Source organism: Bounagaea algeriensis (assembly GCF_054491375.1).
The window spans coordinates 3,364,462-3,422,132 of record NZ_CM137102.1 but is presented as its reverse complement, the minus strand read 5'-3'; the positions used below and the strand labels follow the sequence as shown (position 1 = coordinate 3,422,132).

Sequence of the window (57,671 nt, the reverse complement as noted above, 5' to 3'; positions counted from 1 at the left end):
AGCGTCTTGCCCGTGATCTGCCCGACCGCGATGACCAGTGCCAGCGCCCACCACGGCACGTCCGCACCGCCGAGCAGCACCCCGAGCGCGAAGACTTCGATGCTGATCAGGGGGAACACGGCCGAGACGACCGAGAGGCCGAGAGCGGCGCAGAGCAGTCCGAGTACCGTGGCCACTTCAACCTCTCGCGTGGTGCCGCAACGCCGAGTCCACCGGGCGCGCACGCGGGCCGGGCCGGCCACGTGTCATGCCGCTGCGGTACCGCGGCGCTCACCGGCCGGGCGGGGTTTGCTGATCGGGCAGGGCCCGCTGGCAGGGCTCACCGCTGGCAGGGCTCACCGCTGGCAGGGCTCACTGGCCGGGCAGGTCGAACAGGTCCCGCGCGCGCCCGACGGCGTCGATGTCTGCGGTGTCGGCTCGCGCGGTCCGCTCGTGCGGGTTCTCCTGCTGCAGCGGTACGTCCCAATCGCCGGACAGGCGCAGTTCCCGGACGGTCTGCCCGTCGGCTTCCAACGTACGCACCGTGCCGTCCGGCGCCCAGCCGACGCGGCGGAAGAAGAACATCGAGGCCGAGTCGGACTCGATCGCCCACGTGATGCCGCGAGCGATCCCCTCCCGCCGCAGCACCTCACCGGTGCGCGCGACGAGGCGTCCGCCGTGCCCGCGCCGACCCCAGCGGGGTTCGACCAGCAGCGTGCTGAGCAGCGCCACCGCGGAGGCGTCCGCGACCGGGGTTCCGTCGGCCGCGGCGGACTCCGACTCGGGGGCGAGGCCGGCCGCGCAGAACCCGACCGTCCACGGCCCCTCGGTGGCGACGAGCACGTGCGCGGGTCCGCCGTTGATCGTCTCCGCCCAGTGCTGCGCGATCTCCTGCTCGTCGAGGGCTTCCCACGTGGCGGTGGGCAGCAGTTCGGCGTAGGCGGTGCGCCACGTCGACAGCTGGATGCGGGCGATCTCGGCGGCGTCCGCTGTGGTGGCGGCACGCACCTCGGCATCGGCCATGTGCTGAACCTAACGCGGCGGGCCTTCCCGCGTCACTGCCCGGTCACTTTCCGCGTCCGCGGACGTGCCGCGGCGGTGTCGGCGACCGGTGGCAGGATCTGCGGCGTGCAGACGATGAACGCCGATGCCGCACGCCGCACCGCGCTCGCCGCGCAGGGGTTCGCCGATCGCCGCCCCTCGGGGGTGGTGGACCGGCGGCACCTGCGCCGGGTGTTGTCGCGGGTCAACCTCATCCAGCTCGACTCGGTCAACGTGGCGGTGCGCGCGCACTACATGCCGCTGTTCAGCCGGCTCGGGGCCTACCCGGGGGAGCTGGTGGACGAGGCGGCCTGGTGGCATTCCGCGCGGCGTCCGCGGCTGCTGGTCGAGTACTGGGCGCACGAGGCCTCGCTGCTGCCGGTGCAGGACTGGCCGCTGCTGCGGTGGCGGATGCGGGAAGCGGGCGGGTCCTGGCGCGCCGGTCTGGCGGAGGTGGCCGATCGCGAACCGCAGCTGGTCGACGACGTGCTCGCTGCGGTCAAGGAGTGCGGGCCGATCGGTGCGGGCGCGATCGAACGCGAACTGGCCGGGCAGCAGGCCCGCCGCGGCGCCTGGTGGGACCGCAGCGACACGAAGCGGGCCTGCGAACTGCTCTTCGCCCGCGGCGAGCTGACCACGGGCACCCGGGCCGGCCGGGGCGCGGGAGACGGCACGGGCTCCGGAGGCGGGTTCGAGCGCAAGTACGACCTGCCCGAGCGGGTGCTGCCGTCGGACGTGCTCACCCGCGAGGTGGCCGAGGACGAAGCGGTGCGCGCGCTGGTCGACCGCGCCGGGCGATCCCTCGGCATCGGCACCGAAGCCGACCTGCGCGACTACTACCGGCTGCACCCGCAGCAGTCGCGCCGCGCCGTGGTCGAACTCGTCGAGTCAGGACGGCTGGAACCCGTGGCGGTGCGGGGGTGGCGCAACCGCGCCTACCGGCACGTCACCGCCCGCACACCGCGGGTGATCACGGGTCGCGCGTTGCTCGCGCCGTTCGACCCGGTCGTGTGGGAACGCGCGCGCACCGAGCGGCTGTTCGGTTTCCGCTACCGCATCGAGATCTACGTGCCCGCCGAGCGCCGCGAGTACGGCTACTACGTCTTCCCGTTCCTGCTCGACGGCGAGCTGGTCGCCCGCGTGGACCTCAAGGCCGACCGCCGGGCCGGCACGCTGCGGGTTCCGGGGGCGTTCGCCGAGCCCGAGCAGCGGCGCGATCACGTGGCCGGCGAACTCGCCGCCGAACTCCGCGCCATGGCCGACTGGCTCGGGCTCGAGCACGTCGCGGTCGGCGAGCGGGGCGACCTCGTCGGTCCGCTCGCACGCGAGCTGGCCGGCGCGGTGTAGTGCTGTCCGGCCGCGCACCAGCTCCCAGTGGGCCCTTTTCGCGTCACTGTTCGCTGACATCCCGGGGCAAACGCGAGCTTCGCCTCGTTCCGCGGCTGCTCGAGGTCGAGCACCCGGAGCGAGAGCCGTGCAGGAGGTCCCTCCCAGCCGCCCCGACCACCCACCCCAACGGGTGGGATGACTGAACGAAGTTCTGCCAGGGCCTACAGTGCCGAGGTGAGCACGGCATCGCCCGTGCCCGTCCGGCCGTACACGTGCAGGTTCGGATTCTCCCCGGGCGGCGTGTCGTGCACGTCGAGGTCGCTGCGCGCCGAGCCCGCGCTGGAGGTCAGATCGACTTCGGCGCTGCTGCCGCGGCGCAGCGCCACCTGGATCTCCCCGGAACCGGTGATCAGTTCGACTTCCCCGCAGGCGGCGTCGGTGATGCTGAGGTCGCCGCTGCCGGAGCGCACGAGCACGTCCGCGCCGACTTCGCCGAGCCACACGTCCGCGCTGCCGGTGACCACCGAGGACGCGGCGAACAGGCCGGTGATCTCCACGTCGCCGCTGCCGCTGCGCGCGTGCACCCCGCCGGGCATCCGCCCGAGGCGGAGGTGGCCGGAACCGGTGCGCACCGTGGCGCGTTCGGTGGATTCGGCCAGCGAGACGGCGCCGCCGCCGGACTGCACCTGGGCGCGCACGGCGGTGCCGGTCACGGTGACGTCGCCGGATCCGGCCTGCACCGACAGCTCGGAGTGCGCCGGGGCCTGGACCCGCACGGCCAGCGGGATGTTGCGCAGCGGGGCGGTGCTGGGGGTGCGCACGACGAGCCGGTTGCCGGTGAGTTCGACGCGGGTGCGGCGCACCGCTTCGGTCGCCGGTTCGCGTTCGCGGCCGCGGTCGGTGTCCCGGCCAGTGCGCACGCCCGCTTCGCCGAACTGCTCGGTGACCCAGTTGAGCAGGCCCGCGAGGCCGCCGCGCCAGTCGGGTGCGTTCGCGTCGGGGGCGTGCCGCACTTCGACTTGGGTGACCGCGGTGTCGGTGAGTTCGACGGCGACGGGGCCGTGGCTGTCGCTGATGTCGAGGGTCAGCGGCTGCGGGGTGTCGAAGTCGAGGCTGCGGACCAGGCCGGGGGACTCGTCGGTCTCGTCCGCGTGCGCCCACGCGTCCTGCGGCTCGTCCGGGCTGGTGGGGTGTTCGTCGGTCATGGGGGTTCCTTCCGTTGTCCCGGCGTCAGTTCTGCACCCAGCCGCGGATGCGGGAGCCCGCGCCGTCGGAGCCCTCGTTCCACCGGGTGCGGCCCGCGTGCGGGGCCCGCGCGGGGCGGCGGCCGGGATGGTGGTGGTCCCACGGGCCGCGGGGGCGGCCGCCGTGCAGCGCTTCCTGGACCGCTTGGGCGACCCACGCGTTCAGCGAGACCCCCTGGCCGGCGGCGGCCTGCTCGGCCTGGGTCTTGATCCCGTCGAGCAGCCGCAGCGTGATCCGGCTGATGTCGCCGCTGTCGCCGCTGTCGGCGCCGGGTGGTGGTGGCGGGGGCTCGTCGGGCACGTCCTCCTCGGGCGGGCCCGTTCCGCTGACGACGACGCGCACGTCCCGACCGTCGAGGCGCAGTTCCACGACTTGGCCGTCGAGCTGGGTGGTGATCTCGGCGGCGAGGTCGGACAGCGCGTTCATGATCGCCAGGCGCGCCGCGGGCTCGAGGCCTGCGGTCAGCGCGGCGGCCGTGTGCCGCGTGTGCTCGTCGCCGACGGAGGCGGCCGAGCTGAGATCCTCGCGCAGTTGGTTGATGTACGGGCTGAGGTCCATGACATCACTATGACGCTGTTCGTGACGTCGCACAATCCCGTCGTGACGTCACCGGCGCGTCCGGCGCCGTTCGCAGTCCTGCGCAGTCCTGGTCGGCCCGCCGGTGCTGCGCGGATCGTTCCCCCGCGGCGGTTATCCTCGACGCGGACGCAGGTGAGTCGACGCAGGGGAGTCGACGCGCCGCCCGGGTCCGGTGCGGCGCCGCCGCGCCGCGCAGTGTCCGGCAGCCGCAGTGACAGGAAAGGGGCCCGCCCGCCGTGACCGAAATCGTGCCGCCGAAAGTGCAGCTCATCGGCAAGACCGAGTTCTTCCCGCCGGAGGACGTGGACTGGTCGACCGATGCCGACGGCGGACAGGCCCTCGCGGAGTTCGCGGGCCGGGCGTGCTACCAGTCGTGGCACAAGCCCAACCCCGCCACCGCCACCAACGCCGGGTACCTGCAGCACATCCTCGAGGTCGGGCACCTGTCCGTGCTGGAGCACGGCACCGCCACGTTCTACCTCACCGGCATGTCGCGTTCGCTGACCCACGAGCTCATCCGGCACCGCCACCTCTCCTTCTCGCAGCTGTCGCAGCGGTACGTGCCGGAGCGGGACGCGGCGATGGTGGAGCCCGACGTGATCGCCGAGGACCCGGAACTGCACGCCAAGTTCGAGGCGGCCACCCAGGCCAGCGTGGACGCCTACAGCGAGCTGCTGCGGTCGCTCAACGAGAAGTTCGCCGACGAGCCCAAGGCCACGCTGCGGCGCAAGCAGGCCCGGCAGGCCGCGCGGTCGGTGCTGCCGAACGCCACCGAGACCCGCATCGTCGTCAGCGGCAACTACCGCGCCTGGCGGCACTTCGTCGCGATGCGCGCCAGTGAGCACGCCGACGTGGAGATCCGCGCGCTGGCGGTGGAGTGCCTGCGGCAGTTGCAGAAGGTCGCGGGCAACGTGTTCGGCGATTTCGAGATCACCGAGCTCGCCGACGGCAGCGAGGTCGCCGCCAGCCCTTACGTCAACGAGGGCTGACGCACCTCGACGGGGGTGGCGCACGTCGACGGGGTTGGCGCGACGTCCGTGGCGTCGGTGCGCCCTCCACGGGGTCGGCGCACCCGCTCCCGACACGCCGGTGGGCTTGTGAACTGCCTTGTGAACTGCGGCGCCGGGATGCGCGGCTGATCATCCGCCGCTTCCGGAGCGGCGCTGGCTACAGTGAACGCATGGGTGTGGCCAGTGATGAACGTCGACAGCTCTGCGATCTCTTCGAACAGGTCGGGCCGGAGGCACCGACCCTGTGCGAGGGCTGGGCCACCAGGGACCTCGCGGTCCACCTGGTGGTGCGGGAACGGCGTCCGGACGCGGTAGCCGGACGCGTGGTCAAGGCGCTGGCCGAGCGGGGCCAGCGGGTGGAGCGCGAGCTCCACGACCTGCCGTGGCACGACCTCGTCGACCGGGTGCGGGCGGGAGCTCCCAAGTGGCACCCGTTCACCGTCGGCGCGGTCGACGAGGCGGTGAACTCCGCCGAGTTCTTCGTGCACCACGAGGACGTGCGGCGGGCGCAGCCGGACTGGCGGCCGCGCGCGGCGGACGCCGACCGGGAGGAGACCCTGTGGAAGGCGCTCGGCCGCGTCGCCCGCGTCTTCTACGGGCGCAGCCCGGTCGGTGTGGTGCTGCGGCGGCCCGACGGCACGGAGATCGCCGCCAAGCAGGGCCCGCGGACCGTGCGGCTGCTCGGTGAGCCGAGCGAACTGCTGCTGCGCGCGTTCGGGCGCAAGCAGGCCCAGGTGGAGTTCGAAGGCAGCGAGGCCGACGTCCTCGCCGTCGAGGATCTGCGGCGCAGCTTCTGACGGGGCTTGCGGCAGCGGTTTTCGGGCACCGCGGCCGCCGCGGTGCCGCACCGGGACGGCGGTGCGGCACCCGGACCGCAGCGCGGAAACCTTGGGGGTGAAGACGATTGTGCCGCAAGAGAATCCGCGGTGGTCGCGCTGCGGCCGCGGAGTTTCCGGGAGGTCGGGCGGCGGGTCCGCACCGGCCGCGGAGGTCCGAGACGGGCGCGCTGACCTGCGGTCCGACGAGGTAGCGTCAGGAGTTATGACCGACAGCTCCACTACCACTCCGAGTGCGATCGCGGGGCGGCCGTTCGGTCGCGTGCTGACCGCGATGGTGACCCCGTTCGACCAGGGCGGAAAGCTCGACGTTCCGGCCGCCCAGGAGCTCGCCACCTACCTCGTGGACCGGCTCGGCAACGACGGGCTCATCCTCAACGGCACCACCGGTGAAAGCCCGACCACCTCCGATGAGGAGAAGGAACGCCTCGTGCGCGCCGTGGTCGAGGCGGTCGGCGACCGGGCGAACATCGTCGCCGGCGCGGGGACGAACGACACGGCGCATTCGGTGGACCTGGCCAAGTCCGCCGCGAACGCCGGCGCGCACGGGCTGCTGGTGGTGACCCCGTACTACTCGCGTCCGCCGCAGGAAGGGCTGTACCAGCACTTCCGCGAGGTCGCCGACGCGACCGACCTGCCGGTGATGCTCTACGACATCCCGCCGCGCTCGGTCGTGCCGATCCAGGTGGACACGCTCAAGCGGCTCGGCGAGCATCCGCGCATCGTGGCGGTCAAGGACTCCAAACACGACCTGCTCGCCGGGAGCGAGGTCATGGCCGGCACGGACCTGGTCTACTACTCCGGCGAGGACCCGCTGAACCTGCCGTGGCTGTCGGTCGGTGCGGTCGGCGTGGTCAGCGTGATCGGCCACGTCGTGGCGGACCGGTTGCGCACGATGATCGACGCCTACGAGGCGGGTGACGTGGCCGGTGCGCGCCAGGTGCACAACGACCTGCTGCCGGTGCACCGGGCGATGAACGTGGCCGGCGGCGTGCTGTTCTCCAAGACCGCGCTGCGGTCCTGCGGAGTCCGGGCCGGGCAGCCGCGGCTGCCGATCCCGATGGCGACCGATGACCAGGTTCGTCTGATCACGAGCGATCTGTGGGAAGCTGGTCTCGTACAGGTGAGTCCGGACACGGCGGTGGAGGGGACCCAGCGGTGAGCGACAAGTCCACGGAGAACGGCCAGACCGCGGCCGTGTCGAAGTCGGCGCCCGCGCCGGGCCCGTTGGCGAGCGGGGGCCTGCGCGTGGTGGCGCTCGGCGGCATCGGCGAGGTCGGCAGGAACATGACGGTCTTCGAGCACGAGGGGCGCCTGCTGATCGTCGACTGCGGTGTGCTGTTCCCGGAGGACGACGCGCCGGGCGTGGACCTCATCCTGCCCGACTTCGGATTCGTCGAGGATCGCCTCGACGACGTGGAGGCGATCGTGCTCACCCACGGGCACGAGGACCACATCGGTGCCCTGCCGTTCCTGCTGCGGCAGCGTCCGGACATGCCGATCGTCGGCTCGAAGTTCACGTTGGCCCTGGTGGAGGCCAAGTGCAAGGAGCACCGGCTCTCCCCGGTGCTCGTCGAGGTCGCCGAAGGGCAGCGCGAGCAGCGCGGGGCGTTCGGGCTGGAGTTCTTCGCGGTCAACCACTCGATCCCGGACGCGCTCGCGGTGGCGATCCGCACGCCCGCCGGGACGGTCCTGCACACCGGTGACATCAAGCTCGACCAGCTGCCGCTGGACGGACGACTGACCGATCTGGCGGGCTTTTCCCGCCTCGGCGACGAGGGCGTGGACCTGTTCCTCGTCGACTCGACCAACGCCGAGGTGCCCGGCGTGGTGACCCCCGAACGGGAGATCGGCCCGGTGCTCGACGGGGTCATCGGCAAGGCGCAGCAGCGCGTCATCGTCGCGTGCTTCTCCAGCCACGTGCACCGCGTGCAGCAGATCCTCGACGTGGCCGCGGCCCACCGCCGCCGCGTGTGCCTGGTGGGGCGGTCGATGATGCGCAACATGAACATCGCCGCGGACCTGGGGCTGCTGCACGTGCCCAAGGGGCTGCTGGTGGACCTCGACGAGGCCATGGACATGCCCGAGCAGGAGGTCGTGTTCGTCTCCACCGGTTCGCAGGGCGAGCCGCTGTCGGCGCTTTCCCGCATGGCCCGGGGCGAGCACAAGCAGATCAGCATCCAGGCCGGGGACACGGTGGTGCTGGCCAGCTCGCTCATCCCCGGCAACGAGACCGCGGTGTTCGGCGTGGTCAACGGGCTCGTGCGGCTGGGGGCGCAGGTCGTGCACCAGGGCGGCGCGAAGGTGCACGTCTCGGGCCACGCCTCGGCGGGTGAACTGCTGTACCTGTACAACGCGGTCCGGCCGCGCAACGTCATGCCGGTGCACGGCGAGTGGCGCCACCTGAAGGCCAACGCCGAACTCGCCGAGCTCACCGGTGTTCCGAGCGAGCAGGTGCTCATCGCCGAGGACGGCGTGGTGCTCGACCTGGTCGACGGGGTCGCCGGCATCGCCGGACGGGTCGAGGTCGGTCACGTCTACGTGGACGGGTTGTCCGTCGGCGACGTGGGCGAATCGACCCTGTCCGACCGGCTCATCCTCGGCGAGGGCGGGTTCATCTCGATCACGGTCGCGGTGCAGGAGGGCACCGGGCGCGCGGTGTCCTCGCCGACGATCGCGGGCCGCGGGTTCTCGGACGACCCGAAGGCCCTGGACGAGGTCGTGCCGATGGTGGAGATGGAGCTGGCGCGGACCGAGGCCGAGGGCATCACCGACACGCACCGCATCGCCCAGGCGGTGCGCCGGGTGGTCGGCCGCTGGGTCGGGGAGACGTACCGCCGCCGTCCGATGATCGTGCCGAACGTGCTGCCGGTGAACGAGTGACGCACCCGCGGCCGCGGGGTGGCCGACTGGGGAGCGTTCGGCCGCGGGTGTTCTGCGGCGGGGTGTTCTGCGGCGGGGTGTTCTGCCGGCGGGGCGGGCACGACGATCTCCGGGGCTGTGCGCTGATCGCCCCGGCCTCGCACGGCCAGCGCGGACTTCCGCGTCATCCCCGCCAGGGGCAGGGCTTTCCCGAGGCCGGGCGCGTGGGGTCCTGGTGGTGCGGCCGTTCGGGTTCGTCCGCGCGCAACCGCGCCACGCCCGTGGTGAGTGCGCGCATGATCCGCGCGTGCGCGCGGGCGGCATCGCCGGTCCTGGCGGCATCGAGCCCGTCGAGGTCCACTGCTGGACCGAACCGCACGCGCAGCTCGGGGCGCCTGCGCATGCCCCGGACCCAGCTGCGCAGCACCGTCCAGGCTTCGGCAGCGGTGGCGACGTGCGGGAGTGCGTAGGGCAGGATCTCGTGCGCGCCCCACTGGCTGACCGGCACGACCGTGGCGCCGGTGGCCAGAGCCGTCCGGGCCGCGCCGGTCTTGCCGTGCTCCGGCCACATCCCGGGTTCCGCGGTGATCCGCCCCTCCGGGTAGACCACGATCGGACGCGGATCCTGCCGCAGCGTCTCCACGACGGCGGACAGCGCGTCGGTGACGTGCCGGCTTCCCCGGTCGGCGCGGACGTGCCCGCAGCGGCGGAGCACGGCGCCGAGGACGGGGAAGTCGAACAGTCCGCTGGTGGCGAGGAACCGCGGCGCCGTTCCGCGGCGGTGGCAGGCTGCGAGCACGACCAGCGCGTCCGCGTTGCCGATGTGGTTGGACACGAGCAGCAGCGGCCTGCGGGGATCGTGCTCCGGCAGGGCGCCGGTGACCTCGAGCCGCCCGGTCGCGGCGACGATCCCGCGGTCGAGTCGGATGAGCACTCGCCACAGCAGCGGCGCTTCGGCGCGGTCCAGCGCTGTGCGGCGCGGAGTTGGGCGGCCCGATACTGCGCGGCGCAGCGCTGCGCGGCGTGGGGAGTTCCGCCGCGGTTTGCCCGCCGCCGGGCGTGTCGGCTCTTCCGGTGCGGGTGGAACGGCCACCATGACCACAGGATCGCACGCCGCGGCCCGGTGCCGCGGCCCGACGGCACCGCGTGCGGGCACGGCTGTGGCTGGTGTGACGGTAGTGGTCAGGCGGGGATACCGTGTGGGGCATGGCGAGCCGAACGTCGAACGGGGCGAGCGCGACGCGTTCCAACGGCTCCCGAGCGAAGAGCACGGGGTCGAAGAGCACCGGATCGAAAACCACCGGCAAGAGCGGCGGCGGATCGACGCGCAACCGTTCCACCGGTGCGCGCGGCGGCGCGTCGAAGGGCAGCGGGTCCGCGTCGAAGAGCAACGGCTCGTCGGCGAAGAAGTCCCCGGCGAAGGCTTCCCCGAGCAGCCGCGGCGGGCGCTCCGGGGGCTCGGCCCGGAAGCGGACGCACCGGCCGAACGGTGCCGCGCGTGCCGCTGGTCGGGTGTTGCGCGCGCTCGGCCGCACTCGGGACATCGACCCGGCGCACCGCCGGGACGGCTTGGCGCTGCTGTTCCTGACCGTCGCCGTGATCGCGGCCGCTGGCGTGTGGGCGCACGCGGGCGGCCCGGTGGGCGAGTGGGTGGACCGCGGCCTGCGCGCGGCCGTGGGCTCGGCGGTCGTGGTGCTGCCGATCGTGCTGGCGCTGACCGCGGTGCTGCTCATGCGCACCGAGACGAACCCCGATGCGCGCCCGCGCGTCGTGGTCGGGTCCGCAGTACTGGTGCTGGCCGTGCTCGGCGTCCTGCACATCGCCTCCGGCAACCCGTTCCAGCCGGATCGGTGGCCCGAGGCGGGAGGTGCGCTCGGTTTCGTGGCCGGCGGCCCGCTGGCGCGCGGGCTGTCCGGGTGGGTGGCCGTGCTCGTGCTCGTGCTCATCGGCCTGTTCGGACTGCTCGTGCTCACGGGCACCCCGGTGCGCGAGGTGCCGCGGCGGCTGCGGCAACTGGCCGAGCAGGAGGAACCCGGCGGTTCGCGACGCCGGGAGGGCGAGCGGAGCGAAGACGGCGAGGTCGAGCCCGCAGCTGTCTCGCTGCGTCGTCCCGCGCGCCGCCGGCAGGGCGCCATGGCCGAAGAGCGCGAGGGCGCCGGGAACACCGCCGCGGCCGAGGAGCACGCGGCGACCGCGCGCACCGCTGCGGCGGAGGCCGCCGAACCGGCCGCGAGCGCGTCGAGCGGGAAGCGCAGCGCGCCCGCCAAGGGCACCGGTGCCGAGGACGGCGGCGCGGACGGTGGCGGCGCCGACGACGGGGGCAGCAAGCTGCGCATCAGCCGTACGGTCGAGGGCGACTACCAGCTCCCGCCGCTGGACATGCTCGAGGAAGGTGCTGCGCCGAAGACGCACAGCAAGGCCAACGACGCGGTGATCGAGGCCATCACCGGGGTGCTCCAGCAGTTCAAAGTGGACGCCCAGGTCACCGGCTTCACCCGCGGGCCGACGGTGACCCGCTACGAGGTCGAGCTCGGCCCGGGCGTGAAGGTGGAGAAGATCACCCAGCTGTCGAAGAACCTCGCCTACGCGGTGGCCAACGACAACATCCGGCTGCTGACCCCGATCCCCGGCAAGTCGGCCGTCGGCATCGAGGTGCCCAACTCCGACCGCGAAGTGGTGCACCTGGCCGACGTGCTGCGCTCGTCCGAGGCCGCCAAGGACGCGCATCCGCTGGTGATGGGTCTGGGCAAGGATATCGAGGGCCAGATGCTCACGGCGAACCTGTCGAAGATGCCGCACCTGCTCGTGGCGGGCTCGACCGGTTCCGGCAAGTCCAGCTTCGTCAACTCGCTGCTGGTGTCGCTGCTGGCCCGGGCGACGCCGCAGGAGGTGCGGGCGATCCTCATCGACCCGAAGATGGTCGAGCTGACCCCGTACGAGGGGATCCCGCACCTGATCACGCCGATCATCACCCAGCCGAAGAAGGCGGCGTCGGCGTTGGCGTGGCTGGTCGAGGAGATGGACCAGCGTTACCAGGACATGCAGGCCAACCGGGTGCGGCACATCGACGACTTCAACGCGAAGGTCCGCTCCGGCGAGATCACCGCGCCGCCCGGCAGCGAACGCGAGTACCGGCCGTACCCCTACATCCTCGCGATCGTCGACGAGCTGGCGGATCTGATGATGACCGCGCCGCGCGACGTGGAGGACGCGGTCGTGCGGATCACGCAGAAGGCGCGTGCGGCGGGGATCCACCTGGTGCTGGCCACGCAGCGCCCCTCGGTGGACGTGGTGACCGGGTTGATCAAGACGAACGTGCCGTCGCGGTTGGCGTTCGCGACCTCCTCGCTGACCGATTCGCGCGTGATCCTGGACCAGCCGGGTGCGGAGAAGCTCATCGGCATGGGTGACGGGCTCTACCTGCCGATGGGCGCTGCGCGTCCGATCCGCGCGCAGGGCTCCTACGTCTCCGACGAGGAGATCAATCGCCTGGTGGCCTTCGCCAAGGAGCAGGCGGAACCGGACTACGCCGACGGTGTGACCACCACCAAGTCGAGCGGGGAGAGCAAGCAGGTCGACTCGGACATCGGCGAGGACCTCGAGGTGCTGCTGCAGGCAGCGGAGCTGGTGATCAGCAGCCAGTTCGGATCGACGTCGATGCTGCAGCGCAAGCTGCGGGTCGGGTTCGCCAAGGCGGGTCGGCTGATGGACCTGCTCGAGTCGCGCGGCGTGGTCGCCCCCTCCGAGGGATCGAAGGCGCGGGAGGTGCTGATCAAACCGGAGGAGCTGGACAGCGCGCTGACCGCGATCCGCGGCGGTCCGGCCGAGGACTCCGGCGAGTGAACCGGACGCCGGCGGGGGCCGCTGCGCGCGGTGGTGTCAGCGCGCGGTGCGGGGCGGGACAACGGACTCGTCGGCCGCGCGGAAGGCGGCAGTCGCCGCAGACGGCGCGGACGGGCTGACCCGCGCCGCTCGACAGTGTCCGATGTGGACGCGATGTCGCCGGGCTCCGCGCTGCGAAGTGCTCACCGCCCGTCGAGGTCGAGCAGCATGCGCGTGTTGCCGAGGGTGTTGGGTTTCACGTGGGCCAGGTCGAGGAACTCGGCCACGCCCTCGTCCTGCGAGCGGCGCATCTCGGCGAAGACCTCGCGGCTGACCGGGGCTCCCTCGATCGCCCGGAAGCCGTGCCGCGCGAAGAACGCGGTTTCGAAGGTGAGCACGAACAGGCGAGGCAGGCCGAGTTCCTCGGCCAGGGAGATGAGCCGTCCGACGAGGCGGTGACCGACACCGCGCCCGCGGGCGGCCGGGCTCACCGCGACGGTGCGGATTTCCGCGAGGTCCTCCCAGAGCACGTGCAGCGCGCCGCAGCCGACGAGGGTGTCGCCGTGTTCGGCGACCCAGAACTCCTGGACGTCCTCGTAGAGGGTGACGAGTTCCTTGGCGAGCAGGACGCGGCCGGCGTAGGCGTCGACGAGCTCCTTCATCCGGGGAACGTCGCGGATCCGCGCACGCCGGATGGTTATGTCCGTTCCTGCATAGTCATTCATGCATTCATCGTAGACCGCGCGTCGAGCTCGAGTAGCATGCGCGTGTTGCCCAGCGTGTTGGGCTTGACCCGGGCGAGATCGAGGTACTGCGCGACGCCTTCCGAGTGCGCCGGCTCCGCCGTCTCGTCGGCGGACAGCGGTGTTTCGCGCACCGGCTGGAAGCCGTGCCGACCGAAGAACCGGGTTTCGAAGGTCAGGGCGAACAGCCAGCGCAGGCCTCCTCGGCGGGCGCGCTGCAGCAACTGGTCCATCAGCGCGCGCCCGATCCCCGCGCCGCGGTGCTGCGGATCGACCGCCATCGTGCGGATCTCACCCAGGTCGGACCGGAGCACGTGCAGCGCGCCGCAGCCGACGAGGGTGCCGCCGATCTCGGCCACGGAGAACTCCGCGAGGTTCTCGTGCAGCGTGGCCAGGTCCGTGCCGAGGACGGCCGTGCCCGCGTAGTGGTCGACGAGTTCCTTGATGGCGTCGACGTCCGCCGCCAGCGCAGGACGGGACTGTACCGATTCAATCACGTTTTCCCAGGCTAACGCCCTGACTGGCGGCCACTGCGGGTGGTCGGCGGAGCCGCGGCGGGAGCTTCGCACCGGGTCCGGTTCGCCCGGAGGCGGACCCCGACGTGGACGGCCCGCACCCCGTGCTCGATCCTGGGAGGGGCGCCAGTGGCGCAATCTCACGCTGCCGATGTAGTTCACGGGGGCTGCTTGTGTCCCGGAGGCTGTGACGCGGGGCTGTGACGCGGGCTGTGTCACGCTGTCGCGCGATCACGGGTGACACGGCGTGATCACGGAGATGTGAGCAGTACCTGTCGGAGCAAGAGTGGCGACCGCGATTTCGAGAGCACGGTTCGGGGAGTGACGATGACGGCCGACCGCGCGGCATCCAACCCGGCAGCCGGAGGGGCTGGTGGGTCCGGGGCGACTCCCGTCCCGCTGCTCAACATCGCCAACGTGTTGACCGTGGCGCGGCTCGCGCTCGTGCCGGTGTTCCTCTTGGCGCTGTTCTGGGCGGGCGGTCAGGACACGCTCTGGCGCGTCGTGGCCACGACCGTGTTCGTGCTCGCCGCGGTCACCGATCGCGTCGACGGCGACCTCGCCCGCAGGCGGGGGTTGGTCACCGACTTCGGCAAAGTGGTCGACCCCATCGCGGACAAGGCCCTGACGGGCTCGGCCCTGCTCGGTCTCAGCGCGCTCGGCGAGCTGTGGTGGTCGGCAACCGCCGTGATCCTCGGTCGAGAAGCGCTGGTCACCGGCCTGCGCCTGTGGGTCATCCGGCACGGCGTGATACCCGCCAGCCGGGGCGGCAAGCTCAAGACGCTGCTGCAGACCGTCGCGATCGTGCTCTACCTGGTCCCCGTGGACGCGCTGGCCCCCGCGCGCTGGACGCTGCTGGCGGCCGCGCTGCTGGTGACGGTCATCACGGGCCTCGACTACTGCGTGCAGGCGGTGCGCCTCCGCGCCGCGAACCGCCGGAGCGGGACGAACAGCCGCAACAGGGCGGGCGGATGATCCCGGAGGACCTCGGGCTCGACCCCGCAGCGGTGGCGCGCGTGCTCGACGGGTTGCGCACCCGGAGCGCGACGGTGGCCACCGCCGAATCGCTCACCGCGGGACTGGTGGCCGCCACGTTGACCGGCGTCGCCGGGGCGAGCGATGTCCTCCGAGGTGGTCTCGTGGTCTACGCCACGGACCTGAAGGCCGAGTTGGCCGAGGTCGACCGCGCGGTGCTCGACGAGCACGGCGCGGTGCACCCGCAGGTGGCCCGGATGCTCGCCGCGGGAGCGCGCCGGCGCTGCGCAGCGGATTGGGGAGTGGGGTTGACCGGGGTGGCCGGCCCGCGTGCTCAGGACGGTGTTCCGCCGGGCACGGTGCACGTCGGCGTGACCGGCCCGGAGACGAGCGCGGTGCGCAGCGTCCGCCTGGCGGGAGATCGGCACGAGGTCCGCGCTGCCGCCGTTCGGGTGGCGTTGGAACAGCTGGACCGGTCGGTGCGTTCTACCCAGTAGTGTGGGGGCGGGGAGCGCCGCTTCCACCATCGCACTGGGGGTGGGCTTCTGACTCCACTGGAACCGGGTCGACTGGAACCGCAGCGAGGATCCCGAGACGGAAGGGTTGTGCACGCGTGCGAGTCGTTCGCCCTCGGCGGACTGGGCTTGGATCGTTCTCGTTAAGGCCGCTGGATGAGTAACGTAGGGTGCGTTCACACGTCGCGACGGAGGCGACGGACGAAGGGAGGCGCGCGATGACCGTGATGTTGCGGGAAGCGGTCGGAGAACGGCTGCGCCGCGCCAGGGCCGCTCAGTCCCGCACCCTGCGGGACGTCTCGGGTGCGGCACGGGTGAGCCTCGGTTACCTCTCCGAGGTGGAGCGAGGACGCAAGGAAGCCTCCAGCGAGCTGCTCTCGTCCATCTGCGACGCGTTGGACCTCCCACTTCCGGAACTTCTGGTGACCGTCGCCGGCGACCTGGACAAGGGCATGGTCGCTCCGGAGGTCGTCGGACAGGGCGCGACCGAGGGCGAGCAGCTCGTGCCGAGCCTGCTCGGTGCGCAGCTGCCCGAGGGCGAGCTGGCCGGCGCGGCCACCCGGTCCGGAGTGGCCGGATCGGAGTGGGCCGATGAACTCGTCGAGGCGGAGCCACGGGCCAGTGCGGACGGCAGCACCGGGGACCTGCGGCTCCAGTCGATGCTCAGCCACCGCATTGACGCATCGGTGCGCAAGGACGTCGTTCCCGCCTGAACAGCGGGCCCCGTCCGGCGCGGGATGCGGCCGCACCCCGCGCCGGACGGACTCCGGTCGCAGCCGTGCGCCCGGTCGCAGCTGTGCGCGGGGTGCGGAGGTGCTGGCCGCCGGATGCTGTTGAACCGGGTGTGCTGCTGGAGCGCGCCGCCTGCGCACCGGCGGTAGTTGCGGAGGCCGCGGTGCGCGCCTGCCGGGGGCGGTGGTGCTCCGCGAACGCGGGGGCTGGCGAACGCGCCGCTGGTGAACGCAGGGACCGGCGAAGGCGCAGCTGGCGAACGCAGGGCTGCGGACGCAGGGGTTGAGAACGCAGGGGTTGGGAACGCAGGGAGCTGCGAGTGCGGCCCCTGCGGGTGCGGCGCGGCGATCATCGTTAAGCTCGCGGCAAATTTCCGAAGATCTTCCCGGCTCGGTGGAAGCGGTGGCGGTCACCTGACACGATGGACCCGTGGGTACGCCCCACGTGCACGTGGTCGTGCTGTGGTCCGGCGACGGCAGCCGAGCAGGGGACAGAAGGCAGGCGGAGGAGATGGCCAACCCGTTCGTGAAGTTCTGGAAGTACCTGATGGCGTCGTTCTCGTCGAAGGTCGACGAGCACGCCGATCCGAAGGTGCAGGTCCAGCAGGCCATCGAGGAACTGCAGCGGCAGCACCAGGACCTCCAGCAGCAGGCCGCCTCGGTCATCGGCAATCAGCGGCAGTTGGAGATGAAGCTCAACCGCCAGCTCGGCGAGGTGGAGAAGCTCCAGTCTTCGGCCAAGCAGGCTCTGCAGATGGCCGAGGACGCCCGCGCGCAGGGGGACGAGCAGCAGGCGCAGAAGTACGAGGAGAGCGCGCAGCAGTTCGCGAGCCAGCTGGTCAGCGCTGAGCAGAGCGTTGAAGACCTCAAGTCGATGCACGATCAGGCCCTGCAGGCCGCCGACCAGGCCAAGCAGGCCGTGGAGCGCAACTCCCAGCAGTTGCAGCAGAAGATCGCCGAGCGCACGAAGCTGCTCAGCCAGCTGGAGCAGGCCAAGATGCAGGAGCAGGTCTCGTCCTCGCTCAAGCAGATGAACAACATGTCGACCGCGGACAGCAGCACGCCGACGCTCGACGAGGTGCGGGACAAGATCGAGAGCCGGTACAGCACCGCCCTGGGCGAGGCCGAGCTGGCGCAGAACAGCGTCGAGGGGCGCATGGCCGAAGTCGAGCAGGCCTCGATCGACGCGGCGGGGACGAACCGGCTCAACCAGCTGCGCGCTTCGCTGGGCAGCAGCAGCGGTACGAACGATCAGCAGCAGGTGACCGGGGGAACGAGCGGTGCTGCGGACACGCCGGCGGCTCAGCCGCAGCAACGGCAGAACCCGCAGGCCGACCAAGCCTGAGAGGAAGCGCCGTGGGCCGGGGCAAGCACGAGCTGGTCGAGTGGGGGCTCTCCACGGCCACACGCGTCGGGCAGGAAGTGCTGCCCGAGGTGCGCAAGCGCGTCGCGCGGTGGCGCGACCCCCGGGCCCGGTTGTTGCGCAAGCGCCGCTGGAGCAAGCGCACGGCCGCCGGTAGCGGCGTCGCCACGGGCGTGTTCGGCGTGGGCGCAGTGGGCTCGGCCACCGCCGAGTTCCTCGTGCCCGTCCTGCAGTACTCCGCGGCGACGGGCTTCGGCGGTCTGGCCGTGCTCAGCGGTGCCGGTGCCGTGGGAGCGGGCATGCGCTACCGCAGGCTCAAGCGCGAACCACTGCCCGAAGCCGCTCCGGAGCCGGTGGCGTTGCCGCCGAGCGATTCCGCGGCGCGGGAGCCGATGCGCCGGCTGCGCGACGCGGAGCAGAGCCTGCACCAGGCCTTGGAGGGATTGCACCGCTCCACTGCGGTCTCCGACAGCGTCGCGGTCACCGAGGCGCGGGGCACGGCGGATGCCACGGCCCGCGAGCTGCGGCACGGCGCGGACCGGCTCGTCGCCGTGGAGGCAGCGCGCGAGCACGCCCCGAGCGAGCAGCGGGCGCAGCTGGACGGGGACGTGCGGCGGTTGCGCGGCGAACTGGACGAGGGCGTCGAGGAGTACGGCAAGCTCGTGGCCGCTGCCGGGCGCGCGGTCGCGGCGAGCGACGCGCCGGAGCAGCGGGACCTGTTGCAGGACGCGACCGACCGGTTGGCCGGTCTCGCCGCAGGATTGCGCGAGGTCCTCGGCGAGGACGGGAACGCGAACGGAACCGAGCGGTCGCTGGAACCGCCCTCGTGGCGGGACGATTCCCGTTGAATCACCGGCAGCGGCCTGGTGCGGCGTAGCTACACCGGCCGTCCGCCGGCTACTCGTCCAACCGGCTACCCGTCGTAGAACAGCACGGTGCGTCTCGCCCGTCTCGATGGCTTGATTGTGCGAGCTGATCGAGTAATCTCCCCGATATCGCTACTAGGCGTGACAGATCGTTCGGATGCCTGGAATGTGTCGGGGGAGGCAACGTGGCGTTGTGGACCGTGCACGGCAACGGTCGACGCCCGCTGCACGATGCTGTCGTCGCTACCGAGGAGCGGCTGAGCTGGCCGGTCACGATCGGTTTCGGGGTCCAGCACGCGGTGGTCATGTTCGGCGGAACGACGCTCGTTCCGCTGCTGACGGGATTTCCCGTGTCCACCGCACTGCTGTTCTCCGGACTGGGAACGCTGCTGTTCCTGGTGCTCACGCGCTACCGCGTGCCGGGCTACCTGGGCGCCTCGCTGGCGTTCGTCGTGCCGCTGAACGCGGCGGTGGAACACGGGGCGGCCGGTTCGGCGGCTCTGCTCGGCGGCATCGTGACGGTGGGCCTGGCCGTGCTCGCCGTGGGCGTGGCCGTGAAGGCGCTCGGGGTACGCCTGCTCGAAGCCGCCCTGCCGCCGGTGGTCACGGGGGCCGTGGTGCTCATGTTCGGGGCGAGCCTCGCGCCCCGCGCGGTGTCCGCGTTCGACGGTCATGCCGCGCCGGGCGTGGTCACCGTGGGCACCATCGTGCTCATCGCCGTGTGCAGCCGGGGCATGTTGCGCCGCAACGCCGTGCTGCTCGGCATCGCGGCGGGCTGGATCTGCGGCGCGTTCACCGGGGCGATCCCGGCCGAGCGAATGGCGCAGCTGAACGCAGCCAGCTGGGTCGGGCTGCCGGAAGTCGTCGCGCCGGAGCTGCACCTGTCGGTGATGCCCTACGTGCTGCCGCTGGTGATCGTCCTCGTCGCCGAGCACGTCGCGCACATCAAAGCGGTCGCGGTCAGCAGCGGCCGCAACCTCGATCCGCACATCGGCAACGCGCTCATCGGAGGTGGTGCTGCGAGCGCGCTGTCCGCGGCGGGCGGCGGTGCGGCGCTGAGCAACTACGGGCCGAACGCGGGACTCATGGTCGCCACGCGCGTCTACTCCACGGCCGCGTGCTTCGTCGCGGCGGTCGTGGCGGTGCTCGTGTCGTTCTGCCCGAAGGTCAGCGCACTGCTGAACACGGTGCCGCCCGGCGTGGTCGGTGGTGTGCTGCTCGCGCTGGGTGGACTGCTGGCGCTGGTCGGGGTGCGGGTGCTCGCCGAATCAGCCGTCGACCTGGCCGACCCGGTGAACCTCCTCGTGCTCGGCACGGCACTGCTCGCCGCGGTGGGGGACCTGACGCTGTCGCTCGGCGGGCTGCGCATCCCCGGCCTGGTGTGGGGTTCGGTCGGTATCGTCGTGCTCTACCCGCTGCTGCGCCGGATCGCCGACCTGCGCGGCTGAGGCGGGCTGCGCGGCTGAGGCGGGCTGCGAGGCGGGCCCGGCCGAGCGGACATTTCTCGAGAAACGTCGCCGACATTTCTCGAGAAATGTCCAAACTCCTGGTCGGGCGGGGTTCAACTGGGAGGTGGTGCGCCGCGGTCCGAGGGTGGGAATCAGCGGTCCGTGCGCTCTGCGGCAAGCCTCGTGGCAGGAAAGCGGATGCTAGGCCTCGAGGTTCTCCTCGTCGAGCTCCTCGTGGTCTTCGGCCACCTGCGCGGCGGGATTTTCCTGCGCGCCCGGGGTCTCCTGCTCGTCCGGGGTCTCCTGCGCGCCCGGGGTCTCCTGCTCGTCCGGGGCCTCCTGCGCGTCCGGGTCCTCCTGCGAATCCGGGTGCTCCTGGGCGGCGGGGTCGGTGCGGCCGCCGGCGCGCAGGGTCCGGGCCAGCAGCAGGTTGAATGCCAGCGCGATCTCCCGCGCCCCCGGGGTGTCCCAGCGGTGGATCGGCATGCAGGCGCCCTGGGTCTGCTGCACGGCGAGCCTGTCCGGAAGCGACACCGGCATGACGAGCGGGCCGAAGATCTCGCGCAGCTCCTCCACGCGGAACTGGTGCTCCTGCGAGCGCGCGCGGATCCGGTTGACCACGACCCCGAGCGGCTGCAGCGCCGGGTTGCGCTCCTCCCGCTCGGCCTGCACCGCTTCGAAGGCACGTTGGACCCCGGAAACGGCGAAGATGGTCGGTTCGGTGACGAGCAGCGCGCGGTCGCCGGCCACGAGCGCCGAGCGGGTCATCCGCTCCAGGGACGGTGGGCAGTCCAGCAGCACCAGCTGGTATGGCGGTCCGCCGCCCGGGTCGGCAGCCTCGTCCAGCGCCGACAGCGCCGTTGTCAGCCGGCCGAGGTGCGCCCCGTCGTCGTACTGCGCGCCGTCTTCGGAACCGACGAGGACGTCGACGTCGTCGTCCCAGGAGGTCGGGCTGATCGCGGCGCGCAACGTCTCCGCCCCGGGATCGGCGAGGACGTCGCGGAGGTCGGCCTCGGTCTCGCCGGGTTCCAGGCACGCCGTGGCGTTGCACTGCGGGTCGAGGTCCACCACGAGGGTGCGCACTCCGCGGCGCATCGCGGCCGAGGCCAGTCCGAGCGTCACGGTCGTCTTGCCTACGCCGCCTTTGAGGCTGAGCACTGCCACCGTCTGCACGGTTCCGCAGCCTACGGGCTGCTCGGGCGTGTTGGGCAGGCGTCGTGATCGCATCGGCACGCCGCCGCGAGGTGCGCGGCCGGCTCGGATTACGCTCGGGCCATGCGATCCGACGCCGTTCACCGCGTGCTGGAAGACGAACTCACCGAGGCGCGGCACCGGCGGGGAGGTGACCCGCCCCAGGTGCTCGATGTCGGCGGCGGCAGTGGCGTGTGGGCCGTGCCGCTCGCGGCGACGGGCTGCGTGGTCACGGTCGTCGACCCCAGCCCGAACGCGTTGGCGATGCTGCAGCGCCGCGCGGCGGAGGCGGGCGTTTCCGAGTGGATCAACCCGGCCCAGGGCGACACCGATGCGCTGCGCAGCCTGTCCCCGGAAGGCGGGGCGGACCTCGTGCTCGGTCACGGGCTGCTGGAGTACGTCGACGACGTGGCGGCGTCGCTGCGCACCATGATCGCGGTGACCGCGCCGTCCGGTGCGGTGTCGGTCCTCGTCGCCAACCGGTACGCGGCCGTGCTGGGGCGCGCTCTCGCTGGGCACCTGCCGGAAGCGTTGAACCTGTACCGGAACGCCGACGGCCGGGTGGCGGATTCGGCCGAGCCGCTGCAGCGGCGGTTCGACACGCAGAGCCTCACCGCGGCGTTGACGGAAGGGGGGCTGGACGTGGAGCTGATCCAGGGGCAGGGCGTGCTCAGCGACCTGGTGCCCGGATCCACCGTTGAGACCAACCCGAAGGCGCTCGAGGCGCTGCTGGAGCTGGAGCGCGCGTCCTCGGCGCAGTCCCCGTTGCGGGACATCGCGACCCGGTTGCACGGCATCGGACGCGTGGTCGGCTGACGCCGGGGTGTCCCCCGGCTGCGCTGGCGTACCGTCCCGATGGCAAGATCATTGCCCCGAGGGGATGATGTCGGCAACCTCGCACCGCCCCGGCTGCGAGACCGGGTAGTCGTTGCGTCGCGGGCACCGTATCCTCGTAAGTGACGCCCCCAAGCGTTCGCCGGACCGGCTCGCGACCGAACGGATGGTGCGGGTTCCCGGCGCCACCGAGACCTGTGCCGGAGGAGGAGCTATGCCACTCTCCGAGCACGAGCAGCGAATGCTCGACCAGATCGAGCGCGCGCTCTACGCCGAGGATCCGAAGTTCGCGTCCACCGTGCGCGGACGAGTGCACCGGCCGTCCCGCCGGCGCCGCCTGCAGGGCGGTGTCGTGTTCGCGCTCGGCTTGGTGCTGCTGGTGGTCGGTGTGGTGATACCGGTCAAACCGGCGGATATTCCCGTCGTGAGCGTGGTCGGCTTCCTCGTGATGTTCGCCGGAGCAGTGTTCGCCCTCACCGCCATGCGTGGCGGTGACGACGAGGAGAACGGTGCACAGGGAACAGGTGAGCAGGATGGCGGGGGCGGACGAAAAAAACGTGAGTCACGTTCCCGAAGTTCGCTTTCGCAGCGCATGGAGGATCGCCTCCGACGGCGGTTCGAACGGTAGATCCCCGCAGTACCGTGCCTTCGCCGGCCGTGCCGAGTCGCGGCCGGCGAATTCGTGCGCGGTGCCTGCCGGGCCCCTCAGCGCCGCGGGAGGAGACCGCGCGGTCCCGCCAGCACCGACCGCGGGAACAGCCGGCGGTGCCACGGCAGCGGTGCGGCGCGCCGCAGCCCGTCGAGGGCCGTGTCCAACGCGGTCCGCAGTTCCTTCGGGGCCGGTTGCGGCACGGCGGGCGTGCCGGCCGGGGCGTACCAGGCGTGCTCGACGACGTGGACCAGCTGCCGCAGCGCTCGCCGGCTCGGCTCGTCGAGCCCGTGCTCCTCGGCGAGGCGCGTCGCGGCCATCCGCGCCGTTTCGGCGGAACCGGGCCTCGCCCCGCGATCGGCGAACGCGTCCTCCACCTCGCGCCACGCCTGCCCCGCGGCCTCGGCTCCGCCCGCCGCGGCCTCGGCTCCGCCCGCCGCGGCGTCGCGGCGCCGCTGTTCGCGCCGCAGGCGTCGCACACCGGCAGGAACACCGCACGCGGCAGCGGCGAGCACGACCACGCTGGTGAGCACCGCCGGCCAGGCGGCGCCGCCGTGGTCCTCCGCGGTCTCCTGCGGCGGAGGGGCCGAGGGGTCCTGGGGTGCGGGAGCGTCGGTGTCCGGTGCGGGGGAGTCCTCCTCGTTCGGCGGGGTGGCTTCCGCGGGGGGAGGTGACTGCTGGTCGAGGTACTGCGGCACGTCGGTGCGCCCGTCGTCCAGCGGCGTCGGGTCGAACGTCTGCCACCCCCAACCGGGGAAGTAGGCCTCCACCCAGGCGTGCGCGTCCTGCGTGGTGATGCTGCGCTCCCCGTCGCCGTTCGGCGTGCCGGGGGTGAAGCCGACGGCGACGCGCGACGGGATGCCCACCTCCCGCAGCAGCGCCGCCATCGCGGAGGAGTACTGCTCGCAGTAACCCCGGCGGTTGTGGAACAGGAAGTCGGTCAGACCGTCGGATCCGGAGGCAGGGCCGGTGCTCTCGTCGTAGGTGAAACCGTTGCCCCCGTCGGTGAAGAACCGGTTGAGCCGCACCGCGCGGTCGAAATCGGTGGGCGCGCCCGCGGTGATCCGCCGGGCGAGCTCGCCCGCCCGGTCCGGGATCCCGCTCGTGTCCAGGTAGGCGGGCGCGACCGCTGCCGGGCCGTCCGCGTTGCGCAGGTCCTCGGCGCTGGGCTCGGGCAGCACCATCCGCTCGGTGTAGGCCTGGCTGTCCTGCTGGTGCTGGGTGAACACGATCCCGGCTGCGGGGTCGTAGCGCCACTCCGGGCCCATGCCGGAGACGCCGGTGGGCACGCCGAAGACCGGCAGCCACGGGTCGCGGTAGCTGACCGGCTGGATCCGCACCCGGGCCCTCTCGCCCTCGGTGATCGAGGTTCCCTCGGGCATCGGCAGCTGCGAACCGGCCGGGACACCGCGGGTGAGCCCGGCCAGCGACCAGCCCCGGCGCGGGTCGAAGTCGCGCAGCGTCATCGCGCGCAGGTACGTGCCCTCCGGCAGTCCGCGCACGCGGAACAGCTCGGTCGCATCGTCCTGGTTGAGCTGGCCGCGCAGCGAGGTGAACGGGCGCAGTCCGATGCCTTCGGTGCGGGTCGTGCTGTTGGGGCCGCCGACGGGGAAGCGGCCCTGCGTGCCCACTCCGGTGAACGCCACGCCGCTGACGAGGCCGAGTACGACGGCCATCGCCGCCGCGGTCACCCCGACGGGGCCGAACAGGCCGCGGAGCACGCGTCCCGGCCGTTCCCGCCTGCGCCAGTGGTGCTGCCGCGCGTCGGCGGCGAGCAGCAGGGAGAAGCCCGCTGCGGCCAGCGCGAAGGTCCACCACGGCAGGAGTTCCCCCGACAGCGCCGCGGGGATCGCGAACACGCACAGCAGCACCAGCCCGGCCACGGCCGCGGCGCGGGCGGTGAGGACGATCGCGTCCACCGCGACCGCCACGATCCCCAGGCTCAGGCACAGCAGGAAGTGCAGCGCGCGTTCCGCCGGTACCGGTGGCACTCCGGTGCTGATCACCTCACCGGCCCGGCCGAGCAGCTCCGCGAATTCGCCGAGGCTCTCCGGAGTGGGGACGAACCCGAGCAGCGCGCGGTCGGAGAACAACGCGGTCAGCAGCAGCACCAGTGCGGCGAGCTGGGTGAGCGCGACCAGTGCCGGGTGCCAGCGCAGGGTGCGGGTGAGCACGCTGACCAGCACCACGCCGAGCACGGTGCCGAACGTCGGCGCCATCCAGGAGGCGTCGGCCAGCACACCGGCGAACGCCGCCGACGCGCACAACACGGCCACCGCCGCGGCGAGCGCGGTCACCAGCGACGTGTCCAGCCGCCACGAGCGCGGGTTCACGGTGCTGCTCCTTCCGCGGCCTCCGTCCCGTCGACCGAGCACAGCCGCTGCCACGCCGTCGTCACGGACATGTCGGGCGTGACGACCACAGCGGTCCAACCGGCCGCCCGCAGCCGGTCGGCGGCGCGGTGCGTGCCGGCGCTGCCGTCCGACTGCCCCGACCAGCGGTCGACGTCCAGCAGCAGCGCCAGGCTCTGCGCCCCCTCCGGACGCAGTCGGCTGAGCTCGGCCGCCCCGGACGCGGTGAGCTCGCCGAGCACGGCGACGAGTTCCTGCCCGTCGCCGGGGTCGTCGGTGAAACCGAGGTCGCGGTGCGCGCTGGTGCGCACCCCGGCCAGCGCGTCGAGGACCCGGTCGTTGCCGTCCGGGCCGGCCGCCGCGGTGTCCAGCTGCTGGGCGTCGTCGGTGATCAGCTGCACCGGGCGCTTCGAGGAGCGCAGGTGCAGCCAGATGCTCGCGGCGGCCGAAACGGCCCATTCGAGGCTCGCCTCGGCGCCGCTGCCGCGGTGGGCCGGGCCTCGCAGGTCCAGCAGGACGGTGGTGCCGCCGTGCCAGGGGTGCTCGTCGACCCGGACCATCAGTTCCTGGCGGCGGGCCGTGGACTTCCAGTGCACCCGGCGCAGGTCGTCACCGCGGCGGTACTCGCGCACCATCGCGTCGTCCACGCCCCGCCCCGGCAGCGGGCGGCTGCTGCCGCGGGCTCCTTGCCCGTGGCCCGTGCCGGGCGACATCCCCTGCAGCGGCACGGTTCGGGGCAGCACCGTCAGCCGGGACGGTTCGGCGATCTCCTCGCGCGCCTCGGCCATGCCGAGCGGGTCGGCCACGCGGGTGGTCAGCGGCCCTAACCGGTAGTTGCCCCGCAGCCGGGGGTGCACGGTGTAGTGCACCGCTGCGGGGGCGTTGCGCGGCAGCGCGTCCAGTCGGAAGTGGCTCGCCGCCGGCAGGCCGTGCGGGGTGCGGTCGGACAGGACCAGGCCGCCGGAGGGCAGGTGGCTCGCGGCGGCGACCTCCAGGCGCACCTGCACCGGCTGCCCCGTTTCCACCCGGGCCGGCGCGACCTCACGCCGGGCGTGCAGCGCGCGCCGGGTGCGCAGGGTCCACGCCGCTGCCAGCAGCGGCAGGGCGAGCACGAAAGCGGCCACGCGCAGCAGGTCGCGCTCGTCGAGCAGAAGCGCGCTCACCACCGCGGCCAGTCCGGCCGCCAGCAGGCAGCGCCCGCGGATCGTCAGGCCCGACAGCATCAACGATCAGTCTCGCCCCTCATTCGGAATCGCACGCGGTGCAACGGTGGTGACGCCGCGGGACCTCCGGCACGTGCACCCTATCCTGCGCTGCGCGGCACCGGGGTGTCCCGGAGCAGTCGCCGCACCAGCTCCGCGGCGGACTTGCGCGCCGAGCGGGCTTCGCTGGTGAGGACCAGCCGGTGCGCGAGCACCGGCACGGCGAGGTCCTGGATGTCGTCGGGGATGACGTAGGAACGCCCCGACAGCGCGGCGTGCGCGCGGGCCGCTCGCACGAGGTGCAGCGTGGCGCGGGGCGAGGCGCCCAGTCGCAGTTCGGACAGCGACCGGGTGCCCGCGACGAGCTCGACGACGTAGCGGCGCAGTTCGGTGCTGATGTGGATCGCGCGCACGGCCTGCGCGAGCTCGCGCACCCGTTCGGCGTCGGTCACCGGCGAGAGCTTCTCGAGCGGTTGGTGGCCGGAGTGCTCGTCGACCATGGCCAGTTCCGCCTCGGCTGCCGGGTAGCCGACCGACACGCGGGCGGTGAACCGGTCGCGCTGGGCTTCGGGCAGCGCGTAGGTGCCTTCCAGCTCCACCGGGTTCTGCGTGGCCACCACCATGAACGGCGCGGTCAGCGAGTACGTCTGGCCGTCCACTGTGACCTGGTCCTCCTCCATGCACTCCAGCAGCGCCGACTGGGTCTTGGGCGAGGCGCGGTTGATCTCGTCCCCGACGACGATGTTCGCGAAGACCGCTCCCGGGTGGAACTCGAAGGAGTCCGAGTTGCGGTCGTAGACCGACACGCCGGTTACGTCGCTGGGAAGCAGGTCGGGTGTGAACTGGATCCGGCTGACCGAGCAGTCGATCGAGCGCGCCAGCGCCTTCGCCAGCGAGGTCTTGCCGACCCCGGGCACGTCCTCGACGAGCAGGTGTCCCTCCGAGAGCAGAGTGATCAGCGCGAGGCGCACGACTTCGGGTTTGCCGACGACGACGCGCTCCACGTTCTCGGCGATGCGGTGGATGGTGTCGGCCAGGGCCGCCGCGTCCGGAGCGCTGGCCTGGCCGCTCCCGGTGTCCAGGCCGCTCCCGGTGTCCCGGTTGGTCCCGGTGGTCCGGTCGGGGCCTGCCTGCTCGCCCGCCGCGGAGCGCGCGGATCCCGGGGTGTGCTCGGTGCTTTCGCCGTGGGCTCGACCGCTGGCGGAGGCCGCCTGCCCGGACCCCACCTGCCCGGACTCCACCTGCCTGCTCCCGTCGACCTGCCCGCTCGTCTCGGCGATCCGGGAGGGGAACGGGTCGCGCATGAGTGCCTCCAAAGGTGGGTCGGACTCGGGGACGGGTCGGACTCTGGCGTTCGTGCACGGACGAGGGCCGCTCGCGGCCGCGTGGGCGCATCGAGTGCTGCACCGTGCTGCTCGGCCGGTGGCGCGGCGTTGCCCACGGTTCCGCCGGCGACCGGTCCGAGGGGCGACCTTCGAGCATAACCGCTGCACGTGCCAGCTGGATCACGCCGTCCGCTCCGCGCGAGGCGCCCTGTCCGCTCCGCGCGGAGTACCGCGGTTCGCTCCGCGCGGGGTGGGCGCGACGCGCCCGGTGCGTTGCGGCTCCTCCCCGCGTCCCCACCGCTGCCCACCAGTCCTCACCAGCACAAACGACTTCGACACGGACGGTTGTGCCACGGGGTTTCGTGTTGACGGTGGAGCGAAGTGGGGTACTGTGGTGCGCAGTGGGGAGATCGAATCGAGCGGGGTGCTGGTCGTTCCGGGCGTGGCCGTGCCAAGCGTGGTCGTGCCGGGAGTGATCGGAAATCCCGTCGCCGGGAACCGGTGCTTCCGCGGCGGTCCGGGGCCCCTCGGATGACCGGTGTGTTCGGTCGGGACGGCGCGGAGTGTCCTCACTGTCGGGAGGTGGACCGGGATGTTCCTCGGAACCCACCACCCGCGACTCGACGACAAGGGTCGGCTCACGTTGCCGGCGAAGTTCCGGGAAGCGCTCGCAGGGGGGCTGATGGTCACCAAGGGGCAGGACCACTGCCTGTTCGTGTTCCCCCGCGCGGAGTTCGAGCAGATGGCGCGCAAGCTCGCCGAGGCCCCGTTCACGAACGAGGCCGTGCGGGCCTATCAGCGCTACCTGTTCTCCGGAACCGATGAGCAGGAAGCCGACGGCCAGGGCCGCATCTCCATCGCTGCGGAACTGCGGCGGTACGCCGGTCTCCAGAAGGAGTGCGTGGTGATCGGCGCGATCAACCGCCTCGAGGTCTGGAACGCCGAGCGTTGGCAGTCCTATTTGGACGAGCACGAACAGGCCTACGCGCAGGCGCAGGAGGAGGTGTTGCCCGGCGTGTTCTGAGGCCGGAGCTTCCAGCGCGGCGCCGTTTCGGGTGCCGTTCGGCCTCGGTCCGCTCGGTAATCGCATGCCTGACGCACCTTCCCCGGTGTCAGGACGCGACGAGCGGGCGGGGACCTGGCGGTATCCGTCACGCGAGGACGAGGGCGTCGGCACGCACGGACGTGCGCGCAGGTGGGAGGTTCCGCGTGCAGGCGTGTTCGGTGGCTGGAGCTGCTGCAGGTGCGCTGTTGCAGGCGTAGCGCCCCGCGGACACGTCGCTGGGCATTTCCGGAATTCGTCTTCGCCACGCGGGAGTGCCGTGGCAGGGGACATCCGCCCGCGGGTGCGAGGGCTGCGCCGCGGACCGAACCGAACAGTCGAACGTGCGCACCGCAGGTGCACGTCCGGGCGGTGCACCGCATTCCGGCACACGGGAGAGAAGGGGGACAGCCGTGGCCGAACGACGAGACGAGGGGGGATCCGGGGCGTCTCCCGCGGACCGGCACGTTCCGGTTCTGCTGGAGCGCACGCTGGAACTCCTGGATCCCGCGCTGCGCGGGAAGTCCGCCGTGGTCGTCGACGCGACCCTGGGGATGGGCGGGCATGCGCTGGCGCTGCTGCGAGCGCACCCGGGAGCCACGCTGGTCGGGTTGGACCGCGACCCGGCGGCGCTGCGGCTGGCCGAGCAGCGACTGGGCGAGCACGCCGAGCGGACGCACTTGGTGCACGCCCGGTACGACCGGTTGTCCGAGGTGCTCACCGAACGCGGAATCTCCACTGTGGATGCCGTCCTGTTCGACCTGGGCGTGTCCTCGCTGCAGCTCGACGAGGCCGAGCGCGGTTTCGCCTACGCCCAGGACGCGCCGCTGGACATGCGGATGGACACCACGGCCGAGCGCACCGCGGCCATGGTGCTCAACACCTATTCCGCCGGGGAGCTCACCCGCGTGCTCCGGGCCTACGGTGACGAGAGGTTCTCCGCGCGCATCGCGCAGGCGGTCGTGCGGGAACGTGCCAAGGAGCCGTTCGACCGCAGCGAGCGCCTCGTGCGGCTGATCTACGACGCCGTGCCCGCCGCAACGCGCCGCACCGGCGGTCATCCGGCCAAACGCACGTTCCAAGCGCTGCGCATCGAGGTCAACGGCGAGTTGGAGGCGCTGGCCGGGGCACTGCCCGCGGGCGTGGACGCGTTGGCGCCGGGCGGGCGGATGGCCGTGCTGTCGTACCACTCGCTCGAGGACCGGGCGGTCAAGCGCGAGTTCGCCGAGCGCGCCCGCTCCCGCACCCCGGTGGACCTGCCCGTCGAATTACCGGGGCACGGCCCGGAGCTGCGGTTGCTGACCCGCGGTGCCGAGCAGGCCGGTGAGCAGGAGAAAGCGGCCAACCCACGAGCGGCGTCAGTGCGGCTCCGTGCTGTGGAGCGCATTCCGCCGGACGCCGACGACGCTACGGAGGCGTGATGACCGCACCGACGCGGAACAACCGGACCGGGCAGAAGCGGTCCCAATCCTCCCGAAAGGGCGCTGGGTCCTCCCGGAAGGGCGCGGAGACCCCGCGGAAGGGTGCTGGCAAGACCACGGAGGACACCGCCCCCCGCGAGGAGCGACGCTCCGGCTCCGGGACGGGACGGCGTGCCCCCTCCCGCCGCGAGGGGCGCACCGGACGCAGCTCCGGTCGCGGCGGGCAGTCCACGCCATCGGGGAAGGCGCAGAACGGCACATCCGCAGCGCGGACGGGGCAGGCCACCAAGTCCCGCGCGGCCACGTCCGGGACGCGGACGCAGCAGGGCACGCAGCGGACGGCGAAGAAGCAGTCGCCGCGGTCCAGAACGGCGGCACCGCAGTCGTCACCCGTGGTGCTGCGGGTGCGCAGCGCGCTGGACCGCATCCCGCTGGTGGGCGTGGTCATGACGCTGCTCGGCGTGGGACTGGCCGCCACGTTGTGGCTGTCGATCGCAGCGGTCAGCGGCAGCTACCAGTTGCAGCAGGGCCAGGCCGAGTTGAACTCGTTGAGCGAGCGCAAGGAGGAGCTGATGCGCGAGGTCAACACGCTCAACTCGAGCCCGATGATCCAGCAGCGCGCCGAGCAGCAGGGCATGGTCCCCGGACCGATGCCGGCGCACCTCGTGCAACGCCCGGACGGTTCCGTGCAGGTGATCGGTGATCCGGAGCAGGCTCAGGCCCCGGCTCCGCCACCGCCGCGCGAGCCCGCCGGCCAGCAGGGCGAGCAGAACGGTCGGCAGCCGAACGGGGGCGATCCGCAATCCGCCCAGGACGGCGGGCGGCCGGCTCAGGGCGAGCCGAACCAGGCCGCCGGCCCCGCCGGCGATGACCGGACGGCCGGCGGCGGGAACCAGCAGGACAGCGGCCAGCAGGAAGGCGACCAGCAGGGCGGCGGCCAGCAGCGCGAGGGACAGCCCGCGCCGGGTGCGCAGCACGCCGCTGATGCACCCGCCGAGGGGGCGCGGTGATGGCGCGTGGCCGACGGGGTTTCCTGCGGCGCAACAAGTCCGAGCGGCCTGAGGTCGGGGGCAGCCGGACGCGGTTGCGGACCGTCTCCGTGCTCATGGTGACGCTGCTCGTGCTCACCGCGGTCAAGCTCGTGCACGTGCAGGCCTTCGAGGCCAGCGCACTGTCCGAACAGGCCGAACAGCAGCGGGTCAGCAAGCAGGCCGTGCCGGCCGAGCGCGGCACGATCAGCGACCATCGCGGCACGGTGCTGGCGTTCAGCGGGGAGAGCCGGCAGCTGTACGCGAATCCGCAGCAGCTGACCGAGACGCTGCGCGAGGAGCGCGCCAAGGACCCGTCCGCGCCCACGCCGAAGCAGTACAAGAACGAGGTCGCGCGGTTCATCGCCGAGACGACGGCGAACAGGATCCCGGCGAAGGAAGTGCGCGAGGCCCTGTTCAGCGATGACAAGTTCACCTACTTCGGCACGCCGATCGACTCCGGCCAGGCGCGCAAGATCACCGAGGAGTACTCGCAGATCGGTTCGGAGTACCGGGCCTCGCGGGAGTACCCGGCGGGCAACGTGGCCGGCGACATCATCGGTGGTGCGAACTGGCGCATGGACGAGCACAAGGTCCGCGGCTTGATCGGGTTGGAGATGGCCCTGGACGACGAGCTCGCGGGCAAGAACGGGGTGCAGATCGCCGATACCGCGCGCGGTTCCTCGGACGTGGTGATCCCGGGAACCCAGGAGTTGCAGCCCCCGGTGCCGGGTTCTGACTTCCGGCTCACGCTCGATGCTGACCTGCAGTTCATGGCCCAGCGCAAGCTCTCGGATTACGCGCGCCGCGTGCAGGCCGAAAGCGGCAGCGCGGTGGTGCTGGATGCCAAGACGGGGCAAGTGCGTGCGTTGGCCAACGACCGCACCTTCGATCCGAGCGCGCAGAACTGGAGTGGTGAGAACTTCGGCAACCCTGCGGTGAGTTCGCCGTTCGAGCCGGGGTCGGTGAACAAGGTGATCACCGCCGCGGCGGCGATCGAGAACGGCATCGTCCGCCCGGAGCAGGTGCTGCAGGTGCCGGGGCAGATCGAGGTGGCCGACCGCACGATCGGCGATGCCTGGCAGCACGGCACGATTCCGCTGACGTTCACCGGCGTGCTCGGCAAGTCGTCCAACGTGGGCACTTTGCAGGTGGCGCAGAAGCTGGGCCCGGAGCGGTTCAACCGGATCGCCGAGAAGTTCGGGCTGGGCCAGCGCACCGGGATCGAATTGCCCGGGGAGACAGCGGGCACGTACCCGGACCGCGAGGACTGGTCGGGCAGCACGTTCGCCAACCTGCCGATCGGGCAGGGCCTGTCGATGACCGTGCTGCAGATGGCGAGCATGTACCAGGCGATCGCCAACGACGGGGTGCGCGTGCCGCCGCGCATCATCCAGTCGGAGTCGCGACCGGACGGCACGACGGTGCGGCACCGGCCGCCGGAGGGCACGCGGGTGGTGAGTCCGCAGACGGCGAGCACCGTGCGGGACATGCTGCGCGCCGTGGTGCAGGACACGCCGAACCACGAGGGCACGGGAACGGAGGCGGCGCTGTCCGGTTACCAGGTCGCGGGCAAGACGGGAACCGCGCAGCAGGTCGACCCGGAGTGCGGTTGCTACAGCCAGTCGAAGTACTGGATCACGTTCGCGGGGATGTTCCCGGCGGAGGATCCGCGGTACGTCATCGGGGTCATGCTCGACGCGCCGTCCGCCGGCGGCGAGGAGGCGAGCACGGCCGCACCGCTGTTCCACGACATCGCGGGCTACCTGGCGCAGCGCCACCACCTGCCGCTGTCACCGCCGGCGCCGGACCAGAAGCTGCGCGCGGACAAGCCGCTGTGAACAGCGGGAGCGCGTGCTCGCTGGAGCAGCGGTGCGCTCAGTCCCCGTCGTCGAGGTAGCGGGGACGGCACAGCTCGGGCGCCGGCAATCCGTGCTGCCGGCACCACTGCAGCGCCCGCTGCGCGTCGGGGAAGGGGCCGGGGTGGTACAGCAGCGTGCCGTCCTCGGTGGAGAGCTGGTTCACCGGGGCGTCGAGTTCGTCGGCGAGCTGGCGCTGCGCGGTGGGCGCTTGCCCGGGAGGACTGCCGAGGGCGACGACCCACACGCCGGGCACGTCGCCGGCGGCGCCGGCGGCGCGCAGCCGGTCGCGGAGTTCCGCGATGGCCGGCGAGTGCTCGCCGGGGCGATCGAGGGCGTTGTCGAGGGTGCGCATGTTCCCCCGCAGGCAGGAGGGGGACTGCGACCATCCGTTGCCGTGCTCGGAGGACACGACCGATGCGATGGTCCGGTCGTCCTGCCACGAGGGCATGATGGTCAGGTCGCGGAGCGCGTGGCGCTTTCCGGACTCCTCCTTCAGGACCAGGTCGACGGTGAAGATCGTGCCCCAGCTGTTGGGGGCCTCGTTCTCCGGGCCGACGGTGACCAGCAGGCGTTCCTGATCGTGCGCGGGGATCTGGTGCAGCACCGGTTTGCGGATGCTGGTGCCGTCGAAGTCGTCCGGTACGCGGAAGTCGTACTGGGTTTCGATCGAGATGGGACCGGCACCGGTGCACGTCCGCAGCCGATCCCGGTTTTTGACGACGAGTTCCAGTTCCGTGACAACCCCGGGCTGATCGTGGCTGTTCTCCAGCACGACGTCGATGGCGGTGGTGTTCGCCGTGGTGCGCGAGGTCGTCCCCTCGACGACGTGTTGTGCCTCCTGCGCGACGTCGGTGGTGTTGGTGAGGGAGTGGCGCATGATCGCCACCCCCGCTTCGGTGCTCGTGCGGTGGTCGAACACCAGCGACAAGATCCCGGCGATCGCGCCGAGGGCGGCCAGCACCGATCCCACTGCCACGCCGATGCGGCGCAGGGGGCGGCGCGGCCGGCGCGCGGTGGGGCGGGTGCTTTCCAGGGAGCTGCGGTGGTGCCCGGCCACGGGGCGGTTGCGTCGGGAACGTGCTGGTCGGCGCTGCATCGTGCGGTCCGGTCTCGTCGGGAGCTGGGCGCGCTGAGCCGGTGCTGCGCGGCTCGGCGGTCACGGTGCTGTGACGTGACGGCGCCCGGTGCGGTTCCGGATTCGTCGGGAAAAGCGGGGGAATTTGTTCCGTTCGGGGCGGTGCTGTGGGATCGAATCTCCGCGCAGCACGTTCGGCATTGCGGTCGCTATCCGAGGACACGGATATTTTTGACGCGGGTCCTTGCCGCGCCAGGTGCGCTCCTGGTTGTCTCGCCGTGCACGACGGGTTCCCGGCAAGCAGCGGAGAGGCAACGGATGAGCACCTCGCGGCGCAGCGCGGAATGGTTCGGCGCGTTCGGACGAGCCGGGATGCACGCGCGCTCTTGGTTGAAGAACCAGGGCTACACCGACGACGTGTTCGACGGCCGCCCGGTCATCGGCATCGCCACCACCTGGTCCGAACTCGCGCCGTGCAACGCGCACCAGCAGCGCATCGCCGAGTCCGTCAAGCAGGGCGTGTGGCAGGCCGGCGGGTTCCCCCTCGAGTTCCCGAACATGGCCCTCGGCGAGACGCTCATGCGCCCCACCGCGATGCTCTACCGCAACCTGCTGGCCATGCAGGCCGAGGAGACCATCCGCGCCAACCCGCTCGACGGGCTCGTGCTGCTGTCCGGCTGCGACAAGACGACCCCCGGGCTGCTCATGGGCGCGGCCAGCGTCGACCTGCCCACGGTCGTGCTCACCGGCGGGCCGATGCTCAACGGCAAGTACCGCGGTGGCGAGATCGGTTCGGGAACGGCCGTGTGGCAGGCCGAGAACGACCTCGTCGCCGGGCGGATCACCCAGCAGGAGTGCTACTTCCTCGAAGGGTGCATGTCCCGCTCCAACGGGCACTGCATGACCATGGGCACCGCTTCGACCATGGCGAGCATCGTCGAAGCGCTCGGCATGCAGCTGCCCGGTGCCGCGGCCTGGCCCGCCGTCGACGCGCGCCGCTACGCCACGGCCCAGCGCACCGGCCAGCGCATCGTCGACATGGTCGGTGACGACCTCAAACCCTCCGACCTGCTGACCCGCACCGCTTTCGACAACGCCGTCCGCGTCAACGCCGCGATCGGCGGCTCCACCAACGCAGCCATCCACCTCATCGCCATCGCGCACCGCGTCGGCGTCGACCTCGGCGTCGACGACTTCGACCGGCTCGCCCGCGACGTGCCCACGTTGGTGAACCTGATGCCCAGCGGCGAATACCTCATGGAGGACTTCTGCTACGCGGGCGGGGTGCCCGCGGTCATGCGGGAGCTCGACGACCTGCTCGACACCACGGCGCGCACGGTGACCGGAACGACGATCGCCGAGAATATCGCCGACGCCGAAGTCCACGACCGCCGGGTGATCACCCCGCGCTCCGAACCGTTCCAACCGGACGGGTCCGGCACGGCCGTGCTGCGCGGCAGCCTCGCCCCGGACGGCGCGGTGGTCAAGCAGTCCGCCGCCGCACCGCGGTTGTTGCAGCACAAGGGCGCGGCCGTCGTCTTCGACGACGTGGACGACTACTACGCCGTCTGCCGCGACGACGACCTCGACGTGGACGAGAACAGCGTGCTCGTCGTGCGCAACCTCGGGCCGAAGGGTTTCCCCGGCATGCCCGAACTCGCCAACGTCCCGGTGCCGAAGAAGGTGCAGGACCGCGGGTTCGACGACATCGTGCGGATCTCCGATGGGCGCATGAGCGGCACCGCCTACGGCACCGTCGTCCTGCACGTCACGCCCGAGTCCGCGGCCGGTGGGCCGCTGGCGTTCGTCCGCACCGGGGACCCGGTCGTCATCGACGTGCCGGGCCGGACGCTCGACCTCGAGGTCCCCGCCGAGGAGCTCGAACGGCGGCGTGCCGAGTGGCGCGCCCCCGAGAACCCCTACCCGCGCGGTTACCAGCGGCTGTACTGGGACCACGTGATGCAGGCCTCCGACGGCGCCGACCTGGACTTCCTGCTCGGCGGTTCCGGCAGCTACGTCCCCCGCGACGGGCACTGAGGCCCGAGCGGGAGCAGGTGGCACCGGCGCACCCGTGGTGCGACCTTGCGCGGGATCGCGGGGGCGGACCGGTAACCTTCACGGACGTGCCATCCCCGGTCGCGACAGCCCCGCCCAGGCCCGGTCACGTCACTCCCGTCGACGTCGCGGTCCTCGCCGAGACCGTCGGCGCGCGCCTCGTCCGCCACGACGGCGCCACGACCGGTGCCGCACGCGCCGTCACCGGGGCGACCCTGCGCGCCCAGCACGTGCGGCGCGGCGACCTCTTCGCCGCGCTGCCCGGATCCCGCGCGCACGGAGCCGACTTCCTCACCGAGGCGGTGCAGGCCGGTGCCGCGGCGGTGCTCACCGATCCGGCCGGCGTCGAACGCGCCCGCGCCGACGACGCGGTGCGCTCGGGCGCGGTCGCGCTGCTGGTGCACGACGACCCGCGCAGCGTGCTGGGGCGCGCCGCCTCCGCCGTCTACGGCGACCCCTCGCACGAGTTGAACGTGGTCGGCATCACCGGAACGTCCGGCAAGACCACGACGACGTACCTCGTGGAGTCCGTTCTGCGGGCGGCGGGGCACACCACGGGGCTCGTGGGCACCGTGGAGACCCGGGTCGCCGGCGAGCGCCTGGACAGCGCGCTGACCACGCCGGAAGCCCCGGACCTGCAGGCGCTGCTCGCCGTCATGGTCGAACGCGGGGTGACGCACGTGCCGATGGAGGTCTCCAGCCACGCGCTGGCGCTCGGCCGCGTGGACGGAACCCGCTTCGCCGTCGGAGCCTTCACCAACCTCTCCCAGGACCACTTGGACTTCCACCGCGACATGGAGGACTACTTCGCCGCGAAGGCGCTGCTGTTCGACGGCCGCGCCGCGCGCGAGGTGGTCTCCGCGGACACCGACTGGGGCCGCAGGCTCGTCGGACCGCGGACCACGACCGTCAGCGCGTGCACGGCGGGCGCGGAAGCGGATCCCGCAGCGGCGGCCACGTGGTCGGTCTCCGACGTGACCGCCTACACCACCGGCGAGCAGACCTTCACCGCCCACCACCGCGACGGCCGCGCGCTGCCGGTGCACCTGCGGCTGCCGGGGAGGTTCAACATCGCCAACGCCGTGCTGGCCGTGGCCGTGGTGGAGGCGCTCGACGTTCCGCCCGAGGCGCTCGCCCGCGGCCTGGCCGAGGTCGACGTGCCCGGCCGGATGGAGCGCGTCGCGGCCGGCCAGGACTTCACCGCGGTGGTGGACTACTCGCACAAACCCGGTGCCGTGGCCGCCGTGCTCGAGGCCGCGCGCGCACAGGTGGCCGGGCGCGTGCTCGTCGTGCTCGGCTCCGGCGGCGACCGGGACACCGCCAAGCGGCCGCTGATGGGCGAAGCGGCGGCGCGCCGGGCCGATGTGCTCGTGGTCACCGATGACAATCCCCGGGGAGAGGACCCGGCGGCGATCCGCGACGCGGTGATCGACGGGGCGCACACGGTGCCGCGGGCCGAACGTGGTGAAGTGTGGGAGATCGGTGACCGGCGCGCGGCGATCGCCGCGGCGGTCCGGCGCGCCGAGGCCGGCGACATCGTGGTCGTCGCCGGCAAGGGACACGAGACGGGGCAGGAGGTGGCCGGCGTGGTGCACCCGTTCGCGGACCGCGACGAGCTCGCCGCGGCGCTGCGGGGGCGCGGCGGTGCGGCAGCCCCGCATCCCACCGGGGACGGCCCCGAGCTGCACACCCGGGTGCAGGGCGATGAGGAGGCAAGGTGATCCGGCTCAGCCTCGCGGAGATCGCACGGGCGGTCGACGGAGAGCTCGTGCACGCGGACGGTTCCGAAACCGTCACCGCGAGCGTGGAATTCGACTCCCGCAGGATCCGGCCCGGCGGCCTGTTCGCGGCCGTGCCGGGTGAACGGGTCGACGGGCACGACTTCGCCGCGCAGGCGGTGGCCGACGGCGCGGTCGGAGTTCTCGCCGCGCGCGCGGTGGACGTTCCCGCCGTGCTGGTGCCACCGGTGCCGTCCGGCAGCGCGGACGTGATGGCGCTGGCGGCCGACACCGACGGTTCCGGCGCCGCCGTGCTGCACGCGCTGGCGAAGCTGGCCCGGCACGTGGTGGACCGGCTCGACGAGCTGACGATCATCGGCCTCACCGGCTCGTCCGGGAAGACGTCCACGAAGGACCTCGTGGCCCAGTTGACCGAACCGCTGGGGCCGACCGTCGCCCCGCCCGGCTCGTTCAACAACGAGCTCGGCCACCCGTGGACCGTGCTGCGGTCCGATGCGGACACCCGGCACCTGGTGCTGGAGCTGTCCGCGCGCGGCGCGGGGCACATCGCCGCGCTCACGCGGATCGCGCCGCCGCAGATCGGCGTGGTGCTCAACGTCGGCCACGCCCACGTCGGCGAGTTCGGCTCCCAGCAGGCCGTGGCCCGGGCCAAGGGCGAGTTGCCCGAGTCGCTGCCCGCCGGCGGCGTGGCGGTGCTCAACGCCGACGATCCGCTGGTGGCCCCGATGGCCGAACGCACCGCCGCGCGGGTGGTGTTCTTCGGCGAGTCGCCGCAGGCGCAGGTGCGCGCCGAGAACGTCCGCGTCGACGAGCAGGCGCGGCCGCGGTTCACGCTCGCCGCTGCGGGCGGCCGGGCGGAGGTGGCGCTGCCGCTGCACGGCGAGCACCACGTGAGCAACGCGCTCGCCGCCGCCGCGGTCGCCACCGAGCTCGGCGCGAGCGCGGAGTGGATCGCGCAGCGGCTCGGCGATGTGCGCGCGATGTCGGCGCGTCGCATGGAGGTCACCGCAACACCGGGTGGGGTGACCGTCGTCAACGACGCCTACAACGCCAACCCGGAGTCGATGCGGGCCGCGCTGAAAACCCTCGCGGAGATGACGCGGCACGGCTCGGGCCGCTCGTGGGCGGTGCTCGGACCGCTGGCCGAGCTCGGCGAGGAGGAGACCGAGGCCCACGACGGCATCGGCCGGCTGGCCGTGCGGCTCAACATCGAGCGGCTGGTCGTCGTCGGTGAACAGGCGCGGGCGATGCACCGAGCGGCGTGCCACGAAGGGTCCTGGGGAGAGGAGTCCGTCCTGGTGCCGGATGTCGACGCGGCACTCGAACTGCTGCGCAACGAACTGAGTCCGGGTGACGTCGTGCTCACCAAAGCGTCGAACTCCGCCGCGCTGTGGCGGGTCGCCGACGCGCTGCTCGCGAACCAGGAGGGCTCGGCGTGAAGGCAATTCTGGTCGCCGCCGCGGTCTCGCTGGTGGTGTCGATCCTGTTCACCCCCTACTTGATCCGGGTGTTCTCGAAGCAGGGCTTCGGGCAGGAGATCCGGGAGGAGGTGCAGGCCTCGCACTCCTCCAAGCGGGGCACGCCCACGATGGGCGGCATGGCGATCATCGTCGCCATGTGGGCCGGCTACATCGTGACCCACCTGAGCGTGTCCGTGGAGCCGCCCAGCGCGTCCGCGCTGCTCGTGCTGGGGCTGACCACCGCGCTCGGCCTGGTCGGCTTCCTCGACGACTTCATCAAGATCCGCAAGCACCGCAACCTGGGGCTGAACAAGACGGCGAAGCTCGTCGGCCAGCTGGCCGCCGCGGTGCTGTTCGCGGTGCTGGCGATGCAGTTCCCGGACGCCAACGGGGTGACCCCGGCCTCGGACCACCTGTCGTTCATCCGCGACATCACGGTGATCTCGTTCGGCGCGGTCGGGTTCGTGATCTTCGCCTACGTGGCCATCAGCGGCTGGTCGAACGCGGTGAACTTCACCGACGGCATGGACGGCCTGGCCGCCGGGACCGCGGCGATGGTGCTGGCCACCTACGTGCTCATCTCGTTCTGGCAGCTGCGCAACTCCTGCTCGCCGCCGTCCGGCCCGATGCCCGCCTGCTACACGGTGCGCGATCCGCTGGACATCGCGATCGTGGCGGGTGCGGCGATGGCGGCGTGCGTCGGTTTCCTGTGGTGGAACGCGGCTCCGGCCAAGATCTTCATGGGCGACACCGGATCGCTGGCCCTCGGCGGACTCATGGCCGGGTTGTCCATGGTCACCCGCACCGAGCTGCTGATGATCATCATCGGTGGGCTGTTCGTCGTCGAGGCCCTGTCGGTGGTGCTGCAGATCGTGGTGTTCCGCACCACCCGCAGGCGGTTGTTCCGGATGGCGCCGTTCCACCACCACTTCGAGCTCGCCGGGTGGGCCGAGACCTCGGTGATCATCCGGTTCTGGATCCTCGCGTCGATCAGCTGCATGTTCGGCGTGGGGCTGTTCTACGCCGACTGGCTGGCGGGGGCGGGCGCGACGTTCTGACCCGAGCTCCGGCCGGTCGGCGGAGGTGCCGGGGTGGTGACCGGGCGCGCTGATCCACCCGGCACCATGGCGTTGGGCGGTGCACCGGCGCAGCACCGCACCGGGCGGGCCGGGCGCTCCCGGCGCCGCGGACGGCGCCCGCGCGGCGGTCGGTCGAATCCCGCCACGTGTTGCGGCGCGGGCCCCAGTACGAGGTAGGCGACGAGGAGGCGACGAGGTGGCGAGTCTCAGCGGCAGCCGGGTGGTGGTCGCCGGCGCCGGGGTCTCCGGCAGGTCCGCGGCGGAAGCGTTGGCCGCGGCCGGCGCGTCGGTGACGGTCACGGACTCCTCCGGCGAACAGCTCGCCGCGCTGGCCTCGCTGCGCGCTCAGGACGTGCGGCTCGAGCCCGGGCTGGACGAACCGCCGGCGGGCACCGACCTGGTGGTCACCAGTCCCGGCTGGCGCCCGGACGCGCCGTTGCTGCGCGCTGCCGCGCGAGCGGGCGTCCCCGTCTGGGGCGAGGTGGAGCTCGCCTGGCGGTTGGATCGCGAGTCGGCGCAGCCGGCCACGTGGTTGGCGGTGACCGGGACCAACGGCAAGACCACCACCGTCGGCATGCTGGAGGCGATGCTGCGCGCCGCTGGGGTCGACGCGGTCGCCTGCGGCAACGTGGGCCTGCCCGTGGTCGACGCGGTGCGGTCGGAGCACCGGGTGCTGGCCGTGGAGCTGTCCAGCTTCCAGCTGCACTGGTCGCGGACGGTCGCCCCGCGGGTGGCCGCGGTGCTCAACCTCGCCGAGGACCACCTCGACTGGCACGGTGCGCTCGCCGAGTACGGCGCGGCGAAGGCCCGCATCTACCGCGGCAACGACGTGTCCGTCTACAACGCCGACGACGCGCACGCGCCGCGCTTGGCGCCGGTGCCGGACGCGGGGCGTGCCGTCGGCATCACCCTGGCCGAGCCGGCAACCGGCCTGCTGGGCGTGCTGCCCGGCGGGCGGGACGGGCGCGGCCTGCTCGTCGACCGCGCCTTCGGCCCCGAGAGCGTGCTCGCCGACGTGGCCGACGTGCACCCGCCGGGACCGCACAACGCGGTCAACGCGCTCGCCGCGGCCGCGCTCGCCCGCGGCCACGGGTGCGCGCCCGAGGACGTCCGCGCGGGCCTGCGCGAGTTCCACCCGGGGGCGCACCGTTCGGTGCCGGTGGCCGAGTCCGGCGGTGTGTCCTACGTGGACGATTCCAAGGCGACGAACCCGCACGCCGCTGATGCCGCGCTGCGGGCGCACCCCCGGGTAGTGTGGATCGCGGGCGGGCTGCTCAAGGGTGCCGAGGTGGACGAGCTCGTCGCGGCCAACGCGGAACGGCTCGACGCGGCCGTGCTGCTGGGCCGCGACCGCGCGCCGTTCGCCGAGGCCCTCGCCCGGCACGCGCCGGACGTACCGGTGCGCGAGGCGACCGAAGGGGGTGCGGCCGGCATGGCGCAGGCGGTGCGGTTGGCGAGCGGACTCGCGCACCCGGGGGCGGTCGTGCTGCTCGCGCCCGCGGCGGCGTCGATGGACATGTTCACCGACTACGCCCACCGCGGCCGGGCGTTCGCCGACGCGGTCCACGCGATCGCGGGTGAACCGGACGGGGTCGCGCGGCCGGCGCACGGCGGGTGAGCCCCGTGGTGGCCACCGGGACCGACTCCAGCAAGCGCCGCTCCGCGCGCGGCGTGCTCAACCCGCTGACCGCGTGGCTGACGCGCCCGCTGGCCTCCTTCCACCTGCTGCTGGCCGTGTTCGGCCTGCTGACGGTGTTCGGCCTGCTGATGGTGCTCTCGGCGTCCAGTGTGGATTCGTACACGCAGGACGGCTCGTCGTACACCACGTTCGGCAAGCAGGTGCTGTACTGCGCCGTGGGGCTGGTCCTGTTCTACATCGCCCTGCGCACCCCGGTGCGGATCATCCGCCGGGCGAGCATGCCGCTGATGGTGGTCTGCCTGGCCCTGCTGGTCCTCGTGCTCACCCCGCTGGGCACCGAGGTCAACGGTGCGCAGAGCTGGTTCGCGCTGCCCGGCGCGTCGTTCCAGCCGGTGGAGTTCGCCAAGATCGCCTTCGCGCTGTGGGGCGCGCACGTGCTGGTCACCAAGCGGGCGCTGCTCGGCCAGTACCGGCACCTGCTGGTGCCCGTGGTGCCCGCAGCGCTGGTGATGTTCACGCTCGTGGTCATGCAGCCGGACCTGGGGTCGACGAGCACGCTGTTCGTCGTGCTGCTGGCGCTGCTGTGGTTCGCGGGCGCGCCGCTGCGGCTGTTCGGCGTGACCGTGCTCGGCGGGCTCACCGGAACCGTCGCGTTGGCGTTTCTGGAGGACTACCGCGTCGCGCGGCTGACCACGTTCCTCAACCCCGCCGCGGACCCCTCGGGCAGCGGCTACCAGTCGATGCAGGCGCTGTTCGCGCTCGCCGACGGCGGGCTCGTCGGCCGCGGGCTCGGCCAGGGCTGGTCGAAGTGGCAGTACCTGCCGTACGCGCACAACGACTTCATCTTCGCGGTGATCGGCGAGGAGCTCGGTTTCGTCGGTTGCGCCGTCGTCATCGCCCTGTTCGCCACGACCGGCTACGTGGGCATGCGCATCGCGCGGCGCAACACCGACCCGTGGATCCGCATGGTCGTCGCGACGCTGACGCTGTGGATCGTCAGCCAAGCGGCGATCAACATCGGCTACGTCGTGGGGCTGCTGCCCGTGACGGGACTGCCGCTGCCGCTGATCTCCTCCGGCGGGTCGTCGGTGGTGGCGAGCATGCTCGTGTTCGGGCTGCTGGCGAACTTCGCCCGCAACGAGCCGGAGGCGATCGCCGCGCTACGGTCCTTGGGGCCGGGCCGGGTCGGCAAGCTGCTGCGGCTGCCGACCCCCGAGCCGTACCGGCCACCGGCCCGGCGGCGGCAGGGGCGGGCCACCGGCGCGCCCGCACGTCCCGGCTCCGGTGCGAAGGCGCGACCGGGTGAGCGGCGACCGCGCAACGGCCCCGGGGCTCGGACACAGAAACGAGGAGGACACCGGTGACCGGTGACGACACGGTCAGGATCGACACGGGTGCGGCGGCGCGGAAAGCCCCGTCCGTCGTCGTGGCGGGAGGCGGAACCGCCGGGCACATCGAGCCCGCGCTGGCGCTGGCCGACGCGGTGCGGCGGCAGCGGCCCGACGCCCGCGTCACGGCGCTGGGCACCGAGCGGGGCCTGGAGAACCGCCTCGTGCCCGCCCGCGGCTACCAGCTGGAGCTGGTGCCGCCGGTGCCGATGCCGCGCAAGCCCACTCCGGAGCTGCTGCGGCTGCCGTGGAAGGTGCGCGACGCGGTGCGGCGCACTCGCGAGGTGCTCACCCGCGTCGAGGCCGACGTCGTGGTCGGCTTCGGCGGGTACGTCTCGCTGCCCGCCTACCTCGCGGCGCGGGGCAAGTTGCCGATCGTCGTGCACGAGGCCAACGCGCGCGCCGGGTTGTCCAACAAGCTCGGCGCCCGCTTCGCCGAACGCGTGCTCGCGGCCACCCCGGACAGCGGCCTGTCCGGGGCGGAGGTCATCGGGATCCCGCTGCGGGAGGCGATCACCCAGGTCGACAGGGCGCAGCTGCGGGCGCAGGCCCGCGCCCACTTCGGACTGCACCCGCACGCGCCGACGGTGCTCGTCTTCGGCGGTTCGCAGGGCGCGCGCACGCTGAACACCGCGTTCTCCGGCGCGGCCGACGCGCTGGGGCGCGCCGGGGTGAGCGTGCTGCACGCGCACGGGCCGAAGAACACGGTCGCGGTGCAGCAGGTGCCCTCGGCCCCGCCGTACGTCACGGTGCCGTACCTGGAGCGGATGGACCTGGCCTACGCCGCCGCCGATCTCGTGGTCTGCCGGTCGGGGGCGATGACCGTCGCCGAGGTCTCCGCGGTGGGGCTGCCGGCGGTGTTCGTGCCGTTGCCGCACGGCAACGGTGAGCAGGCGCTCAACGCGCAGCCGGTGGTCTCCGCCGGCGGCGGGGTCCTCGTCCCCGACGAGGAGTTGACGCCGCAGCGGGTGATCGACGAGGTGCTGCCGCTGGTGCGGGATCCGCAGCGGCTGGCGGCGATGAGCAGGGCCACGTTGGGCAGCGGGCACCGCGAGGCGGACCAGGTGCTGGCGCGGACGGTGCTGGAGGTGGTGGGACGGTGACTGCCGACACGCCGGCGGGGGAGGCGAACCTGCCGCGGACCCGCGCCGAGGCCACTGAGCTGCTGCGCCGGGTGCACCTGGTGGGCATCGGCGGCGCCGGGATGAGCGGCATCGCCCGCATCCTCCTCGCCCGGCGGGGTGCGGTGTCCGGTTCGGACGCGCGGGACGGCCGCACGCTGCTCGCGCTGCGCACCCAGGGCGCGCACATCGCCGTGGGGCACCGGGCCGAGAACCTCGACCTGTTCGAGGAGCGGGAACCGCCGACGGCGCTGGTGACTTCGACGGCGATCCGCGAGGACAACCCGGAGGTCGCCGAGGCGCGGCGGCGCGGCGTCCCGGTGCTCGCCCGGGCGGAGGCGTTGGCGGCACTCATGCTGGGCCACCGCGTGGCCTGCGTCGCCGGCACGCACGGCAAGACCTCGACCACGTCGATGCTCACGGTCGCGCTGCAGCACTGCCGGCTCGACCCGTCCTTCGCCATCGGCGGCGACCTCAACGAGTCCGGGGCGAACGCGCACCACGGCGGTGGCGACGTGTTCGTCGCCGAGGCGGATGAGAGCGACGGGTCGTTCCTCGTGTTCTCGCCCTCGGTCGCCGTGGTGACCAACGTCGAGCCGGACCACCTGGACCACCACGGCACGGCCGCGGCCTACACGGATGTGTTCGGCGAGTTCCTCGAGCGCATCGACCCGGACGGGGTGCTGGTCGCGGGTGTGGACGACCCGGGGGCCGCGGCACTGGCCGACCGGGCCGAGGCCGCGGGGGTGCGGGTGCGCCGCTACGGCAGCACCGCCTCCGGGCACGCGGACGCGCGGCTGGTGCACTACCGCACCGAGGACGGGCTCGGCGTGGTGACGGTGCTGCTCCCCGCGCTGTCCGGGGAACCGATGGATGTGCGGGTCGCCGCGCCCGGGCGGCACATGGCGGACAACGCCGTGGCCGCGCTGCTGGCCGGTCTCGAGCTCGGTGCCGATCTCGACGGGTTGCGCGCCGGGCTGGTCGCTTTCGGCGGTGTGCGGCGCCGTTTCGAGTACAAGGGTCGAGCGGGCGGTGTGCGGGTCTTCGACGACTACGCGCACCACCCGACCGAGGTGGCCGCACAGCTGGCCGCGGCCCGGTCGGTCGCCGAGGCTGGCCGGGTGGTCGTGCTGTTCCAGCCGCACCTGTACTCGCGCACCCGGGCGTTCGCCGCGCAGTTCGCCGAAGCGCTCGGCGCGGCCGACGAGGTCGTGGTGCTCGATGTCTACGGTGCCCGCGAGGACCCGGTTCCGGGCGTGAGCGGTGAGCTCATCGCCGGGCAGGTGCCGTTGCCGGGCGAGCGCGTGCACTACGTGCCGTCCCTGGCGGACGTGCCGGAGAGGGCCGCCCGGCTGGTGCGCGCCGGTGATCTCGTCGTGACGATGGGCGCCGGGGACGTGACCATGCTCGGGCCGGAGCTGCTGGCCGAGCTGGACCGCGCCGGGGACGAGGACATCGGTGGGGAGGGCCGCGGGTGAGCGAGGCGACCCGCCGCAGGACGAACCGCCCCGGGCCCCGCACCACGCGCGGACGCCCGGTGCGGGGCGGTTCCCGACGTGGTCCCTCGTGGCGGCGCTGGGTCGTGCTCGGCGTGCTCGCCGCTGTGACCGCGCTGGTGCTGGTCGGCTATCTCACCCCGGTGCTGGCGGTGCGGGACATCCGCGTCACGGGTGCCGGTGCGCTGTCCGAGCAGCGGGTGCTCGCCGCGTCCGGGGTGCGCACGGGAACACCCGTGCTGCGGGTCGACACCGACGGGGCGCAGCAGCAGGTCGCGCGGTTGTCCCGGGTGGCGAGCGCCGAGGTGTCGCGGCAGTGGCCGGCCACCGTCGAGATCCGCGTGCGGGAGCGTGCGGCCGCGGCGTACCAGGAGCGCGGCGGGCAGGTCGATCTCGTCGACCTCAACGGGGTGCGGTTCGCCCGGGCGGACCGTCCGCCGCCCGGCCTGCCCGAGTTGCGGTTGCCCGGTGCGCAGCAGGGCAAGACCCGCGCGGTGATGGGGGTGCTGCGCTCCCTGCCGCAGGACCTGCGGGGTGAGGTGCAGCGGATCGCGCTGCGCAGCCCCGGTGATCTGCGGATGCACCTCGCCGGTGGTCGCGAGGTGCAGTGGGGCGCGCCGCGGGGCTCGGACCGCAAGGCGCAGGTGCTGATGCCGCTGTTGACGCAGCCCGGTCGCGTGTACGACGTCGCGACGCCGGATCTGCCGACCATCACCGAATAGCCGCTCTTCACTCCGAGGTGTGATACCTAGTGGGTGAGAGGGGGCTGATGTGATCGAACCGGTTGACCTCGACGAGGCCGAGGAGTTCCTCCGGCTGTTCCACGCCGAGAGCCGCGACCCCGGACCGCTGTCGTTGGACGAACGCCTCGAACAGGTCCGCCGCGCCGTCGAGACGCACGGCTGGTACCAGCACACCCCGGAAGAACTCACCTTCGGAGCTCGCGTGGCCTGGCGCAACAGCGCCCGCTGCATCGGCAGGCTCTACTGGCAGAGCCTCCTCGTCCGCGACCTGCGCCACGTGCACGGCGTCGACGGCGTGGCCCAGGAATGCGTGCAGCACCTGCGCCGCGCCGCCAACGGCGGCAAGATCCGCCCGGTGATCAGCGTGTTCCCGCCCGAAACGCCCGAACGGCCCGCGCCGCGGATCTGGAACGAGCAGCTCATCCGCTACGCGGGCCACGAACGCGGCGACGGCGGTGTGCTCGGCGATCCCGCCTACCGCGAATTCACCACCGCGATGCGCGCCTACGGCTGGCAACCCCCGGTGGAGCCCGGCGCCTTCGACGTGCTGCCGCTCGTGGTGGAAACCGCTGCCGAAGGGCCGCACATGTACGCCCTGCCGGACAGCGCGATCAGCGAGGTCCGCCTGCACCACCCCGAGCACCCGTGGTTCGCCGAACTGGGGCTGCGCTGGAACGCCGTGCCCGTGATCAGCCACATGCGCCTGACCATCGGGGGCGTGTCCTACCCGGCGGCGCCGTTCAACGGGTGGTACATGGGCACCGAGATCGGCGCGCGCAACCTCGCAGACACCGGCCGCTACGACCTCGTCCCCGTGGTGGCCGAGCGGCTCGGCCTGGACACCTCGAGCGCCGAGACCCTCTGGCGCGACCGGGCGCTGGTGGAGCTCAACCGCGCCGTGCTGCACTCGTTCCGCACGGCGGGCGTGACCATCACCGACCACCACACCGAATCGCACCGGTTCCTGCGCCACCTCGAGCGCGAGGAGGAAGCCGGGCGGCGCTGCCCGGTGGACTGGAGCTGGATCGTGCCGCCGATGTCCGGCGCGCAGACACCGGTGTTCCACCGCTACTACGACACCGAACCGCAACGCCCGGACTTCCTGCAGGACGCCGATGCGGTGCAGCGCGCCCAGTGTGGTGGCCCGCCCCGGTTCGCGGCGGTCGACACCGGGCTGGTCGGCGCCCGCTGAGCGAGGTCGCCCCGGCCCCCGTCCCGACGCGCCTGCAGCAGCGGTCTCGGCGAGCTGCCTTCGCCTACCCGCTGACCAGGGCTCGGCGGATCGTTTCCACGGGCGCCGGCCCGTCCGGGGTCTCGTGTTGCACGCCTTCGGAGGCGTTCCACCAGCGCAGGGGGAACGGTCCTGAACCGGGGCGCCGCTCGACGAGTCCGGTGTGCGAGACCTCGCCACCTGCAAGGTACCGGTGCTTGTGGTCAGCGGGGTGGCCGCTGTCCACAGCGGACCCGCCGCTGACGTGGTCGTCGAAGTCCGAGCCCACGAGCGTCCATTCGGTCCCGGCCGCCCACGCGCGGTCCAGGCGGTTGGCCGGTTCGTGCAGCGTCCGCAGCAGCTCGGATCCGGCGTGCATGGACTCCCACTGCACGTCGCGGGAGCGGTTCGAGGCGATCACCCCGCTGTGCGGTGTGCCGAGCGCGACGACCTCGCCCACCCGCAGTTCGCCTTCGGGGAACCCGCGCCAGTCGCGGGCGGTTCCGAGCACGGCCAGCCGCGCGACGAGACCGCCCATCGAGTGGGCCAGGACGTCCACCGCTTCCCCGCGGTCGGTGTAGCGGCGGTGGATGTGCTGCGCCAGGCGTGCTGCGAGTTCCGGGATCGGGGTGCGCGTCGTGGCGTCGGCGATGCTGCTGTCGCAGTTGCGGTCGCCGCGGTAGTAGCCGATCGTGCGCAGCGACTCCCGGGAGAGCCCGTGTTCGGCGAGGTGCTGCTTCGTGCGGCCCCACACGGCGGTGCAGTCGAGACTCGCGTCCGCGGCGTGTCCGTGCACGAGCAGCGTGGTTCGGTGCGCTGGTTCGGGTGCGGCGCTGCCGGTGAAGATACCCGGGCAGAGCACGACCGCTGCGAGCAGTGCGCCCGCGCGGGCGGTTGCGTTCCGTGCCATGTTCCATCCCCTGCTCGCGGTGTTCGGTCCTGCGGTTCGGTCCTGCGGCGCGCCGCTGCGCTCCCCCTCGTGCTTCGGCCGCTGCGTTCCCGCCGCCGCGTCGCCTGCGGTGCCCCGCGGCCCGGCGTCCCGGGCGGCGCCTGGTGATCATCGTGCGTGAGCCGGGGTGGTGCTGACGGGTCCGACGCGTCCCGGCGAGTCGGTCACCGCCGGGCGGTCGCGGGTCGATCCCGGGTCGATTCCGGGGTTGATCCTGGGGCCGGTTCTGGGGCCGATCCGTGTTCGTGGTGGCGAGCGGCTCCACCGCGCTGGGATGATCGCGATACGGTGTGCGGTGTGATCACGTTCGTGTGATCGCGGTGTGATCGCCCTGCAAGGTGATCATGCTGCGAGATGATCGCCCTGCGAGGTGATCGCACTGCAAGGTGTTCGCACTGCGAGGTGATCGCACTGCAAGGGGAGAAGACTGTTCTGTTCGGTGTGCCGCTGGGGGTCGGAGAACACCTGGACCAGCGGCGGTTCGGGCGGGAGTTGCGGGGCTGGAACGGCGCGACACGCCGGGAAGAACCGCTCGGCGTGGCTGCTGGACGCGGGGCCGAGGACGTGCCTACGGTCTGCTCGAGCAGGCTCGGTGTCGTTCACGCAGGCGACGCTGCGGGCGATCCTCCCGACGGGGTGTCGTCGGCGTCACCGGAAAGCGCGAGTGTCCGCAGCCCCATCGTGATCGTTCCGGCGGTCGCAGTACAGAGCACAGAGCCAAGATCAGGAAGGCGGATCCGATGACGCCCCCGCACAACTATCTCGCGGTGATCAAAGTCGTCGGCATCGGAGGCGGCGGCGTCAATGCCGTGAACCGCATGATCGAGGTCGGGCTCAAGGGTGTCGAGTTCATCGCGGTGAACACCGACGCGCAGGCCCTGCTGATGTCCGACGCCGACGTCAAGCTCGACATCGGCCGTGAGCTCACCCGCGGCCTGGGCGCCGGTGCGGCGCCCGAAGTGGGTCAGAAAGCTGCCGAGGACCACCGCGAAGAGATCGAGGAGGTCCTCAAAGGTGCCGACATGGTCTTCGTCACCGCCGGCGAGGGCGGTGGCACCGGCACCGGCGGGGCGCCGGTCGTCGCATCCGTCGCCCGCAAGCTCGGAGCGCTGACCATCGGCGTGGTGACCCGCCCGTTCTCGTTCGAGGGCAAGCGCCGAGCCACGCAGGGCGAAGAGGGCATCAAGACGCTCCGGGACGAGTGCGACACGCTCATCGTCATCCCGAACGATCGCCTGCTGCAGCTCGGCGATCTGGGCGTGAGCTTGATGGACGCGTTCCGCGAGGCCGACGAGGTCCTGCTCTCCGGTGTCCAGGGCATCACCGACCTGATCACCACACCGGGTCTGATCAACCTGGACTTCGCGGACGTGAAGAGCGTGATGTCCGGCGCGGGCAGCGCGTTGATGGGCATCGGCTCGGCCAGAGGTGAGGGCAGATCGGTGCAGGCAGCGCAGAAGGCGATCAACTCGCCGCTGCTGGAGGCCTCGATGGAAGGGGCCCACGGGGTGTTGCTGGCGATATCCGGCGGCTCCGACCTGGGGCTGTTCGAGATCAACGAGTCCGCCTCGCTCGTGCAGGAATCGGCGCACCCCGAAGCCAACATCATCTTCGGCACGGTGATCGACGACTCCCTCGGCGACGAAGTGCGCGTCACGGTCATCGCCGCCGGTTTCGACGCGGGCACGCCGACGCACAAGAAGCTCGATCCGACCAAGGTCGGCGGCAGCGAGGACGAATCGGCCGACGAGACGGGCCAGGTCGACGGCGAGAGCCTCGGCGAGACCAGCGTCACGCGGGAAGCGACCCGCAGCGCCGGGGCCGAGCAGGCCGTCGACCAGAGCCGTCCGGCGGGTGCGCAGACCGCCGCGGGTCAGGTCCGGCAGGAACCCGCGCAGGCACCGGGGCAGAGCGTGCCGGGACCGCAGCAGACGTCCGGGCAGCAGGCGCCGGGCGCTCCTGCCGCCCCCAGCGCCCCTGCTGCGCCGCAACCGAGCGCGCAGGGTGACGAGCAGGCACCGCAGCAGCCCCGGCGGGCGGAGCCGGCCCAGCAGGGCCCGGTCGGCGGGGACGGTTCCGCCGCCGGGCAGCACTCCGCGTCGGTGCCCGCCGCGCCGACCGCGCACGGTGGCGGACAGGACCCGGCACCGGACAACGGCGTCGCGGGAGAGGCGCCGAACCCGGCCGGTGGGGCGAATTCACCGACCGCACCCGTGTCCGGACCGAACCCGATGCACTCCGCTCCCTCCGGCGGTTCGTCGCGGGGATCCGGATATCCGACGCACACCGGCACGAATCCCAGCGCGAATCAGAGCGCCTCGGGGTCGCTGCCGAACCGCGGAATCCCGGTGAACGACGACACCGACGACGACGTCGACATCCCGCCGTTCATGCGGCGCTGACGCTCCGCACCGGCGTCGGCAGCGCTGCCGTCGGCGCCGGAACGGGCATGCGCGAGAATCGACACCGGAAGCGCCGCACGCGCTTCCGGTGTCGAACCATGTCGAGCGGCGTGCCGGGGCACGCCGGCGGAGAAGGGGCAGCAGTGCGGATTCGACGCGTGTTCACCACGCGGGCGGGTGGGAGCTCCCGCCCGCCCTTCGACTCGTTCAACCTGGGCGGTGCGGTCGGTGACGACCCGGAAGCGCTTGCGGCCAACGAGCGGAAACTCGCCGACGGCATCGGGCTGCCCACCGACCGCGTGGTGTGGATGGAGCAGATCCACGGGCGCACCGCGACGGTGGTGGACGGACCGCGGTCCACTCCGGTGGAGGCCACCGACGCGCTGGTCACCGCGCAGCCGAACCTCGCGGTGGCGGCGCTCGTCGCCGACTGCGTGCCGGTGCTGCTGGCAGATCCGGAAGCCGGGGTGGTGGCCGCGGTGCACGCGGGGCGCGTCGGCGCCCGCGTTGGCGTGCTCGTGTCCGCGCTGCGGAGCATGCAGCGCGCAGGTGCCCGCATCGACCGCGTCGAGGCGGTTCTCGGTCCCGCGGCCTGCGGCAAGTGCTACGAGGTGCCCGGCGAGATGCGCGAGGACGTGGAGGAGCACCTGCCCGGCAGCGCCTGCACCACCCGCAGCGGAACGCCGGGGTTGGACCTGCGGGCGGGGCTCGCCGAACAGCTCGCGGGTGCCGGGATCGCCGCCATCGGCGCTGATCCGCGCTGCACGGTGGAATCGTCCGAACTGTACAGCCATCGGCGCGAGCAGGGACGCACCGGGCGTTTCGCGGCCGTGGTGTGGTGCGAGCCGGACGAGGGCCCGGACGAGGGCCCGGACGAGGGCACTGCTGAGCGGGAAGGGGAACGGGTGTGAGCGAACGCGGCGCGGAACTGGCCGCGGCGTTGCGGGACGTGCGCGGCCGGGTGGACCGGGCTTGCCACGCGGCGGGTCGCGCGCCCGGTGAGGTCGAACTGCTCGCGGTGACCAAGACGTTCCCGGCCGCGGACGCGGCGCTGCTGGCGGACTCGGGGCAGTGCGCGTTCGCGGAGAACCGCCACCAGGAGGCCGGGCCGAAGGTCGCCGAGTTCGGCACGTTGCGCCCGCGGGCGGCGGTGCGGTGGCACATGGTCGGGCAGCTGCAGCGGAACAAGGCCCGCCAGGTGGTGCGGTGGGCCGACGTGGTCGAATCCGTCGACAGCGTACGGTTGACGGAAAGTCTGGGTCGTGCCGCGGAGAACGCGCTCGAAGCGGGGGAGCGGCACGACGTGTTGGACGTGCTGATCCAGGTCGGACTGGATGGGACGCGGGGGCGTGGGGGGTGTGCTCCGGACGACGTGCCGGAACTGGCGGGCGTGATCGCCGGTTCCGAAACGCTGCGGCTGCGTGGTGTGATGGCGGTGGCTCCGCTGACCGGCGAGCCCGCTGTGTCCTTCGGCACACTTTCGCGGGTGGCGGAGCGCTTGCGGCGCGATCACCCCGAAGCTGTGGATATGTCCGCGGGGATGAGCGGCGACCTCGAGACCGCTGTGGCGCACGGCTCGACGCGCGTGCGTGTCGGAACAGCGCTGCTCGGCGGCCGCCGGTTAACCTCGCCGTAGCCGCCAGCCGGCGGTCGTGTGGTCGGCCGCCTCGCGCTCGGTACGAGAGAGTCGCACAGGAAGGGCATGCCGATGAGTGCTTTGCACAAGCTGAAGGCCTACTTCGGCATGGTCCCGGCCGACGAGGTCGACGAGTACGACGACGAGGTCGATTACCGCGACCGGTACGCGGATTCGGACGCCTACGACGTCCCCGCCGATCGGACGGGCGGGCGGCGTCGGATGACCGGCGTGCGCGGAAGCTACCAGCCGGAGACCGATGGTGCTGAGGACGGGTACGAGGAGTACCGCGACACGGGGCGTTCGCGTCGCCAGTGGCCCGCCGAACAACCCGCGCGCGCCACCGGCGGTGCCGAGGTCTCGCGCGAGGCGGTGTCCCGGCTGCGCGCCGTCACCGACACCGGCACCCAGTACAACTTGAGCAAGATCACAACCCTGCACCCCCGCTCCTACAGCGAGGCGCGCACGATCGGTGAGCAGTACCGCGACGGAACTCCGGTGATCATAAACCTGACCGAGATGGACGAAGCCGACGCCAAGCGGCTCGTCGATTTCGCCGCCGGGCTCGCCTTCGGGCTGCGCGGCTCGATCGAGAAGGTCACCAGCCGCGTGTTCTTGCTCTCACCGCCGAACGTGGACGTCGCTGCGGAGGACAAACGACGCCTCGCGGAGGGGGCGTTTTTCAACTACGGGTGAAGGGTGGCACAGTTGACGCGTGTATCCCGTGCAGATCGTCCTGTTCTACGTTCTGTTCTTCTTCTGGCTATTCCTGGTAGCCCGTATTGTGGTTGAGCTGGTACGTGTGTTCGCGCGCGATTGGCGACCCGCCGGGGGGGTTGCGATCGCGTTGGAGACCATCTACACAGTGACCGACCCGCCCGTCCGGTTGCTGCGTCGGATCATCCCGACCGTTCGGATCGGCGGTGTCGGATTGGACCTGTCGATTATGGTGCTGATGCTGGTCGTGTTCATACTGATGCGACTGGTTCAGCCCGGGTAACGGGGAACCCGGGAAGGCGCAGCCGAGGAGTGCGTGAGGTGATCTTGTGGGTCTGACGCCCGCCGACGTGCACAACGTCGCGTTCAGCAAGCCCCCGATCGGGAAGCGCGGCTACAACGAGGACGAGGTGGATGCCTTCCTCGACCTCGTGGAAGCCGAGCTGGCCCGGCTGGTGGAGGAGAACAACGACCTGCGCAGCCAGGTCGAGCAGCTGGAGTCGCAGCTGCAGACGACCCAGTCCGACCTGGAAGAGGCGCGCAACCAGGCGCAGACCCAGGCGCAGCCGGCGGCGCAGTCCGCCCCGTCCTCGACTGCTGCTGCGACGGCGCAGGAGGAGCCGCGCCGTCTCGCCCCGGTCCCCGCGGAGGCGTCGTCGTCCGCTTCGGGCGAGCAGGGCGGCTCGGGTGGTGATCACCACGTGCAGGCCGCCAAGGTGCTCGGACTCGCCCAGGAAATGGCCGATCGGCTCACCGGCGAGGCCAAGACCGAGTCCGACGGCATGCTGTCCGAAGCGCGGACGAAGTCCGAGCAGCTGCTGTCCGAGGCCAGGACGAAGTCCGAGAGCATGGTCAACGACGCGCGCAGCCGTGCCGAGACGCTGCTCAACGACGCCCGCACCCAGGCGGAGACCCTGGAGCAGCAGGCCCGCGAGAAGGCCTCCACGTTGGAACGCGACGCGCAGCGCAAGCACGCCGAGGTGATGGGCAACATCACGCAGGAGAAGAACGCGCTGGAGAAGAAGATCGAGACGCTGCGGACCTTCGAGCGCGAATACCGCACTCGGCTGCAGACCTACCTCGAATCGCAGCTGCGCGAGCTGCAGGACCGCGGTTCGGCGGCTCCGGCCGCCGAGAACGGGGACGGACTCTCGTCCAACCACTCCTCCTCGGCGAGCCACTCGGCGTCCGGCCAGCAGAGTGCGACCAGCTACAACTTCAGTGCACGCGCAGAGGCGGGCTGACGCCGCCGCGGGCGCACCCCTCCGGCGGGGGCCGCACTCCGGTGCGGTCTCGCCGGTGACGGTGCCCGCGTCGGTGCGCACGGCCCGCCCGATCGGGGAGTGACGCCACGTGCTCGTCGTGTTGCTGCTCGTGGTGCTCGCCGCCGGAGCGCTCGTCGCGGCGGTTGTGCTGCACACGCCCGAGTTGGCGTGGGGATCGCTGCTGCTGACCGCGCTGAGCGGGGTGCTGCTCCTGGTGCTGGAGAGGCGGCGCAGGCGCCGTGCGGGCGGATTCGAGCGGTCCAGCGGGCGGCACCGGGTGCGGTGGTCCACCGAGGACGCGGGATCGCAGCCGAGGGTTCCGCCGGGGGAGTCGGCCGGCGGCCGCGATCCGCGCAGCTCGGAACCGGTCGGCAGCATCGCCGGCACCGCGGGTGGTGCGGGCAGCGCTGCGGTCTCGACTCGCGGCGGGGCCGCGCACATGTCCGGTGTCCTCGCCGGGTCCGCGGGCACCGCCGGTTCCGCGGGCGCCTCAGGTTCCGCGGGCGCCTCAGGTTCCGCTGGGCACACCGCGGCATCCGCCTCGTTCGATCCCGGTGTGGAACGCGTCACCGTGGGGGTGCGCAGTCGGGCCCAGCTCAGCGCGCGGGTGCTCGTGGTCGACGAGCGTCCCCGCTACCACCTCGAGGACTGCCCCTGGCTGGCCGAGCAGGCAGGTCCGCGGCCCATGGGGTTGACCGTGGAGAAGGCCCACGAACTCGGCTTCACCCCGTGCGCGCGGTGCGGCCCGGACGAGCACGTCGCGCGCCGCTACGGCGACACGTGAAACAGCTGCGCTATGCTGGCACGACACGGCGATGATCCGGCCATCACCGGGGAGCTTTCGGAAGAACGGGTGCGGAGCACCCCAGTAGAACCGAACGGGAACGGCCCGTCACAGCCGGACGAGCGGCCATTCCCGCGGAGCACGGCGGGAATGGCAAGCGGGGTGGTACCGCGGACCGGTGCGCGACCGGCGCCGTCCCCGCCCAGGTGACCGAGGGTCGCCGTGTCGGCGGAGTCGAGGACGGACCGCGAGGAGCACAGCCGCGATGACGTATCCGAAAGTGCAGTTCAGCGGCGCGGAAGCGCCGGAGGGCGGGGTCGCCGCGCAACCATCCTTCCCGGAGATCGAGCGTGGGGTCCTCGACTACTGGGAGGCTGACGACACCTTCCGCGCCTCCGTCGAAGCGCGCGCGGCGGGCCAGCACGGGGCCAACGAGTTCGTCTTCTACGACGGCCCGCCGTTCGCGAACGGCCTGCCGCACTACGGGCACCTGCTGACCGGTTACGTCAAGGACGTGGTGCCCCGCTACCGGACGATGCGCGGGGAACGGGTGGAACGCCGCTTCGGCTGGGACTGCCACGGCCTGCCCGCCGAGGTCGAAGCGGAGAAGCAGCTCGGCATCACCTCGAAGGCCGAGATCGAAGCGATGGGCGTGGCCGAGTTCAACGAGGCCTGCCGCACCTCGGTGCTGCGCTACACCCAGGAGTGGCGCGACTACGTCACCCGCCAGGCCCGCTGGGTGGACTTCGAGAACGACTACAAGACGCTCGACCTGGACTACATGGAAAGCGTCATGTGGGCGTTCCGCACCCTGTGGGACAAGGGGCTGGTCTACCAGGGCTTCCGCGTGCTCTGGTACTGCTGGCGCTGCGAAACACCGCTGTCGAACACCGAAACGCGCATGGACGACGTGTACCGGCAGCGGCAGGACCCGGCCGTGACCGTCGGGCTGCGCCTGCGGGCCTCCGGCAAGTCCTACGACGGCGCGCTGGCCCTGGTGTGGACGACCACGCCGTGGACGCTGCCGTCCAACCTGGCCGCCGCGGTCAACCCGGAGATCGAGTACGTCGTCGTCGCCCCGCCCAACAGCAGCGAGCGCTACGTGCTCGCCGAGGCCCGCCTGCCGGTCTACGAGCGCGAACTGGGCGAGGACATCGCCGACCACGTCGTCGCGCGGTTTTCCGGGGACGAACTGCTCGGCACCGGCTACGAGCCGCCGTTCGACTTCTTCCGCGGGCGGGAGAACGCCCACCGGGTGCTCGAGGCCGACTACGTCAGCACCGAGGACGGCACGGGCATCGTGCACATCGCCCCCGCCTTCGGCGAGGAGGACAAGGTCGTCACCGACGCGGCCGGCATCGAACCGGTCGTGCCGGTCGACTCGCACGGCCGGTTCACCGCCGAGGTCGCCCCGTACGAGGGGCAGCAGGTCTTCGACGCCAACCGCAACATCATCCGCGACCTCAAGGAGGCCGGGCTGCTGCTGCGGCACGAGACCTACGACCACCCGTACCCGCACTGCTGGCGCTGCGACAACGCGCTGATCCAGCGCGCCGTGTCGTCCTGGTTCGTCGCGGTGTCCCAGTTCCGCGACCGCATGGTCGAGCTCAACCAGCGCATCGACTGGGTCCCCGAGCACGTCCGGGACGGCCAGTTCGGCAAGTGGCTGGAGAACGCCCGCGACTGGAACATCTCGCGCAACCGGTTCTGGGGCTCGCCGATCCCGGTGTGGATCTCCGACGACCCGGACCACCCGCGGGTCGACGTGTACGGCTCGCTGGACGAGCTGGAACGCGACTTCGGCGAACGGCCCACCGATCTGCACCGGCCGAACATCGACCGGCTCACCCGGCCGAACCCGGACGACCCGAGCGGGCGGTCCACGATGCGGCGGGTGCCCGACGTGCTCGACTGCTGGTTCGAGTCCGGGTCGATGCCGTTCGCGCAGGTGCACTACCCGTTCGACAACGCCGAGTGGTTCGAGCACCACTACCCGGGCGACTTCATCGTCGAGTACAACGGCCAGACCCGCGGCTGGTTCTACACGTTGCACGTGCTGGCCACCGCGTTGTTCGACCGGCCGGCGTTCAAGCACGTCGTCGCGCACGGCATCGTGCTCGGCCACGACGGCATGAAGATGTCGAAGTCC

Annotated in this window: 49 protein-coding genes (2 of these 49 only partly in view); 36 read left to right on the top strand and 13 right to left on the bottom strand. The window is 72.3% G+C overall.

Annotation, left to right across the window (positions count from 1 at the left end; all coding sequences use genetic code 11):
* On the bottom strand, positions 1-176 hold the start of the coding sequence (locus ACVGV2_RS15585) for a hypothetical protein (RefSeq protein WP_459163094.1). Its footprint begins 325 nt before the window's first position; the window shows 176 of its 501 coding nt (coding positions 1-176); it begins with the start codon at positions 174-176; its stop codon lies beyond the left edge, outside the window.
* 175 nt (positions 177-351) lie between these two features.
* Entirely contained in the window at positions 352-1,002 is a 651-nt protein-coding gene (locus ACVGV2_RS15580) for a GNAT family N-acetyltransferase (protein ID WP_459163093.1), read from the bottom strand.
* 114 nt (positions 1,003-1,116) lie between these two features.
* On the opposite strand from ACVGV2_RS15580, the gene ACVGV2_RS15575 reads away from it, so the two are divergent.
* Complete coding sequence (locus ACVGV2_RS15575) at positions 1,117-2,367, top strand: winged helix-turn-helix domain-containing protein (protein ID WP_459166015.1); 1,251 nt, start codon at positions 1,117-1,119, stop codon at positions 2,365-2,367.
* A gap of 203 nt (positions 2,368-2,570) precedes the next feature.
* Here ACVGV2_RS15575 and ACVGV2_RS15570 read toward each other — a convergent pair whose 3' ends face one another.
* Together ACVGV2_RS15570 and ACVGV2_RS15565 are read right to left on the bottom strand one after the other, a co-directional pair.
* Positions 2,571-3,554, bottom strand: coding sequence for a DUF4097 family beta strand repeat-containing protein (locus ACVGV2_RS15570; protein WP_459163092.1), 984 nt, complete (start codon positions 3,552-3,554; stop codon positions 2,571-2,573).
* A 25-nt stretch (positions 3,555-3,579) separates the two neighbouring features.
* Positions 3,580-4,152, bottom strand: coding sequence for a toxin-antitoxin system HicB family antitoxin (locus ACVGV2_RS15565; protein WP_459163091.1), 573 nt, complete (start codon positions 4,150-4,152; stop codon positions 3,580-3,582).
* 257 nt (positions 4,153-4,409) lie between these two features.
* Between ACVGV2_RS15565 and thyX the strand changes: the two genes are divergently transcribed.
* From thyX to ACVGV2_RS15545, 4 genes are all read left to right on the top strand, one after another.
* The gene (thyX, locus tag ACVGV2_RS15560) at positions 4,410-5,162 is read left to right on the top strand and encodes an FAD-dependent thymidylate synthase (protein ID WP_459163090.1); all 753 of its coding nucleotides are present in this window, start codon (positions 4,410-4,412) and stop codon (positions 5,160-5,162) included.
* Positions 5,163-5,353: 191 nt separating this feature from the next.
* A complete protein-coding gene (locus tag ACVGV2_RS15555; RefSeq protein WP_459163089.1) occupies positions 5,354-5,980 on the top strand; it encodes a TIGR03085 family metal-binding protein in 627 nt (208 codons plus the stop codon).
* A 244-nt stretch (positions 5,981-6,224) separates the two neighbouring features.
* Positions 6,225-7,181, top strand: coding sequence for a 4-hydroxy-tetrahydrodipicolinate synthase (gene dapA, locus ACVGV2_RS15550; protein WP_459163088.1), 957 nt, complete (start codon positions 6,225-6,227; stop codon positions 7,179-7,181).
* A gap of 35 nt (positions 7,182-7,216) precedes the next feature.
* On the top strand, positions 7,217-8,902 hold the full coding sequence (locus ACVGV2_RS15545) for a ribonuclease J (protein ID WP_459166014.1): 1,686 nt from the start codon (positions 7,217-7,219) through the stop codon (positions 8,900-8,902).
* A 163-nt stretch (positions 8,903-9,065) separates the two neighbouring features.
* Here the strand turns inward: ACVGV2_RS15545 and ACVGV2_RS15540 are convergent, their stop codons facing one another.
* Positions 9,066-9,977, bottom strand: a complete 912-nt coding sequence (locus ACVGV2_RS15540; RefSeq protein WP_459163087.1) for a lysophospholipid acyltransferase family protein — start codon at positions 9,975-9,977, stop codon at positions 9,066-9,068.
* Between the two features lie 110 nt (positions 9,978-10,087).
* Between ACVGV2_RS15540 and ACVGV2_RS15535 the strand changes: the two genes are divergently transcribed.
* Positions 10,088-12,724 (top strand): FtsK/SpoIIIE family DNA translocase, encoded by a 2,637-nt coding sequence (locus ACVGV2_RS15535; protein ID WP_459163086.1) that lies wholly within the window; start codon positions 10,088-10,090, stop codon positions 12,722-12,724.
* 182 nt (positions 12,725-12,906) lie between these two features.
* On the opposite strand, the gene ACVGV2_RS15530 is transcribed toward ACVGV2_RS15535, so the two are convergent.
* Positions 12,907-13,428: an amino-acid N-acetyltransferase gene (locus ACVGV2_RS15530; protein ID WP_459163085.1), complete on the bottom strand. Its 522-nt coding sequence runs from the start codon at positions 13,426-13,428 to the stop codon at positions 12,907-12,909.
* A complete protein-coding gene (locus ACVGV2_RS15525) occupies positions 13,425-13,943 on the bottom strand; it encodes an amino-acid N-acetyltransferase (RefSeq protein WP_459163084.1) in 519 nt (172 codons plus the stop codon). Before ACVGV2_RS15525 ends, ACVGV2_RS15530 begins: the two co-directional genes overlap by 4 nt.
* A gap of 345 nt (positions 13,944-14,288) precedes the next feature.
* Here ACVGV2_RS15525 and pgsA point away from each other — a divergent pair, with 345 nt between their 5' ends.
* From pgsA to ACVGV2_RS15495, 6 genes are all read left to right on the top strand, one after another.
* Entirely contained in the window at positions 14,289-14,936 is a 648-nt protein-coding gene (pgsA, locus tag ACVGV2_RS15520) for a CDP-diacylglycerol--glycerol-3-phosphate 3-phosphatidyltransferase (RefSeq protein ID WP_459163083.1), read from the top strand.
* Positions 14,933-15,433 carry a CinA family protein gene (locus ACVGV2_RS15515; RefSeq protein ID WP_459163082.1) on the top strand — a complete coding sequence of 167 codons (501 nt, stop codon included), beginning with the start codon at positions 14,933-14,935 and terminating at the stop codon, positions 15,431-15,433. The genes pgsA and ACVGV2_RS15515 overlap by 4 nt, the downstream gene beginning before the upstream one ends.
* Positions 15,434-15,669: 236 nt before the next feature.
* Positions 15,670-16,164 (top strand): helix-turn-helix domain-containing protein, encoded by a 495-nt coding sequence (locus ACVGV2_RS15510; protein ID WP_459163081.1) that lies wholly within the window; start codon positions 15,670-15,672, stop codon positions 16,162-16,164.
* A 529-nt stretch (positions 16,165-16,693) separates the two neighbouring features.
* Entirely contained in the window at positions 16,694-17,527 is an 834-nt protein-coding gene (locus ACVGV2_RS15505; RefSeq protein WP_459166013.1) for a PspA/IM30 family protein, read from the top strand.
* An 11-nt stretch (positions 17,528-17,538) separates the two neighbouring features.
* Entirely contained in the window at positions 17,539-18,393 is an 855-nt protein-coding gene (gene pspM, locus ACVGV2_RS15500) for a phage shock envelope stress response protein PspM (protein ID WP_459163080.1), read from the top strand.
* A gap of 203 nt (positions 18,394-18,596) precedes the next feature.
* Positions 18,597-19,859, top strand: a complete 1,263-nt coding sequence (locus tag ACVGV2_RS15495; protein ID WP_459163079.1) for a uracil-xanthine permease family protein — start codon at positions 18,597-18,599, stop codon at positions 19,857-19,859.
* A gap of 201 nt (positions 19,860-20,060) precedes the next feature.
* Here the strand turns inward: ACVGV2_RS15495 and ACVGV2_RS15490 are convergent, their stop codons facing one another.
* Positions 20,061-21,032 carry a ParA family protein gene (locus ACVGV2_RS15490; RefSeq protein WP_459163078.1) on the bottom strand — a complete coding sequence of 324 codons (972 nt, stop codon included), beginning with the start codon at positions 21,030-21,032 and terminating at the stop codon, positions 20,061-20,063.
* A 102-nt stretch (positions 21,033-21,134) separates the two neighbouring features.
* Between ACVGV2_RS15490 and ACVGV2_RS15485 the strand changes: the two genes are divergently transcribed.
* Both ACVGV2_RS15485 and ACVGV2_RS15480 read left to right on the top strand, forming a co-directional pair.
* Positions 21,135-21,866: a class I SAM-dependent methyltransferase gene (locus tag ACVGV2_RS15485; RefSeq protein ID WP_459163077.1), complete on the top strand. Its 732-nt coding sequence runs from the start codon at positions 21,135-21,137 to the stop codon at positions 21,864-21,866.
* A 232-nt stretch (positions 21,867-22,098) separates the two neighbouring features.
* Positions 22,099-22,512 (top strand): DUF3040 domain-containing protein, encoded by a 414-nt coding sequence (locus ACVGV2_RS15480; RefSeq protein ID WP_459163076.1) that lies wholly within the window; start codon positions 22,099-22,101, stop codon positions 22,510-22,512.
* 77 nt (positions 22,513-22,589) lie between these two features.
* On the opposite strand, the gene ACVGV2_RS15475 is transcribed toward ACVGV2_RS15480, so the two are convergent.
* The 3 genes from ACVGV2_RS15475 to ACVGV2_RS15465 all read right to left on the bottom strand — a co-directional run bounded on the left by ACVGV2_RS15475 (position 22,590) and on the right by ACVGV2_RS15465 (position 27,390).
* Entirely contained in the window at positions 22,590-24,866 is a 2,277-nt protein-coding gene (locus ACVGV2_RS15475) for a transglutaminase TgpA family protein (protein ID WP_459163075.1), read from the bottom strand.
* Entirely contained in the window at positions 24,863-26,107 is a 1,245-nt protein-coding gene (locus ACVGV2_RS15470) for a DUF58 domain-containing protein (protein ID WP_459163074.1), read from the bottom strand. The genes ACVGV2_RS15475 and ACVGV2_RS15470 overlap by 4 nt, the downstream gene beginning before the upstream one ends.
* 80 nt (positions 26,108-26,187) lie before the next feature.
* A complete protein-coding gene (locus ACVGV2_RS15465) occupies positions 26,188-27,390 on the bottom strand; it encodes an AAA family ATPase (protein ID WP_459163073.1) in 1,203 nt (400 codons plus the stop codon).
* Positions 27,391-28,003: 613 nt separating this feature from the next.
* Here ACVGV2_RS15465 and mraZ point away from each other — a divergent pair.
* The 4 genes from mraZ to ACVGV2_RS15445 all read left to right on the top strand — a co-directional run bounded on the left by mraZ (position 28,004) and on the right by ACVGV2_RS15445 (position 32,743).
* Positions 28,004-28,435 (top strand): division/cell wall cluster transcriptional repressor MraZ, encoded by a 432-nt coding sequence (gene mraZ, locus ACVGV2_RS15460; RefSeq protein WP_459163072.1) that lies wholly within the window; start codon positions 28,004-28,006, stop codon positions 28,433-28,435.
* A gap of 431 nt (positions 28,436-28,866) precedes the next feature.
* Positions 28,867-29,874, top strand: coding sequence for a 16S rRNA (cytosine(1402)-N(4))-methyltransferase RsmH (gene rsmH, locus ACVGV2_RS15455; protein WP_459163071.1), 1,008 nt, complete (start codon positions 28,867-28,869; stop codon positions 29,872-29,874).
* Positions 29,874-30,884 (top strand): FtsB family cell division protein, encoded by a 1,011-nt coding sequence (locus ACVGV2_RS15450; protein ID WP_459163070.1) that lies wholly within the window; start codon positions 29,874-29,876, stop codon positions 30,882-30,884. Before rsmH ends, ACVGV2_RS15450 begins: the two co-directional genes overlap by 1 nt.
* Positions 30,884-32,743, top strand: a complete 1,860-nt coding sequence (locus ACVGV2_RS15445) for a peptidoglycan D,D-transpeptidase FtsI family protein (RefSeq protein WP_459163069.1) — start codon at positions 30,884-30,886, stop codon at positions 32,741-32,743. Before ACVGV2_RS15450 ends, ACVGV2_RS15445 begins: the two co-directional genes overlap by 1 nt.
* A gap of 37 nt (positions 32,744-32,780) precedes the next feature.
* Here ACVGV2_RS15445 and ACVGV2_RS15440 read toward each other — a convergent pair whose 3' ends face one another.
* Positions 32,781-33,821: a hypothetical protein gene (locus tag ACVGV2_RS15440; RefSeq protein WP_459163068.1), complete on the bottom strand. Its 1,041-nt coding sequence runs from the start codon at positions 33,819-33,821 to the stop codon at positions 32,781-32,783.
* A gap of 336 nt (positions 33,822-34,157) precedes the next feature.
* Here ACVGV2_RS15440 and ACVGV2_RS15435 point away from each other — a divergent pair, with 336 nt between their 5' ends.
* The 10 genes from ACVGV2_RS15435 (at position 34,158) to ACVGV2_RS15390 (ending at position 47,751) form a co-directional block, all read left to right on the top strand.
* On the top strand, positions 34,158-35,876 hold the full coding sequence (locus tag ACVGV2_RS15435; RefSeq protein WP_459163067.1) for an IlvD/Edd family dehydratase: 1,719 nt from the start codon (positions 34,158-34,160) through the stop codon (positions 35,874-35,876).
* Positions 35,877-35,962: 86 nt separating this feature from the next.
* Positions 35,963-37,615, top strand: coding sequence for a UDP-N-acetylmuramoyl-L-alanyl-D-glutamate--2,6-diaminopimelate ligase (locus ACVGV2_RS15430; protein WP_459163066.1), 1,653 nt, complete (start codon positions 35,963-35,965; stop codon positions 37,613-37,615).
* Positions 37,612-39,072: a UDP-N-acetylmuramoyl-tripeptide--D-alanyl-D-alanine ligase gene (locus ACVGV2_RS15425; protein ID WP_459163065.1), complete on the top strand. Its 1,461-nt coding sequence runs from the start codon at positions 37,612-37,614 to the stop codon at positions 39,070-39,072. Before ACVGV2_RS15430 ends, ACVGV2_RS15425 begins: the two co-directional genes overlap by 4 nt.
* The gene (gene mraY, locus ACVGV2_RS15420) at positions 39,069-40,151 is read left to right on the top strand and encodes a phospho-N-acetylmuramoyl-pentapeptide-transferase (protein WP_459163064.1); all 1,083 of its coding nucleotides are present in this window, start codon (positions 39,069-39,071) and stop codon (positions 40,149-40,151) included. Before ACVGV2_RS15425 ends, mraY begins: the two co-directional genes overlap by 4 nt.
* A 217-nt stretch (positions 40,152-40,368) precedes the next feature.
* Positions 40,369-41,790 carry a UDP-N-acetylmuramoyl-L-alanine--D-glutamate ligase gene (gene murD / locus ACVGV2_RS15415; RefSeq protein WP_459163063.1) on the top strand — a complete coding sequence of 474 codons (1,422 nt, stop codon included), beginning with the start codon at positions 40,369-40,371 and terminating at the stop codon, positions 41,788-41,790.
* An 8-nt stretch (positions 41,791-41,798) separates the two neighbouring features.
* Entirely contained in the window at positions 41,799-43,175 is a 1,377-nt protein-coding gene (gene ftsW, locus ACVGV2_RS15410) for a putative lipid II flippase FtsW (protein ID WP_459163062.1), read from the top strand.
* On the top strand, positions 43,172-44,302 hold the full coding sequence (gene murG / locus ACVGV2_RS15405; protein WP_459163061.1) for an undecaprenyldiphospho-muramoylpentapeptide beta-N-acetylglucosaminyltransferase: 1,131 nt from the start codon (positions 43,172-43,174) through the stop codon (positions 44,300-44,302). Before ftsW ends, murG begins: the two co-directional genes overlap by 4 nt.
* A 101-nt stretch (positions 44,303-44,403) precedes the next feature.
* Positions 44,404-45,798 (top strand): UDP-N-acetylmuramate--L-alanine ligase, encoded by a 1,395-nt coding sequence (murC, locus tag ACVGV2_RS15400; protein ID WP_459166012.1) that lies wholly within the window; start codon positions 44,404-44,406, stop codon positions 45,796-45,798.
* Positions 45,795-46,538 carry a cell division protein FtsQ/DivIB gene (locus ACVGV2_RS15395; RefSeq protein WP_459163060.1) on the top strand — a complete coding sequence of 248 codons (744 nt, stop codon included), beginning with the start codon at positions 45,795-45,797 and terminating at the stop codon, positions 46,536-46,538. Before murC ends, ACVGV2_RS15395 begins: the two co-directional genes overlap by 4 nt.
* A 49-nt stretch (positions 46,539-46,587) precedes the next feature.
* Entirely contained in the window at positions 46,588-47,751 is a 1,164-nt protein-coding gene (locus ACVGV2_RS15390) for a nitric oxide synthase oxygenase (RefSeq protein ID WP_459163059.1), read from the top strand.
* 64 nt (positions 47,752-47,815) lie between these two features.
* Here ACVGV2_RS15390 and ACVGV2_RS15385 read toward each other — a convergent pair whose 3' ends face one another.
* Positions 47,816-48,679, bottom strand: coding sequence for an esterase/lipase family protein (locus ACVGV2_RS15385; protein WP_459163058.1), 864 nt, complete (start codon positions 48,677-48,679; stop codon positions 47,816-47,818).
* Positions 48,680-49,458: 779 nt separating this feature from the next.
* Between ACVGV2_RS15385 and ftsZ the strand changes: the two genes are divergently transcribed.
* The 8 genes from ftsZ to ileS all read left to right on the top strand — a co-directional run.
* A complete protein-coding gene (gene ftsZ / locus ACVGV2_RS15380; protein ID WP_459163057.1) occupies positions 49,459-51,120 on the top strand; it encodes a cell division protein FtsZ in 1,662 nt (553 codons plus the stop codon).
* Between the two features lie 143 nt (positions 51,121-51,263).
* Entirely contained in the window at positions 51,264-52,031 is a 768-nt protein-coding gene (pgeF, locus tag ACVGV2_RS15375) for a peptidoglycan editing factor PgeF (RefSeq protein ID WP_459163056.1), read from the top strand.
* Positions 52,028-52,756 carry a YggS family pyridoxal phosphate-dependent enzyme gene (locus tag ACVGV2_RS15370; protein ID WP_459163055.1) on the top strand — a complete coding sequence of 243 codons (729 nt, stop codon included), beginning with the start codon at positions 52,028-52,030 and terminating at the stop codon, positions 52,754-52,756. The genes pgeF and ACVGV2_RS15370 overlap by 4 nt, the downstream gene beginning before the upstream one ends.
* Before the next feature lie 72 nt (positions 52,757-52,828).
* Positions 52,829-53,452, top strand: a complete 624-nt coding sequence (locus tag ACVGV2_RS15365) for a cell division protein SepF (RefSeq protein WP_459163054.1) — start codon at positions 52,829-52,831, stop codon at positions 53,450-53,452.
* Between the two features lie 19 nt (positions 53,453-53,471).
* Entirely contained in the window at positions 53,472-53,756 is a 285-nt protein-coding gene (locus ACVGV2_RS15360; protein WP_459163053.1) for a YggT family protein, read from the top strand.
* A 46-nt stretch (positions 53,757-53,802) separates the two neighbouring features.
* Entirely contained in the window at positions 53,803-54,717 is a 915-nt protein-coding gene (gene wag31, locus ACVGV2_RS15355) for a DivIVA-like cell division protein Wag31 (RefSeq protein ID WP_459163052.1), read from the top strand.
* Positions 54,718-54,826: 109 nt separating this feature from the next.
* A complete protein-coding gene (locus ACVGV2_RS15350) occupies positions 54,827-55,522 on the top strand; it encodes a hypothetical protein (RefSeq protein ID WP_459163051.1) in 696 nt (231 codons plus the stop codon).
* Between the two features lie 265 nt (positions 55,523-55,787).
* Positions 55,788-57,671: the 5' portion of an isoleucine--tRNA ligase gene (ileS, locus tag ACVGV2_RS15345; protein ID WP_459163050.1), read on the top strand. The gene runs 1,278 nt beyond the window's last position; the window shows 1,884 of its 3,162 coding nt (coding positions 1-1,884); it begins with the start codon at positions 55,788-55,790; the stop codon falls past the right edge of the window.

Bases quoted from the DNA above. Each gene is read 5' to 3' on its own strand.
- ACVGV2_RS15580 (WP_459163093.1), bottom strand. From the start codon at position 1,002: ATGGCCGATGCCGAGGTGCGTGCCGCCACCACAGCGGACGCCGCCGAG.
- ACVGV2_RS15575 (WP_459166015.1), top strand. From the start codon at position 1,117: ATGAACGCCGATGCCGCACGCCGCACCGCGCTCGCCGCGCAGGGGTTC.
- ACVGV2_RS15570 (WP_459163092.1), bottom strand. From the start codon at position 3,554: ATGACCGACGAACACCCCACCAGCCCGGACGAGCCGCAGGACGCGTGG.
- ACVGV2_RS15565 (WP_459163091.1), bottom strand. From the start codon at position 4,152: ATGGACCTCAGCCCGTACATCAACCAACTGCGCGAGGATCTCAGCTCG.
- ACVGV2_RS15555 (WP_459163089.1), top strand. From the start codon at position 5,354: ATGGGTGTGGCCAGTGATGAACGTCGACAGCTCTGCGATCTCTTCGAA.
- dapA (WP_459163088.1), top strand. From the start codon at position 6,225: ATGACCGACAGCTCCACTACCACTCCGAGTGCGATCGCGGGGCGGCCG.
- ACVGV2_RS15540 (WP_459163087.1), bottom strand. From the start codon at position 9,977: ATGGTGGCCGTTCCACCCGCACCGGAAGAGCCGACACGCCCGGCGGCG.
- ACVGV2_RS15535 (WP_459163086.1), top strand. From the start codon at position 10,088: ATGGCGAGCCGAACGTCGAACGGGGCGAGCGCGACGCGTTCCAACGGC.
- ACVGV2_RS15530 (WP_459163085.1), bottom strand. From the start codon at position 13,428: ATGAATGACTATGCAGGAACGGACATAACCATCCGGCGTGCGCGGATC.
- pgsA (WP_459163083.1), top strand. From the start codon at position 14,289: ATGACGGCCGACCGCGCGGCATCCAACCCGGCAGCCGGAGGGGCTGGT.
- ACVGV2_RS15515 (WP_459163082.1), top strand. From the start codon at position 14,933: ATGATCCCGGAGGACCTCGGGCTCGACCCCGCAGCGGTGGCGCGCGTG.
- ACVGV2_RS15510 (WP_459163081.1), top strand. From the start codon at position 15,670: ATGACCGTGATGTTGCGGGAAGCGGTCGGAGAACGGCTGCGCCGCGCC.
- ACVGV2_RS15505 (WP_459166013.1), top strand. From the start codon at position 16,694: ATGGCCAACCCGTTCGTGAAGTTCTGGAAGTACCTGATGGCGTCGTTC.
- ACVGV2_RS15485 (WP_459163077.1), top strand. From the start codon at position 21,135: ATGCGATCCGACGCCGTTCACCGCGTGCTGGAAGACGAACTCACCGAG.
- ACVGV2_RS15480 (WP_459163076.1), top strand. From the start codon at position 22,099: ATGCCACTCTCCGAGCACGAGCAGCGAATGCTCGACCAGATCGAGCGC.
- ACVGV2_RS15470 (WP_459163074.1), bottom strand. From the start codon at position 26,107: ATGCTGTCGGGCCTGACGATCCGCGGGCGCTGCCTGCTGGCGGCCGGA.
- ACVGV2_RS15465 (WP_459163073.1), bottom strand. From the start codon at position 27,390: ATGCGCGACCCGTTCCCCTCCCGGATCGCCGAGACGAGCGGGCAGGTC.
- mraZ (WP_459163072.1), top strand. From the start codon at position 28,004: ATGTTCCTCGGAACCCACCACCCGCGACTCGACGACAAGGGTCGGCTC.
- ACVGV2_RS15450 (WP_459163070.1), top strand. From the start codon at position 29,874: ATGACCGCACCGACGCGGAACAACCGGACCGGGCAGAAGCGGTCCCAA.
- ACVGV2_RS15445 (WP_459163069.1), top strand. From the start codon at position 30,884: ATGGCGCGTGGCCGACGGGGTTTCCTGCGGCGCAACAAGTCCGAGCGG.
- ACVGV2_RS15435 (WP_459163067.1), top strand. From the start codon at position 34,158: ATGAGCACCTCGCGGCGCAGCGCGGAATGGTTCGGCGCGTTCGGACGA.
- murC (WP_459166012.1), top strand. From the start codon at position 44,404: ATGAGCGGCATCGCCCGCATCCTCCTCGCCCGGCGGGGTGCGGTGTCC.
- ACVGV2_RS15385 (WP_459163058.1), bottom strand. From the start codon at position 48,679: ATGGCACGGAACGCAACCGCCCGCGCGGGCGCACTGCTCGCAGCGGTC.
- ftsZ (WP_459163057.1), top strand. From the start codon at position 49,459: ATGACGCCCCCGCACAACTATCTCGCGGTGATCAAAGTCGTCGGCATC.
- ACVGV2_RS15365 (WP_459163054.1), top strand. From the start codon at position 52,829: ATGAGTGCTTTGCACAAGCTGAAGGCCTACTTCGGCATGGTCCCGGCC.